Origin of the sequence: Sphingobacterium sp. xlx-130, assembly GCF_011007405.1 — a bacterium.
Lineage (GTDB): Bacteria > Bacteroidota > Bacteroidia > Sphingobacteriales > Sphingobacteriaceae > Sphingobacterium > Sphingobacterium luzhongxinii.
Genome location: NZ_WFKN01000004.1, coordinates 403,700 through 461,370 on the forward strand (window position 1 = coordinate 403,700; position 57,671 = coordinate 461,370).

Here is a 57,671-nt window from a genome sequence, read left to right on the forward strand (position 1 = left end):
ATTCCGTCTTTAGCAACTCTATAACCCGCTGGTCCATCATAATTACCTGAGGTTGCATTTTGACGATTGACCGTAAATAGCGTGTTTGATTCTGGGTTAAGGCTATTTATATTTATCCGTAAGAGATCGTTTTGTTGTATTTTTATTGGTTGGTCTTGTATTGTTTCTTCAGCCCTTTGTTGCGCCAAATTGCTAAAATAAGCTAAATCTCTTTTTTGCGCACATGAGCAAAAAGTAAGCATATATATAATAATTAGTAGGTGTTTTGTTTTCATGATTTTTTGTGTCTAAAAATGTGAAAGACTTCTTTACAACTAAGTTATGTATAAAACTGTCAATAATTTCTAGGGCAAATCACTTTGTATTTAAAGTGTATAAATGGCATCCATATTTTACAAAAATTTACAGTTTTGTTTGACAGATTTAACAGGATTTGTAAAAAAGTGAAGTGTTTTATGTGCAATAGTTGATTGTATTTTTTTTACAATAAAAATATTTTTTGTTGTATATCGATCTGCGAAAAGTTGTAAAACAGCAGATTTGTAACTATCGGTCTAAGAAAATGTTTTTTTTACGGTTTTAGACTATAGTTGAGAACTTCAGAATAGAACTTTCATAATCCGGCAGCTGGCAGATTACCGACAACGATGAGACTAACCTGATTTTATCGGGAGAGCTCTTGCATGCCAATAGTAAAGAATAACAATTTCTGAAAAAAAACTCTTAATGTCACTAACCGAACATACTGAACTCGACGATCCGATAGAGGCATAGGTTAGCAAATAAAATAAGCCTTTTCAGAAAAAAAGATATTAAGCAGGTATTAGATTAGGCGGATCAAGTAGTACACCGCGTTTGTGATGGGTTCTCATAACGACAGGCAAAAAAACAAATCTTTATATCTCGTGGTTTATTAGATATAAGGTAAATATTGGAAGGAATTTGAAAAGAATCAAGAAATATATTGTAAAACGAGGTGCTGAGGCTAAAAATTATTTAAGTTCTTGAGAATGGTTTTGACTTAATAGGCATTCATTGTATTTTTCTAATAAAAGTATATATTTTCTTATCCAATAGTCCGTCTTCTCATTTTCTGTGAATTGGTTTTGTAAAGGATACTTTTCTAATTTACTCTCTGAGTTTGAAGAAAACATTTCGGGCAAATCAGAAGAAAAATCATAATTAATGTAAGACCCAATTCTTACTAATATATCAAAAGGTAAGGTATCATGCTCAAACCAATTGTACAATGTACACCTACTAATCTTCATATATCTAGCCAGCTTACTTATGTTATGGCCTTGCTTTCTAATTATAGACTCGACAATACTACCTGCATGCTTTTGCGAAGAGTATTTTAAATTGGGTCTGTTACTTTCATTTTTTAAACTAATTTTAAATAAATCAATCCCTGGTTTGATAGTGCCCATAGCCTTCTTAATTTTAAGTCCATTATTATTTTCCATTCAAATTTCCTTCAAACGATCCGCTCTCGAAATGATTCTCATCAAGTTTATTGGTGATAGCGATCATCTTTTTATTTTCTGTTTTGTCGCTGAAACGCTACACTTTTTAATAAATAATTGTCGTAAAATAGAATTAGAAGTAGATTTATAAATTGGATCCTATAAGTGTTAGTAAAATGAAAAGTATTTTAATTATAGAGAATGATCCAGAATTGCTGGGTAAATACTCTGACATATTAAGAAATTTAGGGTATAAAGTAATAGTGGCACTTAATAGCGGCTTAGGAATTAATCTCGCAATAAGTGAACTTCCTAGTTTAATACTATGTAATACAATCTTGTCAAATACAGACGGTTTCGAAGTATTATCCGTGTTATCAAAAAATCCTTTAACTACCAAAATTCCTTTTGTGTTTTTAAATTCCCAATCGACGCCAGATATCATAAAAAAAGGGATAGCATGGGGGGCGGACGATTTCGTTACCAAACCATTTCATGGTAATCAGCTTATTAGAGCTGTTGAGGCAAGAATTAACAAGAATAAGGATCATAGTTGGGCATCATTGCCGATTATTGAATCCAATAGCAATCATCGTCATAAGGGTAAAGGCATGGAAAGGTTGATAGACCTTATTTCTCAATGTAAAATAAGGCATGTTAAGAAGAAACAAACTTTGTATTATGAGAGCGATCATTCGCAGTGGCTTTACCTATTGGTCGAAGGTTGTATTAAAACATTAAAGTTAACGGCTGACGGTCGACAAATGATTACAGGCTTGTATAAACCCAAAAGTTTTATTGGTTTAGATACTTTATTGCTGGATGAGCCTTGGCCTGAAAGTGCTGAAGCGACGCAGAACTCATCTCTCTATTTTATATCTAAAAGTGCGATCATAGATTTATTAAATGAACATGTCGAACTAAATCAACACTTCATTAAAATATTGTCTGCCAACTTACACGAAAAAGAAGATCAACTAATAGAGCTTGCTTATGAGTCTGTTAGAAAAAGACTTGCCCAAGTATTGGTTAGGTTAAACAAGGATACAATTCCAATAGATCAAATTGATATTTGTAGGGATGAACTTGCTGGCCTTGCAGGTATTGCTACAGAAACCGTTAGTAGGATACTTACTGATTTTAAAGAAAGAGGATTAATAGAAAGAAATGGAAGTCAAATTCAGATTATTGACCTAGACGGATTAATAAAGATGAAAAGTTAAATAGCCAATTTTTAGCTCTATTCTCTTCTTTAATAATTTATAATTAATAGTTCCCTCGCCAAAAACATCTGTGTAAGGTGTTAATTGTTTCTCTTAATACGTGTATATTGTAAAATTAATGTGAACCACATTTCACGCTAGTGATCAGTGTTTTAAATGATAATCGTCATTGTGTTAACTATATTCAACAAGTAATTTTGAAGCAAAATGACGAAGATTTATGGAAAAAATTCTGGTAGCTACAGATCTTTCGGCTAATTCTACTTCAGCGATTCATTTTGCCTATAAACTTTCACAATTAAAAGGTGCGACTTTGATTATTGTGCACGTGTATCATCTTTCGAAGCCCAAAAGCTGGCGATCTCAAAGATTTGAAAATTATCATCAAACTAGAAGGGAATTTATATTAGCTAAGTTAAAAAAGATATTGGATCGAATTTTTAGTGGCATCGAAGCGCCAGTTGTCAATGTTGAGATAGATCTTCAGATGAACACAAATATAGTTACCTCTATTTTAAAATGTGTGGCCAAGCATAAATGCACCTGTATGTGTATTAGCACCCAAGGCGCAGGAAAGATTAAAAATACAATCGGCACATCAACAAGTAAACTAATTGCCAAAACTCGTATTCCTGTAATTACTGTACCTAGTTCTTATAAGATAAAAACCATAGACAGCATTTGTTATGCATCCGATATGGCTAATTATCAAAAAGAAATCAAAAAGATATTGGAATTTGTGAAATCACTTAATATCGAAATTAAATTACTACATATAGTGTCTCCTCTAAAGATTCTTCTAAAAACTACGATTTTAGAAGCTCGGTTGCTTAAAAAAGTAGGAATCGTGGTTAAGGTTAAATATGTTCTTAGAAACCCCACAAACACTTTAATTGAAGATATTGATATTGCGGTTCGAAAAATAAGACCCTCTGTGGTTGTTTTCTTCATTAATAGATCTAAACATTATTTAAGTTCAATATTTTATGCTTCAGCTTTACAGCCCATACCTCTTTTTAGAAAAATCCCTATATTAACCTATAAGAAGTAAATAATTCCTGTATTCCATTTGACTTTATGTAAAATGGCAACAATTAAACTAGGAATTCTTTCCAATCACTTTTTATCAACCTTTTCCGTGTTACGTTGATGTTAAATATAGGTGATAGCGCCACTTTTGAATTTATTACGAGGAATATCTACATTATGGTAGCCCGATTCCGGAGTTCATTCGTTGTCTGCTATAAGTAATGCAGGGGAGAGTGATGAATTCTGTGCTTGAATAGAGTTGTAATGAATTATAGAATCTTGTTGAAAATAGTTCTAGTTGAAACTTTTTAAATAATTGACCTTTTATATTATATAGTCAGTATTAATAGGGCTTTAACCGTGCAAAAATGACATTAAATAAGAGTTTTTTTTTGATTTGTAATAAAAAACACAATTGTTACACTTGTAAGTGATTGTTTTTTAGTTGATTGTGTTTTGGTTATGGTTGTTGTGACAATTAGCAGACTTTTTAACCTTTTTTTGCTTTCAAAAAGTTCTACATTTGCCAGTGTTAAATATAAATTAAAAAGATATGAAAAAATTTTTACTTACATTAACTGCTGTTGCAGGTTTGACTGCTGCTTCTCAAGCACAAGAATTTGGTTTTGAAAAAGGTAACTTCATCGTAGAAGGTAACTTTAACTCTTCAAATACTAACGATAAAGGAACAAAAGCTAAAACATCAGAATTTAACTTCAATCCTAAAGCTGGTTACTTCGTAACTGATAAAATCGCAGTTGGGGTTGATTTCGGTTTCGGTCAAGATAAAAAAACTACTTATGCAGGTGATATCAAAACTGTAGCTACAAATAAAAATTTTGGTGTTGGTGCTTTCGGTCGTTACTACTTCTTAGAAGTTGGTTCACGTTTTAAAACTTACACTGAAGTAGGTGTTGGTTACATGAATGAAAAAAATGGCGAAACTAAAGTAGGCGATGTTAAAACTGATGCAGCTAAATTCAATGGATTTGGTGCTAATGCAGGTATCGGCGCTAACTTCTTCTTAACAGAGAAAATTGCTGTAAACTTTGCTTTCGCTGATGTTGTTTCTTTCAACTCACGTAAAGCTGATGTGGATGGTGCTAAAGCATATACAGCTTTTAATACAAATGTAAACGTTTTCAATAACTTCTTTGATAACGCAACTTTCGGTTTGACTTTCAAATTCTAATTTGAATAGAAGTTCAAAAAATAGAAAGCCTCACATTTTGTGAGGCTTTTTTTATTATTTATGGATTTGTAGACCAAAGCGAAGCCGATTTAAGCATGGCTCTACGTGGTAATTTTAGATTGGCGACGATTAACTCTGCAAAGTCTTCCGGTTGTAGTACGGTTTCCGGGTTTCCGTCCGTTAAATTCAGTTCTTTGGACATATCTGACGCAATGGTACTCGGCATCAAGGTGCATACACGGATATTATTCTTACGTACTTCACGCATTAGGGAGTCCGAAAAACCAATAACACCAAATTTGGAAGCACTGTAAGCAGACGTCGTTGCTGCTCCGTTAACACCTGCTGTAGACGATACATTGATGATATCACCTTCATTTTTTTCGATTAACTGTGGGAGTATCGCTTTAGTGACATAATAGGTGCCCAATAGATTCGTTTCTACGATATCTTTCCAGGTGTTTGGGTCCATATCCAGAACAGATCCAAAGGCGGCTATACCTGCATTGTTTACCAGAATGTCGAATGTACCAAAGTCAGCGTTTAGTTCGGTTATGGCAGCAGTCACATTATCAAAATCAGCCACATCAAAGACCGCATAAGCCGCTTGTACACCTAGAGCAGTCAATTCAGAGACGGTCTCTTTCAATAGTTGTTCGTTCCTACCCGTGATGGCAACATTGATACCTTCTTTGGCAAATGCCAAGGCAGTAGCCTTTCCTAAACCTCTACCGCCACCGGTTATGAGCGCATTCTTTCCTTTTAAATTCTCCATATACAAAGCTACTTAATAAAACCAAAAAAGCCTTCTCTAATGAGAAGGCTTTTCTTTTTCAGTTACTGAAATCTATCACACTTTGATCTCAACTTCAACACCTGAAGGTAATTCTAATTTCATCAACGCATCAACTGTTTTTGAGTTTGATGAATAGATGTCTAACAATCTCTTGTAAGAACACAATTGGAATTGCTCACGTGCTTTTTTGTTAACGTGTGGTGAACGTAATACCGTATAGATTTTTTTCTCCGTAGGCAATGGAATAGGTCCACTAACAACTGCACCTGTAGGTTTTACTGTTTTTACGATTTTCTCAGCTGATTTGTCAACTAAATTGTAATCGTAAGATTTCAATTTGATTCTGATTCTTTGGCTCATTTTTTATTTATTTTTAAAGATGACCGCTGATTAGAGCTATTCGCAACCAGCGGTCGGTTTATTTTTATCTTAACTATTCTTCGATAGCTTTGATCTTACCTTTAGATTTTGCAATTACATCGTCTTGTACGTTACGAGGCGCCTCAGCATAGTGATCAAACTCCATTGTGGAAGTAGCACGTCCTGAAGTAATCGTACGTAATTGAGTAACGTAACCGAACATTTCTGAAAGAGGAACGATAGCTTTGATTACTTGAGCACCATTACGTGTATCAAGACCTTGCATCTGACCACGACGACGGTTCAAGTCACCCATTACATCACCCATATTCTCTTCCGGAGTTAATACTTCTACCTTCATGATAGGCTCCATCAATACTGGAGAACATTTAGGTAGTCCTTGGCGGTAAGCCATTTTTGCTGCCAATTCGAATGACAAAGCATCTGAATCGACTGCGTGGAATGAACCATCGATCAAACGAACTTTCATGCCTGATAAAGGGAAACCTGCTAAAACACCATTTTTCAATGACATCTCAAATCCTTTTTGAACAGAAGGGATGTATTCTTTAGGGATAGCACCACCTACGATTTCATTTACGAATTGAAGCGCTGATTTTGAAGTGTCATAATCTTCATCAATTGGAGAAATAACAACTTTGATATCCGCAAATTTACCACGACCACCCGATTGTTTTTTGTAAACTTCACGGTGTTCTGTGCTACCGTTGATAGACTCTTTGTAAGCTACCTGAGGAGCACCTTGGTTTACTTCAACTTTGAATTCACGTTTCAAACGGTCGATCAAGATATCTAAGTGAAGCTCACCCATACCAGAGATTACAGTTTGGCCAGTCTCTTCGTCTGTTTTAACGACGAATGTAGGATCCTCTTCTGCTAATTTACTTAAACCAATACCTAATTTATCAATATCAGCTTGAGTTTTAGGCTCGATAGCTAAACCGATAACCGGCTCTGGGAATTGCATAGACTCAAGAACAATAGGGTTCTTTTCATCACATAACGTGTCACCGGTTTTGATGTCTTTGAAACCAACAACAGCACCGATATCACCAGCACCGATACGTTCGATAGGGTTTTGCTTATTAGCATGCATTTGGAAGATACGGGAAATACGCTCTCTGTTTCCTGAACGGGTATTCAATACGTAAGAACCAGCTTCTAATACACCTGAATAAGCACGTACAAAGCATAAACGACCTACGAATGGGTCAGTAGCAATTTTGAAACCTAATGCTGCGAATGGCTCTGCTTCAGATGGTTTACGCTCGATTTCTTCACCTGTGTTAGGGTTAGTACCTTTTACCGCTTCGATATCAAGAGGTGAAGGCAATAACTCCATTACTAGGTCAAGCATGGTTTGTACACCTTTGTTTTTGAAAGATGAACCACATACCATAGGTACGATCGCGTTATCCAATACTGCTGCACGTAAAGCGTTCAAGATCTCACGCTCAGTCAATGAGTTTGGATCTTCGAAGAATTTCTCCATCAAAGACTCGTCATAAGAAGCTACTGCTTCTAATAACTTCTCACGGTACTCAGCTACTTCATCCAACATGTCTGCAGGGATTGGAACTTCTGTAAAGGTCATACCTTTATCAGCTTCATTCCACACCATACCGCGGTTGTTGATTAAGTCAACTACACCTTCGAAATCATCTTCAGCTCCGATTGGTAATTGTAAAGCAACAGCATTAGATCCTAACATGGATTTTACTTGGCCAACAACTTTTAAGAAATCAGCACCTGAACGGTCCATTTTGTTTACGAATCCAATACGAGGTACTTTGTAGCCATCCGCTAATCTCCAGTTGGTCTCTGATTGAGGCTCAACACCATCAACAGCAGAGAACAAGAAAACTAATCCGTCTAGTACACGCAATGAACGGTTTACCTCAACCGTGAAATCCACGTGTCCAGGAGTATCGATTACGTTTACTTGATATTTTTGATTACGGTAGTTCCAGAATACAGTTACAGCTGCAGAGGTGATCGTGATACCACGCTCTTGCTCTTGTGCCATCCAGTCAGTCGTAGCCGAACCCTCGTGTGTCTCTCCCAATTTGTGGTTTACACCAGAGTAGAATAAGATACGCTCTGTCGTGGTAGTTTTACCAGCATCGATGTGAGCAGCGATACCAATATTTCTAACTAATTTTAAATCTTTTGCCATTTTATTTTTGCAGTTTGCCTTGGAAGGCTGTTTAATTTTAACAGTTTAAATAAGTACACCGATCTCGATAACGATTTAAGTCTATTATCAAAGATCGGTGTAATCATATTTGTTTTGTCGTTTTCAAAATTAGAATCTGAAGTGTGAGAACGCTTTGTTAGCCTCAGCCATTTTGTGCGTATCTTCTTTCTTCTTAACAGCAGCACCTTCACCTTTAGAAGCTGAAATGATCTCTCCTGCTAATTTTTCGAACATAGTTTTCTCTCCGCGTTTGCGAGCGTAAGAAATTAACCATTTCATTCCTAAAGCGATTTTACGCTCTGGACGTACTTCCATAGGAACTTGGAAGTTGGCACCACCAACACGACGAGATTTAACCTCTACTGCAGGCATTACGTTGTTTAAAGCTTTTTTCCAAGCTTCCAACCCGTTCTCTTGTGTTTTTTGTTCTACTAATTCTACTGCATCGTAAAAAATTGAGTAAGCGATAGATTTTTTACCGTCAAACATCATATTGTTTACAAAACGTGTTACCTGAACGTCGTTAAACTTTGGATCAGGTAAAATGATTCTCTTTTTTGGTTTTGATTTTCTCATTTTTCTTTCCTCCGTTTAATTATTTCTTTTTGCCTTTTGCTGGAGCTGCAGCTGCTTGTCCTGGTTTAGGACGCTTAGTTCCATACTTAGAACGACGTTGGTTACGACCTGCTACACCTGAAGTATCTAATGCACCACGGATGATGTGGTAACGTACACCTGGTAAATCCTTAACACGACCACCACGAATCAATACGATCGAGTGCTCTTGTAAGTTGTGACCTTCTCCAGGGATGTAAGCGTTAACCTCTTTACCGTTTGTTAAACGTACACGAGCTACTTTACGCATTGCTGAGTTTGGTTTTTTAGGGGTAGTAGTATATACACGTGTACATACACCTCTTCGCTGTGGACATGAGTCCAACGCTGGCGACTTACTCTTGTCTACCAGAGCTACTCTACCTTTTCTAACTAATTGTTGAATAGTAGGCATTTACCTTTTTTTGTTTTTTAATTTGTAAAAATTAATTTTTTAAAGTCTGCAAAGATATAAAGAATATTTTGAACTCTAAATAGTTAGCTTTAAAATCTTTCAAAGATTTTGTTCACACAGGTTGTCTTTTGAAAATATAGCGGGGAGGGGGAGTCTTGTGATTCGATCAGCCTGTTAGATTTCGTGATTTCGTACATATAGCATGTATCCTGACTTAATATATGTTGGACTTTTTATTTGATATGTGTTTAATTACTTCGTGAACTCGCAAGCTCGGTTTGGTTTTCAATTGTCATCCACAAGCGGACAGATCCAAAGTATATGATGCATTATGTATTAACTGGCGTGCATTCCGCTTCGCGGTCATTGGTGTTTGTACAGTTCTGCTAAATGTATATATTTCATATGTGTGTGATTTGTTTTTGTAAAAGCCACATGGAATATCTAGATTATCTCCGATGAGCTCAAAAGATCGGTTGGTTTCAGCGGTGCTTATGCTTTTCTGTTACATGGATATTTCATAGGAAGGATCCAGCAGTTTTAGAAAATTTTGTAGCCATGGTCGGCAGCATTCCTGATCGAAAAATACATGAAACCATACCTTTCGCATTCCGTTTAGTTTTTTTGTAATAGGAGCAGCTTTTTTAGAGAACTTTTTTTGCGCAACTTAATACATGTCGTATGCGCTCGTATTCCTATCTTTAAAAACCAAAAGCAGGATCCGTACACATGCAAGAAAAACATACCGTAGTCTTACAACATATAATTTTATCGTCCTGTTCCGTATACGATCTGATGCGATATTTGGCTGCAGGTAGCACGGGGCTAGATCTAGACCGGTATGCCACCATTTATCCTTTGCATATCGATCTGAATGAAGGCTTGTTTACAAGAGAATCTGTGGATACGACTCCTCCAACAGTAGGGGTACTTCAAGAGGAATACACTTTGACATTAACCTGTACCTGTACTTCTATTTCTGATAAATTGTGCATTCATCAGCTCGAGGTTATCGATGCCGTATTGAGACAGGAGGATTACCGGATATTCTTTGATTCACGACTACGGGACAGTTGTTTCCGGTATTTGGCAAGGGATTATGGCTTAGATAAAGAAAAAGAGATGGATGCCTTTTTTTATTTGCAGTATGAAGCCGGCAAAACCAATGTTTATCCAAAAGAGAGAGGCTTACTTCGTATAGATAGGACATTTTACAAGAAAAATAATTTTGCCCGCACCAAGTCTAAACGAGATGTTGCCTCATTTTCAGCGGATAGTAAGAATTGGGTGTTAGTCTTGAGTAAACATCGGTTTTACGATCAGATGCAGTTTTTACTGTATGAGGTTTCTTTTTCGCAACACGGAAAATTGAGAAGCCCCATTACGGCTGTCGACTTGACTAGACAGATACTTGCAGAGACTAATGTCGCTCATCTTAAGTTCCTGACGGCGATGCTCAGTTTGCAGAGTCGCTTTGAAGGGGGAGGTAATGAAAGCGAAACGTTGGCGCTGAAAGTCATCGCATCAAATTCTTTGGATCTACCGGTATACTATCATGACAGGTCCAAATCCGACACCATATCTGCAAAAAGTTTGTTTCCTGTGAAACTAACCGCTGCTAGGCCTGAATTGCACTTATCTGTTTTACAGCGCGAATCTTACTATGAGATTAAAAGTGTACTTACCATTCTAGGGGTAGATTTGCCCATGTCGCAGTTGGTACTGAAGAATGCGTGTTTTATATTTTTTAAAGACCAATATATCTATGTCTCAGACCAAGATCTGTTACGTGTACTACGCTTTTTAAAAGAGCATGGTGATACATTGCTTATTCATACCAGTAAATATGAAACCTTTACCGCTCAATTTTTAGATCCTATTGAGGAGTACGTACAGATAGCTTATAATTATATCTATCAAGTGGCAGAAGAACTGACAACACAGCCTGATTATGACGTCCAAAAAATAATTTACCTCCAAAAAGAAGGTTTGTTCGTATCTATCACCCCTGTAGTTCGTTATGGAGATACAGAGGTCGCTGTATATTCCCGCAAGCAACTGTATGGTACCGACGAGATTGGCAGGCGTTTTAAAATCAATCGTGATACAGCGTTTGAAGAACAATTTACAGCATCGGTCTTGCTACAGCATCCCGATTTCGAAGAGCAGCTACAGGATCCGACATACTTCTATCTCTATAAAGATAAATTTTTTGACGAAAGTTGGTTTCTTTCAGCTTTCGGATATTGGCAACAGGAAGGGATAACTATTCTTGGATTTAGTGAACTTGGCGGACCGCGGATCAATCCTTATCAAGGTAAGGTTGATATCAAGGTCAATAGCGGTAAAAACTGGTTTAATGTCCATTTAAAAATAGATTTCGGAGGGCAGGTAGTCCAACTTCGGCATTTACAGCGAGCATTCAAAAATAAAAGCAAATTTGTCGAGCTGGGCGACGGTACGCGTGGCCTACTACCCGATGAATGGATAGCGAGGATAAGTCCCTATTTTAGCCTTGGGCATATCGAGAAGGAATTATTGCATATTCCTAAGGTGCGATTTTCCGAAGTAGCCGCACTTTTCGAACAGGAAGTATTAGCTTTAGAAACAAGAGAAGAGCTGCGCTCTTTTCAAGATAATTTTTTGAATGCGAATGAAATACCTGTAAATCCTATACCGATAGGGCTTAAAGCGACATTACGTGGGTATCAACATCGTGGGTTTGATTGGCTTTGCTTCTTAGATCGTTTTGGTTTTGGAGGCTGTCTCGCCGATGATATGGGACTGGGTAAGACGGTGCAGGTAATTACTTTTTTACTATATCTCAAAGATAAATATGGGCCACAGCCCCATCTTGTCGTAGTACCGACCTCCCTGCTGTTCAACTGGCAAGACGAAATCGCGCGATTTGCACCAGAACTTCGGGTAGGTTGTTATTCGGGGGGATCACGGCAGCGTATGGTACAGCACTTCGATACTTACGATGTTGTCTTGGTAAGTTATGGTGTTCTTTCTTCCGATATTCACTTGTTCAAGAAGAAAGCTTTTCACTATGTTATACTAGACGAAGCACAGTTGATCAAAAATCCCAATTCTGAACGATATAAAACAGTTTGCTTGTTGCGGTCGACCAATAGAATAGTATTGACGGGTACACCTGTCGAAAATAGTACCTTCGATATCTTTGGGTTATTTTCTTTTGCTTGCCCTGGTCTATTGGGAAACAAGCAGTTTTTCAAAGATACCTATGCTATTCCCATTGATCAGTTTGATTTTCAACGGCGGACAGTCGAATTGGAGCAACGTATCAAACCCTTTATGCTCCGACGTACCAAGAAACAAGTGGCCCAAGAATTGCCCGATAAGACAGAATCGATTATCTATTGTGAGATGGGAAATGCCCAACGTACTGTGTATACGAGCTACGAAGAAGAAATCCGAAGCTACCTCACAAAAACCAACCAAGATCTATTGGAAAAGGACCGACTCCATATTTTAGCGTTTCTGACCCGTCTGCGGCAGATCTGCAATTCTCCGGCATTGCTACAGGAGGGACATCCCACGGCGCATAGCGTTAAGATTGATATACTTGTCGAACAGATCCATAATAAAATGCGGGAGCATAAAATATTGGTATTTTCACAGTTCGTAGGTATGCTCGAGTTGATTAAAAACAGGTTGGATAAAGAACAAATCTCCTATACGTACCTTACGGGACAGACGCTCGATCGGAAATCTATTGTGGATGATTTTCAACAGAATAATTCGGTCAGGGTATTTCTGATCAGTCTAAAGGCAGGAGGCGTAGGACTCAATCTCACCGGAGCTGATTATGTATATCTGGTCGACCCTTGGTGGAACCCTGCTGTCGAACGCCAGGCTATAGACCGGAGCTACCGTATCGGGCAAGAAAAGAAGGTTACAGCAATACGTCTTATTTGTACCAATACGATCGAAGAGAAAATCGTTGATCTGCAACAGCGTAAACAACAGCTTGCAGGAGATTTGATTACGGCCGATAATAACTGGTTTGATACCTTGTCCAAGCAGGATCTGCTAGATTTGGTGAGCAGGACTAGCTAATCCCCGTAATTCTATAACACATTTTCCAAATCCTATAATAGGAATGAGGCATAATTGCTCAACTTTGTAATACTAAATAGAAATATTGTTATGCAAGTTGGACAATCCACACAAATAAAAAAATCGTACCCCGTGCTGCACATGAGTTGTGCCAGTTGTGCTTCGAGTGTCGAAAGCATGGCCCAGACGGTAGAAGGAATTATAGATGCATCCGTTAACTTTGCGACAGCAACTGTCACAGTAAATTTTGAACAAGGTAAGTCTGACCCCACCAAATTACAGAAGGCATTACAGGATATTGGTTTTGATATATTAGTCGAGGCTGAGGAGAAGCAACAAGAAATTTTAGACGAACTCCATGAAAAGAAATACAAGGGCTTAAAGACAAAAACAATTGGATCGATAGTATTGTCTTTGCCTGTAGTGATCATCGGGATGTTCTTCATGCATATGCCGTATGGCAATGAGATCATGCTGGTGTTTTCCACCCTTGTAGTTCTTTGGTTTGGAAAAGATTTCTTTATCAACGCCTGGAAGCAACTTCAACATAAAAAGGCAAATATGGATACACTTGTTGCGTTGAGTACAGGTATCGCGTATTTGTTTAGTATATTCAATATGCTGGCGAAGGACTACCTAATGGCACGAGGCATCGAGGCGCATGTCTATTTTGAGGCTGCTGCTGTTATTATTGCATTCATCTTATTGGGACGTCTTTTAGAAGAAAAAGCCAAAGGCAATACCTCGACCGCCATCAAGAAGTTGATGGGGTTACAGCCCAAAACCGTATTGGTGATATTACCCAACGGAGAGGAACAAGTCGTTCCTATTGAGCAGCTCATGATTGGCGATACGGTCTTGGTTAAACCAGGAGAAAAGATCGCCGTAGATGGCAAAGTCACGTCGGGCAGTTCCTTTGTCGACGAGAGTATGCTCAGCGGTGAGCCGGTACCCGTCGAGAAGAAAGAAGGGGAGTCGGTCTATGCCGGTACGATCAATCAAAAAGGTAGTTTTCAATTCCGTGCTGAAAAGGTCGGCAAAGATACCATGCTAGCGCAGATCATTCGTATGGTACAGAACGCACAGGGTTCTAAAGCCCCAGTGCAGAAGCTAGTCGATAAGATTGCTGCTGTATTTGTACCTATCGTGATGGGTATTGCTATTATCACCGCTATCCTTTGGGCTTTACTTGGTGGAGAGCATGCTTGGGTGATGGGGCTGATATCTGCTGTCACAGTATTGGTTATCGCCTGTCCATGTGCACTGGGACTAGCTACTCCAACAGCGATCATGGTCGGTGTAGGTAAAGCTGCAGAAAGTGGGATATTAATTAAGGATGCGGAGAGTTTACAGCTTTCCAAGAATATTACGGCTGTCGTCTTGGACAAGACCGGTACGATTACTGAAGGAAAACCAAAAGTTGTGGCAGAATACTGGAAGGTGAATGAAACACGGATTAAGCAGATCCTGTTTTCCATCGAGCGGCAGTCCGAACACCCGCTTGCTGATGCTGTGGTCCAACACTTGGAAGGATATACATCCTTAAGGTTAGATGGTTTTGAAAGTATTACTGGTAAAGGAGTACAGGCTACATTGGATGGAGAGATTTATCTAGTTGGTAACCCAAGCCTTCTGGCCGAGTACAAAATAGCTGTTCCCGAAGAAATCGTCGAAATGGCGACGTCTTGGGCAGATATGGCCCGGACGGTAATATGGTTTGCTTCTGATCGTGAAGTACTTGGTATTATGGCTATAGCCGATAAGGTCAAGGACACGTCGAAAAAAGCGATAAAGGAATTACAGAGCAAAGGAATCGAAGTATATATGATGACCGGTGACAACAATGCTACGGCTGGGGCGATTGCCAGACAAACCGGTATTAAGGATTATAAAGCAGAGGTATTGCCCCACCAGAAAGCGGAGTTCGTCAAGGAGCTACAGGCCAAGGGGTATGTCGTAGCGATGGTCGGCGACGGTATCAATGACAGTAGTGCATTGGCTACTGCCGATGTGAGTATTGCCATGGGCAAAGGGTCAGATATCGCAATGGATGTGGCTAAAATGACAATTATCTCGTCCGACCTGTTGAAGATCCCACAAGCCATAAAGATATCCAAACAGACCGTAGCTACGATCAAGCAAAACCTGTTTTGGGCCTTTATCTATAACTTAATCGGGATTCCATTAGCAGCGGGGCTACTGTTTCCGATCAATGGATTCCTGTTGAATCCGATGATCGCTGGAGCAGCCATGGCGCTAAGCAGTGTCAGTGTCGTCAGTAATAGCTTAAGACTAAAACTCAAGAAATAAGAATAGATTTTAATAACAATAAATAAGTATAATATGGAAACTCAAAAATTTCAATTCAAGACAAATATCAACTGTGGTGGCTGCGTTACAAAGGTAACTCCGCATTTAGACAAAGCCGAAGGTGTCGACTCCTGGGAAGTAGATATCGCCAATCGGGATAAGATTCTTACGGTTAACTCAGCGGGAAGCTCTGTCGAAGATATCATCCAGGTCGTCAAGGATGCCGGCTTCAATATCGAACAGGTAGAAGGATAAGGAGTAGGAAGAGGAGCTTTTTCAAGCTCCTCTTCCTTTTTTATGTTAATAATACGTATTGATCGGGTAATATTCTGTTATCGGGAATCCCAAAATGAGCGTAATTTTATTTTTTACGATAGAGACTAACCCAACATGTTGTATAATTCCAAATACCCATCTATAGGGGACTTGAAGAAAAAAGCCAAGTCCCGCATACCCAAGTTTGCATTCGATTATTTAGAAGGCGGATGCAATGAAGAACTCAATCTGCTACGCAACGAGAACGACTTTGATGATATTTTACTCCAGCCCCGCTATCTGCAGGAAGTAGGCAAGATCGATATGTCGGTGGAGCTTTTTGGGAGAAAATATAGTGCACCTTTCGGGATATCCCCAATAGGACTTCAAGGATTAATGTGGCCCAACGCTCCTGAAATATTGGCACGGGCGGCCGCGGAGCAAGATATTCCTTATACCTTAAGTACGGTGTCGACAGCCAGCATCGAACGGATTGCCGAGGTATCAAACGGTAAAGCCTGGTTTCAGCTGTATCACCCGACCGAAGATCGTCTTCGTGACGATATTTTAAGGCGACTGAAAGATGTAGAATGCCCCGTACTGGTAGTTTTGGTAGATGTGCCTTCCTTCGGGCTGCGCTATAGGGAAATCAAAAGCGGACTTTCCATGCCTCCAAAACTCAACCCATCCACCATCTTACAAGCCATGCGTTGTCCGACCTGGGGCATCAATACGTTACGCGCTGGTATTCCATCGTTTGCGACTTTAAAACCTTATATGGAGAAAGGTTTGGATCTGGCACAGTTGGGACAGTTTATGAACCGTACATTTACCGGTAAGGTGACTGTCGAGAAAATCAAAGCTATCCGCGATATCTGGAAGGGGCCATTGGTCCTGAAAGGAATAGCTACGGAACAAGATATGGAAGATGCGTTACATATCGGTGTGGATGGCGTTATCGTATCCAACCATGGTGGTAGGCAGCTGGATGCAGCAGAGTCTTCGTTACACTCCTTGATGCGATTGACCAGTAATGAGCGTTACCGTGACCGTATGACGATTATGCTCGATGGAGGTATTCGTTCGGGCGTAGATCTAGCGAGAGCGCACGCTGTAGGATCAGCCTTTAATTTTATGGGTAGGCCATTTATGTACGGTGTGGGGGCATTAGGCGATGAGGGAGGGAGACATACCATTAATCTTTTCAAAGCACAACTGTATCAATTGATGCAACAACTTAGTTTAGAGCGCGTAGAACAATTTTCCGAACGGCTGATTAAAAGATAATAACGTTTTTACGAAAAGGAGTTAACCTAGCCGATAATCGTACTTGCATTGTTTTTGAATATAATTTATATTTGACTCCCAATTGGTTGGGCCGGAGAAAGGTGGTAGAAGAGGTCAGTTAGTGGAGATACATAAATATGTTCAGCAGGAATAGTTTTAGTAGTGATTTGGAGGAACGGGAGCAGCTAGTGCTTTTGAAGAAAGGAAATTATGCTGCTTTCGATGCACTCTATACGGAATACAGCCCACGTATTTTAGGCCGGTTGATACGTCTTTTGGGCCATGAGGATACCGCCGAAGAACTTCTACAAGATCTTTTTCTTCGGGTCTGGGACAAAAAATCGCAGATAGATATTGACCAATCTTTTAAAGGATACCTATTTACGATCGCTCAAAATCTTGTTTATGACTATTTTAGAAAGCAGAGTTTAGATGAGCGCTATCGAGCTGAATTCGTGAAAACCTACTCGGAGTTCTACGGCCATATCGAAGAGGATATGGTGTTTAAACAGACCGAAGAACGTCTGATGAGTTCGATAGAAAAGCTGCCACCACAGTGTAAACAGGTATACATTCTTTTCAAGTTGGAAGGAAAAAGCTACGCTGAGATCAGTGCACTTTTAGGAATCAGTAAATCAACGATAAATAATCACCTGACCAAGGCAAATGCCATTTTAAAGAAAGAGTTTCCTTTCCTGTTTTTTTGGATCACGGTCGCCCTATTTAATTTCCTCAAGTAGTTTTTTACTTTTCCGAAAAAAAAGTAAAATTACAATAGGTACTTTTTAATACTTCTCCGTATAAGCTTATAAAAGGACCTAATCAGTTGAAACTAGAAACGAATATAAAAGAGTTATTTTCAAAATACCTCAGCGGACAGGCGTCTGCTCGTGAGCTTTTACAATTGTTGGATTATTTTCAAGAAGAAAGTGATTCAGGACAGTTGCGTGATCTTATTTTGGACGAACTGAGAGAAGAACGGGAGTTAGAAGTGACGAGTGATCAACGAGCTATTCTTGCAAGAGTTTCATTGGCGTTACACGATCGTATTCAACTGCCACGACAAAAAGTTCGCCGTTTATATTGGAGTTGGGGGGCTGCCGCTGTACTTCTGCTTGTTGGATTATGGGGTAGCTACTTATGGATGAATAACAATGACATTTTAGAGATGTCCGAGGAGCAGCTCGCTATACTACCGGGCGAAGATAAAGCGACATTGGTACTCCAAGATGGCAGTATCATTGCCCTAGATAGCAGTACCGATATTGAAGGTAAAGAAAGCTTGGTATTTAAAGATTCCAGCGGAATGTTGACTTTCAGTACGGCGAACTTGCCAACACAGGACAAAGGAGAAATACGTACAGTGCGTACACCAAAAGGAGGACAGTTTGCCGTTGTATTGGCCGATGGTACCAAAGTCTGGCTTAATGCAGAGTCTTCAATCACTTTTCCTACACAGTTTAAACCTAATACGAGAGAGGTCGATATCACGGGAGAAGCCTACTTTGAAGTCGCTAAACGGGAAGAGCAACCATTTATAGTTCAGACCAGAAAGCAGACGATCAAGGTACTGGGGACACATTTTAACGTGAATGCTTATCCCGAGCGTGGAGGAGTACAGACCAGTCTATTAGAGGGGCGTGTGGCAGTTACAGCAGGAGGGCGACAGATTTTCTTACGTCCGGGAGAGATGTCCGTATGGGACGAAAATAAAGGTGGGTTAAATGTTGAAAAGATCGTGGGTATGGAAAATCTTTTAGCTTGGAAAGAAGGAATGTTCAGTTTTGACAATAATACTATTACGGAGATCATGCAGACCCTTTCGAGATGGTACGATATCGATATCGCTTTCGAAAAAGCTGACTATAGCGATTGTGTATTTGACGGTATGGTACCCAAAAAGGAGAATATCGAACAGGTATTAAAAATACTGAGCGTATCTCAACAATTACATTTTGATATCAAAGGAAGAAAAGTAATCGTCTCTCGATTAAAAAGCAATAAAAACTAACAACAATATATTTTAAAACCTAAGAAATGAAGAAAATGCCTATGTGATATAACGATTTACAAGACGACAAGAAATTAAAAAGTCCCGACGGCCATCGGGACTGATATTAGAGCTAGCCTCTATCCATTTTACACTGTTTATTAACTAACTCTTAACCAAAAGTATGCAAATCTACTCGGATAAAAAAGCACCTTTTGCAAGGTGGCTATGCCGTATTAATTTGTCCTCTCCGATCGACTCATCGGAAACTCATCGACTGAGGACGCAAAAAATCTGGAGAATTATGAAATTAACTGGAGTTTTAACGCTTGTTCCGTTGTTACATCTCAGTGCCGCTGTCTATTCACAACAGGTCACATTGAAGGGACAACGTGTAAAAATAAAGGATGCACTACGCACCATAACCAAGCAGACAGGCTATGGATTCCTTTATAATTCGAGAATGCTGGATGTCGAAAGCAGTATTTCTATCGACTTAAATAAGGCCCCTTTGTCCAAAGCCATAGAAGAGATTCTCGAATCCAAGGGGTTGACCTATAAGATTGAAGAAAAGACGATTGTCCTGTTGCCAAAAGAAAAAGATCATTCTACTGTACTTAATGTAGAAGTTCAAGATGGTGTTATTATCAAAGGAAAAATTACCAATGAAGCAGGGAAACCCCTGGTTGGAGCGACTGTGCAAGTCGAAGGGCAGAAGCTTGGCTGCACTTGTGGCAATAATGGTGAATTCGAACTTAAGGTACCTAAAGAAGGGATTAATTTAATCGTTTCATTTGTTGGTTATGAAAAGCAGACAGTCAAGGCCAAAAAGGAGATGACTATCGTGTTGAAATCTTCCAGCAACATTGACGAAGTGACGGTTTCTACTGGTTATTTTAATCGTACTAAAGAAAGTGCTACGGGATCACAGGTTGTAGTATCAGGTGAAGATTTGAAAAAAGTAGGATCATTGAACTTGATGCAGGCATTAAATGCATTTGACCCATCGATTCGTGTAGCACCAAATTTAGAATTTGGATCCGATCCGAATAGAGTACCGGAGATAACCGTTCGAGGCGAGAATGGATTTGACTTACGTTCCAGTGCAGACGATGCGAGAAGCAATCCCAATGGTCCACTGTACCTTTTAGATGGTATTGAAGTGTCACCAACTCGTATCTACGATTTAGATATGAACCGTATTGAGTCCTTCGTGATATTGCGAGATGCCTCTGCAACTTCTCTATACGGTTCTAGAGGCGCAAATGGAGTAATTTTAATTACAACCATTCCACCTAAAGAAGGGGATGTACGAATTACTTTCAATAGTACGACCAACGTATCAGTACCAGATTTGCGGGATTATAATCTGATGAATTCATCGGAAAAGTTACAATATGAGGTCTTAGGAGGGGTGTATAGAGGTAATGGACGAGAAGAACAAATTCGCAAAGAGCTCCTCTATAATGAGCGCTTGGCAGAAGTTGCTCGCGGAGTGGATACCTATTGGTTGTCCAAGCCATTAACCACCTCTGTCAATCAGCGATACACTGCTTTTGTGGAAGGGGGAGATCGTACATTCAGATACGGTGTTAACTTAAACTATGATAAAGATAAAGGGGTAATGAAAGAATCAGGACGTGATCGGTATGGTATCAATGTGAGTTTCAATTACTATCCGAAATCAGGTTTTTTGATTCGTAATGATGTGACAGTGAATAATGTCAAAGGCTATAATTCGCCCTATGGATCATTTAGTGCATATGCAAGATTAAATCCCATTGAACGGGTTTTTGATGCAGAGACGGGGCAGATGATCCGTTCTTACGGATTTAATAATGCGATAAACCCTTTGGTAGACGCAAGTTTACCTAATATAGATTACAATAAATACACCGAAATCCAAGATAATTTTAATATCGATTGGCGTATTAATAACAGCTTTCGAGTTACAGGGCGTGCGTCATTAACGAAGAAGCTTACAAAAAATGAGAAATATATTTCTCCATTATCTTCATCTTTCGATAAAGAGACCGATTCTAGCAAAAAAGGAAGTTATTATATGTATGATCAAGACGATTTGGATTTTGATGGTACCGTTACAGCTTCTTACAACAAAGTTTTTTTAGAGAAAATAACTACGAATATTGGTGTTGGTGCTAATACGGTAACAACATCAGGAATTGGAGAAGGATACACAGCGACAGGTTTTTTGAGTGATAATATGAACTTTATCCAATATGCACAGAAGTTTAAGGAAAACTCTAGGCCTAATGGTTACTTCGATAAGTCTAAAATGATCGGTTTCTTTGGTAATGCTAATATTGGATATGAGAATCGTTATTTTGTGGATTTATCCTTCCGTACGGATGGTTCGAGCCGTTTTGGTAAAAACTCACGTTTTGCGCCATTTTGGTCAGCCGGTGCAGCCTGGAATATGGACCGAGAAAAATGGTGGAATAGTGATGCTACATTAAAGTTACGTGCCTCAATAGGAAGTACAGGATCTGTTAATTTCTCAGCAGATCAAGCGCTTACCAAATATTTTTACGATGCCGACTACGAGTATAATGGGTACTACGGCGCACAGCTACTAGGTTATGGCAATTCTTCTTTGAAATGGCAAAATACAGTTCAAAATAACATCGGTGCAGATTTAGTCATGTTAAAAAATCTAGTAGTTTTGAACATTGATGCTTATGTGAAAAATACCCAAAATTTATTATTGCCAATTGATGTGGCTCCATCTACAGGATTTTCTAGTTATACCGAAAATCTGGGTTCCATGGAAAATAGGGGTATGGATTTGCGCTTGCGTTTCAATGTACTTCGTGGAAGCGAAAATCCAGTCAATTGGAATTTCACCTTAGGTGCTGCTACGAATAAGAATAAGATAAAGAAGTTATCCAATGCTTTAGAGGCGATGAACTTGGAGGCTGCCAAAGATTCGATTGTTACAGGACCTAAACCATTGCGTGTATATGAGGCAGGCCGTTCGCAGAGTGCACTTATGGTGGTAGAGTCCTTAGGTATCGACCCGATGACCGGTAATGAGATCTATAAAAAACTGAATGGTGATTTGACCTATACTTACGATCCGAAAGATAAAATTATCGTCGGGGATATGAACCCAACTTGGATGGGTACCTTTCAGTCTAACTTGTTGTATAAAAACTTCAACTTGTATTTCATTTTAGCTTATGAATACGGGGCTAAAATTTACAACTCTACACTGGCGCAAAAAGTGGAAGGCTCTGACCCACTTTATAATGCGGATAAACGGGTATTATACGACAGGTGGAAACAACCTGGTGACGTAACATTGTTTAAAAGGATTGATGATACGACCCCTCCTTACCAGACAACTCGTTTAGTACAGAAAAATGATTTTCTAAGGTTGCAGACCTTAACATTTTCTTATGAATTACCAAGGGAACGTATAGAGCGAATGAAGATTGAGCGTGCTAAAATTATGGTGACTGCCAATGATCTTTTCCGCTTTTCTACAGTAAAAATGGAAAGAGGAACAAGTTATCCTTTTGCACAAACAGTTTCTCTAGCACTTAACTTGACTTTCTAAATTTAAGAATATGAAAATAAAATATTTAATTCTACTATGTTGTACTTTTCTCTTTAGTGGCTGTGATAAGTGGCTAGATGTAGAACTAGCAGATAAGGTTACGGAGGAAAAAATGTTCAGCACGCCACAAGGCTATCAGGAGGCATTGGCTGGAGTATATAGTAAAATGGCTTCTCCAGGTCTTTATGGTAAAAAGCTAACGATGGAGGATATTGATCTTCTTGCTCAATATTATAGTTATGATGGTGTTTCAGCTACTTATGAGAAGTGGAAAACCTATAATTATGAAGATGCAGGTTCACAATCTCGAATATTGGAAATATGGAAAGCACTATATTCTGGGATTAGTGGTGCAAATAATATCCTCAAGTGGGCAGAAAAGGATGCAGGAGTCTTATCAGCAGAACAAAAAAATCAAGTTTTAGGTGAGGCTTATGCCTTACGTGCTTACCTGCATTTTGATTTAATTCGACTATTTTGCCCTGATGTAAAACGATCACCAAAGGCGCAAGGTGTCCCTTATAACTTAGAGTTTGGCGTATCATTACCTCCCATCTACAGTGTAGAGGAATGTGTGCAGCTCGTGGTCAATGATTTAAAGGAAGCTGAAAGTTTATTGGCTTCAGATCCGATAACGAGGGTTAAGCCTTACGAGTTTGCAAATAAAAATGAAGCGGACAAGTATGTCGCACGTTTAAGCCTTTATGGCGTAAAAGCATTGTTGGCCCGTGTTAGTTTAGCCCGGGGAGACAAAGCCAGTGCTATTAAGTATGCTACCGAAGTCGTCGATTCTGAAAAGTATAGACTGTTAGATTTTTCAAGTGTAGATAAGTCTGAAAAAGAGATTGATATGTTGTTTTCGGACGAGCATATTTTCTCTTTGAGGAACAAGAAAATGTCAGAATATACGATAGCCTTACATTATCCTGAGATTACAGATGTGAGTACGAGGTTTGCGTATTTACCGTTTATTAGTATGTCACCAATATTTGAAGGAAACAACGATGATGTTCGTTATATCAAGTGGTTTTCAACAAGTAATGGAAATTTTGTTAAGTATAATGTTGATAATAAGGATAAGTTTTTCCCAAAGATGCCTATGATTAAGCTATCAGAAATGTATCTTATTTTGGCAGAATCCTATTTAGGGCAAGATGATCAGCAGGCACAAACTTACATGAATACCTTACGGAATCACCGTATCCGCAACAATGCACCATGGTCTTTCCTTACGCAGGATTATATCATGCAGGAGACAAAGAGAGAATTTGTTGGCGAGGGGCAGCTTTGGTATGCCTATAAGCGATTGAATTTAGGAATACAAACTAGCAATGGTATCATTGGTGTCATTGCTCCGAGTGATAAGATATTCGTATTCCCAATGCCATTGAAAGAAATTGAAACAGGGAATAGAAATTTAAATAATTAGAAATTATGACACGAATACATTTTTCAATCATAGCCTCTATATTGCTGGTAGCGATAGGATTTTCCTCTTGTGATCAAGAGATTGATAATATTTATAAAGAAAAAGCTCGCATTCAATTTAAATACTACAGTTTAGATTTTAATCGGAAAATGGTTATCGAAGATGAGACTATATTCTCTTTCGGTATGGCTGATGATGACGTGAAAATCGATACTGCACGTATAGTAGTTGAGTTTTTAGGAATAGCTTTAGATAAAGATAGAACTTATCAAGTACGGGTTAACACAGATTCCACTACAGCGGTAGAGGGAGTGCATTATAAGTCCTTTTCAATGACGCAGACTTTCAGAGCTAACCGACTTAAGGACACCTTGAAAATACCTGTAATACGTGAAAATTTAAGTCCTAGCTTTAATAATCCAGAGGATAAACGACTTACTTTAGAGATGGTCGCTACTGATGATTTCGATTTAGGTATGAAGGGAGGCTTAAGAACGGATCTTTATATCAATAACTACCTTTCCGAACCAAAGTGGTGGTCATCTAGTTTACGCCGCCCCTATATTGGATTTTATCATCCTAAAAAGTGGAAAATACTGATTAGTTATAATATAGGTTTTACAGATCCTGTAAACTGTCCTTTTGATTACAATAACCAAGGAAGATCTTATTTTCAAGGATTAAATAACGAGTTAAATGCGAAACCTACATTTGATGACGAAACTGGTTATCGCATCTATCTTAATTCATTGGAACCAAGGAAATAATTAATTGCAAAAACAGTAAAAATGAAAAAACGTAATATATTACTAATCGTATTCGCAGGATGTTTCTTGAGTTCTTGTTATAAAGACTTGGGGACAGGCGAAGGAGATTATCACGATATAAATGAACTTAGCATCGAAGGTATAGAAGCACACTATTCTAGGGATGTTGATGATAGCTTAAAGATTACACCTATCGTCAAGGGTACGATGTACAGCGATACAAGCAAGTTTCATTATGCATGGGAGATTGATAACAATATTTTATCTGACAGCGCTGCGTTAGCAATTAAAATAGATATGCTACCTGGGAATAAAATATCACGTTATATAGTTACCGATAAAATTACGGGGGTGAAGAAATTCTTCCGATTTGATATCAATGTTTCTTCATCCACTGCTGGAAACTTAATAATGGTGCTGAGTAAATATAAAGGTAAATCAGAGTTATCTTATTTACGCTTAGATAAAAAGGCTAACTGGGCCATAAATTATTACGAATCTCGCTTTAAAAAGCCGCTAGGTACGAATCCACAAAAACTCGGATTTATCATGGCTGAGGCATCCTCTGCGGCTAATGCACCATTTGTCAACCGCTATGGAAGAGTGCTAGTTTTGACAGACGATAAATTAGCTTTAATAGATAAGAGTACATTACAGCCTGATCCTGTAGATTATTTAGAGGGCGCGGCCTTCACAGGTACGGCCTCTTACCCCCCTCCAGATATTTCAGGATACAAGCCTGAGTTTTTTGATCAGGAGCCAAGTATATGGCGGGCCAATGCGTATGGTACAGGTTTTCAACATCAGGTTTATTTTCAGTTGATTTCAGGAGGATCACTATACTTTGCAGCATTAGCGCCAAACGTATGGTCGCCCTCTTTTTCTTACAATAAGAAAAGTGTGTACGGCCCAACGGGTTATTTCTCCGCTTATGGATATTTTGATAAGTTGGTACCAACGCCAGATAATAACTTATTTCAACATGGTTATGACTTGGGCAACTTTATGCTCTTTGATAAGACGTTTGGCCGTTTTTCATATTCCAATTATGGATCCGTTTATTCCATTCCTACAACAGCTATAAAGGCATTCCCAGCGCATGATCTTATATACGGATCCGTTACGAGTCAATCTGGGACATCCTTTGCGGTGTTAAAAAATTCAGCTTCAGCGCTTAGATTTCTTTTAATCGGAAAAAACGGGAATAACTATAGTCTGGTAGGTGAGGTGAGTGGTGGAACAGCAACTGCAAGCAGTAAGTTTTATAACATGAAGACTTCTCCTTATGTGTTTTATACTGCGGGGAATAAATTGTACAAATACAATATTTTAGAAGTGATGTCAAGTACTTCACCAAATGAAGGGAATGCTGTTATTTCCTTAAGTTCATTGGGTTATGATGCCAATGCTGTGATTACAAGTATGACCGTATCCCGTACAGAGAAAACAATGATCTTAGGCGTTTCAAGGTATGGTTCTGATACAGAGGGGGCGGGTGATGAGATTAAAGGCGATATCTTGGTTTTTAACCTTGATAAAGTAAGCTTAGGCTTGACATTGAAAGAAAAATATGTTGGTGTAGCTGGAATACCTGTAGATGTTAAGATCAAATACCAAACGCATTGGCGTGATGGTAAGTCTAATGGAGGTGTTACCGAGTTAGATAATATTTAATCAATTTAAAGGAAAATAAAATGAAATTAAAACTATATTTTTCTCTCGTAATTGCTGCAATATTCTTTTTTGCCTCTTGTACTAAGGATACCAGTGCGTATCTTTCACAGGATAAAAAAGATGTAGTCGTTGACGATTATAGTACTGATGGCACTACCCCAGGAGGTAGTGAGGGGGAGTTAAAGCCGGGTATCAACCTTGTTAAGTTGATGGTGACTCATAATGGTGTTGAAACTGAACGGAGGTTTAAATACATTATGCCTGTTTCTATAGATAGGACAAAGCCGATATCATTGGTGTTCAATTTTCACGGCAGTTACGGTACTTTAGAAGACCCTATACAGTCGGTCTCGCTTACACACCCTTTATCGCAGCTTGCTATCAAGCAAAATTTTATTGCTGTTTTTCCAGCAGGTGAGGACACAGGTTCAGCAGTAAACTGGCAAAATTCGGAATATCATTTACCATTTGTTGACGCTATGGTTGAATATTTTAAAAATCATAGTCCTATGATCGATCCTAATCGTGTATATACCTGTGGTCATTCGAGCGGAGCTATTTTCTCATTTGTACTCGCCTACAAGCGTTCGGAAGTGTTTGCGGCAGCAGTACCTGTAGCCGGCCAAATGAAAATAGCAGACACAAGCTATCCAAGTAGAGCAGTGCCGATTAGAGCTTTTAATGGTACTACAGATGCTACGGTAAGCCATGCGGCGGCAATGGATAATATCAAGATTTGGGCTAACCTGGTTGCAGGTTATTTCCCGTCCGATGCGGTGTTGAGCGATACATTAAAGATAGACAATTACAAATCCTATCTGAAGACAACTTGGGGTGGAGGCAAGACCGATATTGAGCTGTTCTCCATAGTTGATGAGGGGCATAATATCAGTTGGCCAGCAATTATGCCTTTAATGTGGGAGTTTATGCAGTCGCACCCAAAAAATGTAGGTAGTTCGGGATTGTATTTATCGTCTCAATTGAAACGATTTGATGCCATAGAAGGACAGACATTTGTTTCAGAGATCCGTCATACAGAAGGAGCTTCATTGACTATTGAATCGGCTCCTTCAGATTGGCAGGTAAGTTATACAGGAGGAAAACTGACGGTGAAAGCTCCGGATGATTTTTTTGCGGCTAGTACTGTCAATAGAAAGGGAGAAATCAAGCTTAAAGCAGTTTACAACGGCACTTCAGCAGTATTGACAATTCCATTTTCTCTTGCAGCTCCCAAGGCATTTTACGAAGTTGGTGATTTGGTTTATGACAGTGATTACAAACCAATGGGGGTAGTATGTTGGGTAAATCCTTCTAATATCAAAGAAGCGAAAATTATTGCTTTAGAAGGGGTAACAAAGAAGTTTGGAGCTGTAGGTACCACATTTTTTACGCCAAGTAAAACAGATGGCTATAGCAATACGCAAGCTTTGGTGGCAAGGAACAACACATTTACCACTAAGTTAACAGCTGCAACTAGTGCATTTATTTACGCTTACGAATATAAAGCAAGTTCTGGTACGACCAGTGGTTGGTACTTGCCTGCGGTTGATGAGTTGAAATCAATCGATGAGAATTTGATAGAATTAAATAAAGCTTTAAAGATACATGGTACGCCGTTAGAATTGGTGGTAGCAGCAAGTTCTTCTTTGATGTCATCTACGATGATAAATGAAAGCGGTAAAAAGTTTTATACATTCAATTTCAACAATAATGCAGCTAGTCACGGTTATAATGTCGTAGCCGCAAAAAGTGATGATACAGGTTTTATTATGACAAGACCGATTAAAAAAGTAAGTAAATATTAGTTTTGTTGAGTAATATCGTATCAGATTACTATAGAGAAAAGCGTCTGAATTATAATAAGCTGTAAAAAGTTTATTCTTACTTTCAGCCGCTTTTTTAAATAACAAATTGCCATATGAAATATGAAGGTTTCAACGAACTACAAACAGCAATGAGTATTCCATATGACAGATAAACATCAAGAAATACACATATGAAGAAATTAAGCGTCCTATTTTTTCTTTTTGTAACCTTAAGTGCGAGTGCACAAGAAGGTATTAAATTTAATGAAACTAAGACCTGGGAAGAGACACTTAAAGCAGCTGGAGCAGATAATAAGTTGGTCTTTGTCGACTGTTATACCGATTGGTGCGCTCCATGTCGGTGGATGGATGCCAATGTGTTTTTCGGAGGGCCGGTTGCCGATTACTTTAATGAGCAGTTTGTAAATATCAAAATTGATATGGAAAAAGGAGAGGGTATCGCATTAGCAAAACAATACAAAATACAATCGTATCCCACTTTTCTGTTTGTGAATAGTAAAGGAGAAGTTGTACACCGTACAGGAGGTAGGATGTCCATGGAAGAGTTTTTGGAAGAAGGCAAAAATGCCTTCGATCCAAAAAGACGAATCAGTTACCTGACAACACAATACATATCAGGTAAGACCGATTTACCATTCTTATATAATTTTTATACCGCTCTAAATAGAACAGATCGTTCGAAAGCAGAAAAGATTGCTAAAGAGATTACAGATAAAATATCGAATGATGAGCTGAAAACCGAGTTGGGGTGGAAGGTTATTCAAATGTTAGCTCGTAATGAGAACGACAAGTTAGGTGCTTTTTACATGGCCAATCAAGCTGCATTTAGTAATTGGAGCAGCGAAGAAGAGCGTTATGAGTTAAAAAAACGCTTGATTACAAGTACTATGTATGGTCTTATGAGAGGAGATAATGAGCAATCCTTCATGAATAAACTTGATTATTTCAAGAAATCAAAAAATGGCGAACTTAACAAGAAAGGTATCATGTTAGAGGCCGAATACTATTTCAGTAACGATCGAACAGCAGATTATTTGAAATTGACCCGTTCTGCACTTAATAAGGAGTTGAAAGATGAGGCCGAGAATTTAAGTTTCTTGGCTAGGAGATCAGCAGGATTTCGTACGAATATGCCCACAGTTTCTGAAGAAGTATTAAAGCAAGCATATTTAATGGCCAAGCGTGCAGTAGAGTTGGAACCTGAAAAATACAGTATTCAGTCTACGTTTGCACAAATCTGTCTGCAATTAAAGAATAAAGAAGAGGGGCTTCCTGCGGCCAAGAAAACAAGAGTCCTGGCCGAGCCTCTAGGATCAAAAATACAACGATTAGCGCAAGAGCTGCTTGATAAAGTAGAAGCATTATAATAACATACTAAACAGAAAATCATGAAAAAATTAATAGTTAGCTTAGTCCTCCTAATAGGGATTTCAGGTCTACATGCCCAAGACCATATCGCTTTCCAGAAGTTCAGTTTTTCGGAAGCCAAAGCGAAAGCCAAAAAGGAAAATAAGCTCATCTTTTTGGATGGCTATACCTCTTGGTGTGCACCTTGTAAATGGATGGAGGGCAATGTCTTCAATCAGAAAGAAGTTGCAGACTTTTATAATTCCAACTTTATAAATACCAAATTTGATTGTGAGGTCGGTGAGGGAATTGACATTGCTAAAAAGTACGGTATCCGTAGTTTTCCGACCTATCTGTTCTTGGACAGCGAAGGTGCATTGGTGTACCGTACAGGAAACCGTATGGAAGTTGAAAAGTTTCTGAATGAAGGCAAGCAGGCGATAGACAAGAATTTTCAAATTCCTACACTAGAAGCTCGTTTTGCTACAGGTGACCAAGACCCTGCATTTTTGTTGCGTTACATCGCTGTAATGGCATCTGTACAGCCAAATCGGGTGCAGGAAGCGCGCAAAATAATGGATAACATTGCTGATGACAGTTTTCTACGTAGCAAGATTGGCTGGGAAGCGATCAAGCAGTTGGGGCAGAATGGCAGTGATAAATACGGAAGGTTTTTCCTGGCCAATAAGGCATACTTGAAAAGTAGCGTTCCAGAGCAAGAGTATAATCTAAAAGACAAGCAGCTGCTGCGCTTTTCCATGTATGGGTATATACGGGACAATAATAAAGTAGAGTTTGACCAGGGCGTAGCTTATTTTGAAGAAAGCGATGAGGTCGAAAGCAAAATCGATGCAGCCATGTTTCGTATCGATTGGGTTACAGCGCATGGAACCGACAAAGAGTTTGTGCAATTGACGAATAAACTGCGTAAAGGTATTCTTAAAGATCAGGGTGAGAGTTTAAGTTTCATCGCTCGCCGTAATGCGGGTAAGTATGTTCAGGACAAGGAGCCCTCAAAAGTACTTTTGAATCAATGTTATGTTTTGGCCAAGCAAGCTGTAAAATTAGATGCCGCGTCCTATTCGAATCAAGGAACTTTTGCGGATATCTGTATCAGTTTAAAGAAGAAAAAAGAAGCTGTTAAAGCCGCAGAGGCAGCAAGAGCATTAGCCGAACAAGAGACATCCAAGATTATCAAATTAGCAGATGCATTGGTAGAAAGAGCAAAAAGTATTTAACGATGAAGCATATTTATACGATAGTTACAGCCTGTTTGGGTTTAATGGGTGGAATCCTTAGCGCCCAAGAGCATCCGTTTGAAATCAAGCTAATAGCGCAAGAACAAGTTAACAAGCAGGCCAAAGTTTTTGTTCGTTATTTTAAGGATAGACAGTTGGTGTTGGATTCGGTGCTGTTTAACCAGAAAAACCCGATCTATAAAGGTACGGCGAGTGAGCCTACCTTAGTCAATCTGTATTATGCCCCCGAAGGAGGTTCATTTTTTGGCAAGAACCGTGTAGGTCGTTGGGATAAAGTTGACCTATATGTAGATCAGGGCGCTACGACAGTTCAGTTTGGTAGTCAGATAGCAGATGCTACCATCAAAGGGGGCGCACTGCAGTCGGCATTTGCGCATTATGCAGATTACATGAAGCGCTACGATCAAGAAGCGGATAGATTGAATGCTAAGCGTTCAGAATTGTATCAGCAAAAAGAAAAAGACCCAGGAGGCTTAAAAGAAGTGATGCAGCAGCTCAATGCTGTTCAAAATAAGAAAAGTCAGTCGAAGGAAGCTTATATCAAAAGTAATCCGAAATCCTATTTCAGCCTGTTGGCATTAAAAGAAATAGCCGGATATAGTATCGACGTAGCACATATTTCTCCGCTTTTTGAACAGTTGGATTCTTCTTTGAAATCACGCAAGGAGGGCAAAGAATTGGCTAAGGCCCTTGATATCGCCAATCGACTGGCGGTTGGTAAGGAGGCTCCTGATTTCTCGCAGCCTGATTTGGAGGGTAAACCTGTCAAACTATCCGATTTCAGAGGGCAGTATGTTTTGCTAGACTTTTGGGCATCTTGGTGTGGTCCATGTCGTGCTGATAACCCAAATTTAGTTAAAGCTTATCAGCAATACAAAGATAAGAACTTTACGATATTAGCACTGTCATTAGACCGTCCGGGCAAGAAGGAAGATTGGGTGAAAGCCATTGAAAAGGATGGCTTACCGTGGCATCATGTGAGTGATCTGAGCGGTTGGCAAAATGAGGTCGTAGGATTGTATGGTATACAAGCCATTCCTCAAAACTTTTTAATCGATCCACAGGGTAAAATCGTAGCTAAAAACCTTCATGGAGATCAATTAGGCAAATTATTAGGGAAGTTATTATAAGGTGTTGTCTATACGAAGAGTCTCCAAAGATCTAGCTTTGGAGACTCTTTTGTTAGTTTACTTAGTTGTTAAGTTGTTACTTTTAATTTTTAAGTTCGGCGTCTAGGCGATAACTAAAATGTTATAATTTAGTAAGATGATTTATATCAGTAAAGTACGTAACAACAGGCCTTTGGAATCTCGAACATCATATCCTTACAATATTCCATCGATTTCCATTTTGAATGAATTAAGCTTTCGAAAGGAAGTGACTTTTATTATTGGTGAAAATGGGGCAGGAAAGTCAACCTTAGTGGAGGCGATTGCTATCAATGCAGGATTCAATGCGGAAGGAGGAAGTCGCAATTTTAATTTTAACACCAAAAGTTCGCATTCCGAGCTGTTTGAAGATATACAACTTATTCGTACAGCTTATCGTAATAAAGACGGTTTTTTTCTTCGTGCGGAGAGTTTTTATAATGTAGCAACCGCTGTAGACGATTATGAAGCACAGGATAGTTATGGCGGGTCACTACACGAACGTTCGCACGGAGAAAGCTTTCTTTCGCTGATGCAAAATCGGCTTTATGGTCAGGGACTCTATATTTTCGATGAGCCAGAGTCTGCTTTATCTATGGTCAGTCAGTTGAATATGTTGAGACGCGTCAACCAACTTGTTGAGAAGAACTCTCAATTTATAATAGCTACACATTCACCGGTTTTGATGGCGTACCCAGGTGCAGATATTTATGAAGTTTCTTCCGAAGGAATTAATCTAGTGGACTATGAAGATACAGAGCAATTCCGTTTGACAAAGTACTTCATGAATAATAGAGAGAAAATGTTATCCGACTTGGGGCTGGAGTTCTAGTTCCAAGCCCAAGTCAGATTGCTGTAATGATTTTTTAGTTCCCTTGATACAAAGGAAAAACAACACTTTCTTTATGCGCTGCTTCTAGCTGCTTAGTAAGCTTCTTAGTGATTTTGGGGTGTTGGTTGATAAGATTACGACTTTCTTTCGGATCTTTTTTAATGTTGTAAAGTTCGAATACCGGTTGCTTACTTTTCGCTTTTAGTTTGATTAGCTTCCAATTGTCTACCAATACGGCTTGTCTTCCGCCGTCCTCATGAAATTCCCAGTACAGGTATTCGTGTTTTTTTTGTTTACCGTTACCGAGTAACGTTGGCAAGAAGGAAATTCCATCGGTATAGGAGTCCATCGTATTTCCACTCAACTCGACAATTGTTGGCATAATATCCCAAAATGCAGCTGGGTGATTTGCTGTTTTGTTCGACTTTATTTTAGAAGGCCAAGAGACGATGAAAGGTGTTCGTATTCCCCCTTCATAAAGATCTCTTTTGTACCCACGTAAACCAGCGGTACTGTTAAAGAACATAGGATCTGCCCCGCCTTCACGGTGTGCCCCATTATCGCTTGTAAACATGATTATGGTATTATCTAATAGGTCAAGTTCACGTAGTTTGTCCACGATCTGGCCGACATAATGATCCATTCTACTTACCATCGCAGCGTAGGTAGCCCGAGGTTTTTCAACAGAGGCATAACCTGCTATCGTAGCTTTGGGGCCATAATCGTTACCCTTGTGTGGAGTTTCAGGAAAAGTATTCTTGTACTTTTCGTAAAACGCATCGTCCGGACCTACCAGTTCGGCGTGAGGCAGTACGGTTGGAACAAACAAGAAGAACGGTCTGTTTTTATTTGTTTCAATAAATGCTAACGTTTTCTCCTGTATCAGTTCCGGCGCATAATGCACTTTGCTAGTAAGATCATTACCTGCTAGTTCGATACGTTTGCTATTGTGCCATAGATGGGTAGGGTAGTACCGATGAGATTGTCGTTGACAATTATAACCATAGAATTCATTAAATCCTTTTTTGTTAGGATCTCCACTGGTTCCAACCATGCCGAGTCCCCATTTACCAAAGGCTCCTGTTGTGTAGCCTGCCTTTTGTAATGACATGGCCATCGTTATGACCGAGTCTGCGAGATGTTGCTGGCCTTCGGGTTCAATTTCTTTATTTCCTCTGACGAAGGTATGTCCAGTATGTTGACCGGTCATTAAGGCCGATCTAGAAGGAGCACACACAGAAGTGCCGGCATAAAAATTGGTAAACCTAGTTCCCTTTTTTGCCAGTTCATCGATCCGAGGTGTGCTTATTTTAATCTGGCCATAGGAGCCTAAATCTCCAATACCTAGGTCATCAGCCATGATTAATACAATGTTAGGTTGTTTTTGTTGCGCATACGTCCCGGTTAAGAGACAGACGGCAATCATTAATAATCCTATTTTTTTCATATGTTAATAATTTGTCTTTTATCTGTCATATGGAATACCCAGATTATTTTCATCGATGTTTGTGTTTTTTAAACGTGGGTATTTCATATGTGTATATCTGTTTTTTATCTGTCATCATCTTGTCCCGACTAGTCGGGATGGAATACTCAAGGTTCTTTGTGCTTCGCTAACAAGAGTATTTTATAATTCGTTCTTATAGTTCGGATTTAGTTGACTTGGAATTTTAGCATTTGTATCCAAAATTTTCTTTTTTAATTCTGACTTCATTTTTTTCAAGATATCAGGGTATTCAGAAGCTTTATTTATTCGCTCTCCAACGTCTGATGATAGATTATATAAAAGGTATGCATCATCTTCATAGTAATGGTGGAGTTTCCAGTTTTTAGATCTTATGCTACTTCCGGGACGGGTTCTGAATTTCGGATCACGACCATCATCCTTTGATGGGTTGTAGGCTTCAAGATAAATAGGGAAATGCCAGAACAAAACTCGATCTTGGAGATCATCTACTCCGCGTATATTGTTCCATAATGATTCGCCGTCTAGTAATAGGGACGATTTGTCTTCTACAATCTCCTTTATCGTCGGTAACAGGTCAAGATGACTGACTAAGGTGCTGCTGTCTCGACATGGCTGAATTTGGTTAGGCCAGTGTATAAAGAAAGGAATTCGAACTCCACCTTCAAAGTAAGAACCTTTACCTGCACGAAGAGGTTGTTGTGGCGAGATGGTATTTATACCACCGTTGTCCGAGCAAAACCATAGGATGGTATTCTCCAGTAGTCCTTGATGTTTGAGTTTAGCTACAAGCTTGCCAATATTATGATCCAAAGATTCGATCATGGCTGCATAAACAGGATAGTCCCGCTCACCGGTTCCTTTTATACCTTTATACTGATTTTGCAACGAATCAGGCGCTTCTAGAGGGGTGTGCACCGCGTAATAAGAAAGGTACAAAAAGAAAGGAGTGGTCTCTTTTTGCTGACCGATATAATCGATGGCTTCGTTCGTAATTCGGTCTGTCAAATATTCACCCGCTTTTCCATCGGGAATTGTCGTGTTTTTATAAGGAGAAAAGTACTTATTATGTCCGCTATGGTTACCTCCAAAACTGTTTGAAAAGCCATGGTCGAGAGGAGAGTCACTGAGATGCCATTTGCCTATTGCCGCAGTTTGGTATCCTTTCCTGCTTAAGAGCGTAGCTATAGTAGGAAGATTGTTATCCAGTATATTGTTATTCTTGATGGGAATTAATTTTCTATCTTCGGTTTTGCCCCTTTCTGAAGAGCCTACAGTATATATACCATGTCTATTAGGTAATAAACCAGTCAAAATACTTGCACGGCTAGGAGCGCAGTTGGAGGCGGCGGCATAGGCCTGTTCATACACGATAGATTCTTTTGCCAAGCCGTCCAAATGAGGAGTACGATAAAAATTTCCACCCATAAATCCTACATCCTTGTATCCGAGATCATCCACTAATATAACTATGATATTGGGAGGAGCCGTTTGTGCATCAGTTTGTGTTATGCAACAGACGATTAATAGGAAGAGGATATATAAGATTTTCATAAGTTACGTTAGTAATAGAGGCTGTCTCCATGAGATTTAATCATTTAGACAGCCTCACATTTATTATTTCCATTCCGGATTCTGCTGTATTTTCGGGTTCATTGCGATTTCGGCAGAAGGTATAGGGTATAAGTAGTAATAGTCGGGAAATGCAGGGGGCTCACCTTCGTAAGCAATGTATCCCGCTGTAGCGCCATTTAGAATAGGTATAGGTGCCGCTTGGGGTACATCTACTCCCTTGGTTAAGTATCTTCCTAACTTTTGTTTGGCAGCATAGTTCATTTTTTTCCATCTTCTCAGATCATCAAAACGGAAACCTTCACCCATTAACTCTACCGCGCGTTCACGACGTATTTCCCATAGTAAAGGAGTTACCTCTGAATCTCTGCTCGGATCCGTCGGTATAGTGCTTATCTGTAGCGCTGCTACTTTTCCTCGATTCCTAAGTTTATTGACGGTCTGATTGATGATATCCTGACTTATCTGCCCCAGTTCATAAGCTGCTTCTGCATAGTTGACAAATACTTCCCCCATTCTAAAGATTGGCGCATCGTTGACATCTTCATTCTGTAGCATTTTGATCTTATTGCTGAATTTGTAAAAACGATATCCGGTGAATGTCACATTAAAGGGTTGTCCATTTGTATAATCCGCATAATGAGGCTCCTGTCTCAAAACCAATCCCTGCCAATTTAATGTAGGCAGTGTTTTTCTTGTAGCCACTGATAAGGTATTCATGAGGTCGATATACTCTCTATCCGTAGCCACTCCTGTATGTGCCCAAGCATAGCTTGGATGCGCTACAGTAACTTTGAATGGTGGCGGTACGGTATAATATAACCTAATATCACGATTTCTAAATTCACTGTTGGGGGTTTTATCTCCATCAAATGTAGGACTTGTCCAACGGGTTTGTCCATCCTTCATAAGGTATAGATCTGCAGCAGCTTTGGTCAGATCCCAGCGTCCGGATGAGTTTCTCGCCAGAGACGATAAGGAATGCGTGATTTGATTGACCTCATATTGCTTGTAAAGCAATACTTCTTGGTTATTGGCGAGAGATTCACTGTTGAACAGTTCGTCATAGTCTGCATGAAGGTTCGGAATTTCGGTCACTAAAGCCTTCGATGCATCCATTGACAGCTGAAGGTACTTGTTAGCGTCATTTAAGCCATGATATTTACGCCAAGTTCCTTCCCGTAAACCAAATCGTGAAATAAGCGCTCTTACAACAGCCTTCGTTATGGTGTTTTTGCCGTCACCATTTGTTTTTATGTTTTGCTCGGCATAGCTGAGCATATCTGCGATTTTTTGAGCGATTTCGTCTCTGGATGAAGGTGTACCATATAGGACATCCGTATCACCGTCATCAACAGCATTTTCTACCCATATGACACCACCATATTTGTTAAGCAGATCCATATAATTGTAGGCTTTGAAAAAAAAGCCTAAGCTTCTGATATGTTTCTTCTCTACATCGGTAAGAAAAGTTGAAGTTTCAATATTGTCCAATAGGATATTAATAGACCTGATTTTTTCATAGGGCACTTTATAATCATTCGACGATCCTGGGGTAACCACGCGATTCCATAACCAGTCCGATGTAGCATTTGTGCTTGCCTTGGCAAATAAATCCCCATTTATTTCTGAGTCGGGAACACTACTGGAATACCCCGGAAATACGTCGTAAAATTGCCAGGCGTAGGTAATGAAGTTGTTATAAGAAGTAAATGTCGTTTTCTCGACCAATGATCCTTCTGGACTTAGATCCAAAAGATTAGAGCAGCTCACGCTTGAAAAACCGATGGCAGCTGCAAGAGATATATGTAAGAATGATTTTATTATTTTCATCGTAGTAAGAATAAAGGGTTAGAAATTAATATTAATACCAGCACTGAATTTCTTTAGGTAAGGATAGATCCCTCCTGAATTAATATTCTCAGCGTCGGCCTCTATCCCCTGAGGAAGTTTATCAAACAAGAACAGATTCTCTCCTGTAAAATAAAGACGGATGTTTTCAATCTTTTTGGTTTTTAACAGCTCTTTTCCTAGATTATATCCCAGTGTAACATTACGAACCCGCAGATATGAACCATCTTGTAGATATTTGGTTTGTACGCGACGATTTGCTCCGGAGTTCAGTCCTCCGTTAGCATATACACGGCCATAATAAGCGTCCTGATTTTCAGGAGTCCAGTAGTCCAAAGTGTGTTCATATAGTGTTGCAAATTCATTGGTGAATGGCCAGATAACAGGATTACTCATCCAAAGATCTCTTTTTCCTACACCCTGTAAGAAGATGGATAAGTCTATGTTCTTGTAACTGAAATTACCGTTAATACCGAATTGGTAGCGTCTTCGGTTATTACCGATGATCTGCATGTCCCCAGGATTACTTATAGTTCCGTTTCCAGAAAATAGAATACCGTCACCATTTAGATCTTTGTATAGTACATCGCCTGGATTTTGTGCCACGCCATTGAAAGAAGGAATACCAGGTTTTAGTTTTCCTCCAGTAAGATCAGCTTTTAGTGAACCTGGCTCAAAATCATCAACCGTGTAGTAGCGGTCTGTCACATAGCCCCATATCTCGCCCATTTGGTAGCCTTTATAATAACTGCCAATTGTACCTGCTGCGTTATTGATTTTTGTGATGGTTCCTTTGTTGTCGGACAAGTTGAAACCAAATGAATAAGTAAAGGCATTGATTTTATCTTTCCAGGTCAATTCCCATTCCCAACCTTTAGACTCTAGATCTGTTATATTCTGGTAAGGAGGGGTTGATCCCAGTACAGCAGGTAAATCTGCTCCAGGATATAACATTCCTATGGTTTGTCTTCTGAACCAATCGAAACTTGTCGTTAGTTTATTGTTGAATAATCCTAGATCCGCACCCAGATTTAATGTTCTTACTTTTTCCCATGTAAAAGTTGAAGATACTAAGTCTGGGCGGTTGATCGTCAAGTAGCGGATTCCTGTCTCTGGATTGATCCATCCTGCATTAGTAGTTGCCATTTCTGGATTTACAGGGAAATAATTTAACGTTTTGTCCGTATTATACACGACCTGATTTCCTATCTCTCCGAACGATCCTCTTAATTTTAACAAGGGTACCCAATTACGAAATGAAGACATAAAATCTTCTTCGGTCACGTTCCATCCCGCAGATACCGATGGAAAGAATCCAAATCTAGACCCTTCTAAGAAACGAGATGATCCATCAAAACGTCCGTTTACTTCAAGTAGATATTTGTTTTTATAGTCATAGTTGATACGTCCAAAATAGCCCAATACCGCATATTGACCAAAAGAGTCTGCCACGTTTTGTGTACCACTACTGGTTCCTAATGATGGCGACGTAGGGCTTAGAATATCATATCTTGTTGCGGTAAAGCTTTCAAAATGACTCTTCTCATAGTTGGTTCCCAATAAATACTTGAGATTATGATTGCCCACACTATGTGTGTAGTTGGCATAGAGATTTACAGCATTATAGTTCGTTATACGATTTCTTCTCCTATAGAATTGATTGTTGAACAAGTATTCTTCCGTGTAGTTGTTCGGGTTCATATACTTGTTTTTAGTTTGGAAGTACTTGTTGTTCTCATTCTTTTTGTTGAATGTGTACTCCGCAGTAACTTTTAGTCCTTTTAAGAGGTTATATTCAGCTTTACCAAAAAGACGCAAGTCATCGTTATAATCCTGTTCGGGTTGTTCATATTTTAAGTAATTGTTTGGCGTTCCATAAGGTATCATCGTGCCATCCATAGCCTCCGCATATCCCGGGTCTAAGTAAGAACTAAAGGTAATCGCACGATAAAACATCTCATTCATATTCATCGGAGTTGTTCGTTTATCGTTCTTGTAGAGTATATTGGCACTTACATTTAGATTTTTTGCCAGTTCCGTAGTGACGTATGCATTTAGGTTGTACCTCTTGTATTTATCGTTGCTGGTTGTCATGATCCCATCCTCGTCGGCATACATTCCAGACAGTCGATAGGCTATCTTTTCACTACCGCCGCTAAATGATAGGTTGTGAAGCTGTTCAAAGCCCGTTGTGAATACCTCATTATAGAGATCATGAGTTTTTAATGGATATTTTGTATTACCCACCGTGGTGATCCCATCTGGATATTTTGCGGGGTCCGCTTCATATTCCTTTAATAAGTTTAACCAAGTGTCCACGTTTTGCCCCGTCCAGTTCGTCGTGTTCCCAAAATCTTTCAAGCCCTGTACAAATTGTAAAGGACTTGCTTTCTCTGGCAGTGTAGTTGCCTTAGACGAGGTCAAATTGCTCGAATAGTTAAATCGGGTCGGTTGGTTTTTTCCTGCTTTTTTTGTGGTAACTAGTATTACACCATAAGCCGCTCTTGCACCATAAATGGAAGCAGCAGCAGCGTCCTTTAAGATGGTTACGTTCTGAATATCTTTTGGATTTACATCATCGATATTCATCGGTACATTGTCTACCAATACCAGCGGTTCACCGCCGTTAATAGAGGTTACACCCCTAATATTTAATGCGGTTCCTTGCCCTGGTCTACCACTCCCAAAAGTGACTTGCATACCTGGCATAGCTCCTTGTAGTGCTTGAGAAGCACTGCTTACAGGTCTATCGCCAAGGACCTTGTCCATATCTACCGAAGAAACAGCTCCCGTCAGATTAGCTTTCCTTTGCGTACCATATCCGACGACCACAACTTCGTCCAAGGAAGAAATGTCCTCTTGCATCACAATACGCATTTCCTTACCTGCACTGGTGATTTCCTGATTCTGATAGCCTATATAGCTCACGATAAGTATGGTTTCGTTTTTACTTACAGTCAGTTCAAACTTTCCATTCTCGTTGGTACTCGTTCCGTTGTTAGATCCTTTCTCAATAATGGAAACTCCTGATAATGGTGTTCCTGTATTGTCAACGACGATACCTTTTACAGTTTGTCCTTGAGGTTTTCTTTCCATGGGTGTGATGACGATTCTGCTATCTTCCAGTTTCTTTAGAGATAGCCCTGCTTTGTTTAACAAGGGGAGAAGCACTTGTGTCCAAGGCTGGTTGGCTACATTAATATTACCTACTTCTCCATCCAGTAAGAGGCCGTCCAGATAGATGAATTTTACCTTGGTTTGCTTTTCGATCGACTTGATTACCCCTTTAAGGTCACTGTCAAAAAGGCGCAATGTAACGCGTTCTTGTGCAATGGAGTTATTTGCCAAAACAGGAGCCGAAAAAATGAACAATAAGCAAATGATTGACTTAATCATTAGTAGAATCTTTAAAGATAAGGGAATCTGCACACGCGCATTGTTGGCATGTAAATTAATTTTCATAATTTTGATTTGATTGATTTTTAATAAAGTACCTTACTTTCTCAGGGCGGGGTACTTGTTAATTGATTAATCTTATGTATAAAGGGTACATCTTTGATGTATCCTTTATTTAGTATCAGGATTTACTTCATCACCATTGATTTTTATGTTAGTAAATAATAATTTTTTCATTAATTTTTTTGTATCTGAATTGAGCCCCTCCCATTTGTAACACTTTCAGTAGCTCCTCTACACTTTCTTCTGTAAAAGTACCCGAGATGGCAAGTTGGGCCAGTGTTGTATTTTGCAATTCTATTTTCGCGTCATACCATTTTTCCATCTTTAATAAGGCCGTTGATAATGCTTCACTATCGAAGGCTAATTTATCTTCCCTCCATGCTATTTCTGACGGTGTTTCATCTTGATTTTCTTTACGGAATGAAGATTTAAGAATTTCATATTCTCGGAATTCTGCTTGTTCCGGGAACGATTGTTTGTTCGAAGCATAAGAAGCTGTATTGTCCAGGATCTTTATTTTTTCCCCGGGTACGAGATGATATACCTGCTCTTTTGATTTATCCTGATCACTTACGTACAATTCTATTTTACCTTCTACGAGACTTGCTTCATAGGAGTTTTCGTCATGATACGATTTAATGTTAAAAGACGTGCCGACGACCTTGACCTTGATTCCTTTTGCAGCTATGATCATGGGCAAATTCTTATTGGGCATTACATCAAAAAAAGCTTCTCCGTCCAATTCTATGTCACGATCTGTTTTTCCAAATGAAGGAAGGTAAGATATTGTACTTCCACTATTTAACCAGACTTCGGTACTGTCTGGTAGTATAATTTTTTTTCGCTCTGCATTTTTGGTGTTTATAGTCTGTGCCAAGGCTGGAGCATCTACCGATTTGTTTTGTAGTCGGGGTACTATAAATAGAAAAATAGCACCAACAACAGCCGCCGCAGCGATTGAAATTTTATAAATAGGGAATTTTAACCATTTTCTCCGCGAAGTGGAAAGTGTATTCTTCTCAGAAGATATTATATTGTCAAATTTGGACTGTAACTCGGCTAATGAACTCTTTTTTACGCTTGACGTTGTTAGTACATCAAATAAGATACGTCGCTGTCCATCTTCCTCCAGATTTCTTTCTAAAAGAGACTGCTCTTCTGGAGTAATTTCCTGCTTTAGATATTTATGTACAAGCTCGTAAAAATGGTCTTCGTGCATGGTGTATTCTTGGCTATTTGTAGGTAAGACAAGCCAAGAGACAAAAATCACCAATATAAAATTTAGTTTTTTTTCAATTGCCTGGTTGTTAGTTGTTTATTTTTTTTAGAAAGTCTCTAATATGGTTTAATGCCATTTGAATATGTCGATCGACCGTGTTGATACTGACTTCCATTATTTCAGCCGTCTGCTTGTAAGTTAGCGAATTATCCTTTACCAAGGTGAAAGCCATTTTCATCTTAGGGGGCATTTTGTCTATTACTTCCTCCAGTTGTTTGCCAAACTCCTTACTTAGCATCAGTTGTTCCGGCGTATAGGGGTGTCGTATTTCCAATTCGGACGCTTGGTACAGTGTTCGGGTTTTCTGTTGGGATAGGTAATTGAGAGAACTGTTTTTGACTGCTTGGAATAAATAGGTCTTTAAGTTAGATACTTGTTGAAATTTGTCTGCATTTGTCCAGATTTTTGACATCAGTTCAGACACGATATCTTCCGATACTTCCGTATTTTTTGTAATAGATAGTGAAAAATGCAGGAGGTTGTCGTAAAAGTGAAAAAAAATCCTTTTAAAAGCTATTTCGTCCTTGGACATAACAGCTTCCAAAACACCTTCCCATTCTATATCGGTCATTTTCTTTAACATCTGATTCTCCACCTGGAGGTCTAAAATATCAATAAAAATCGATTTAGATAAAATCTACTTAAAAAACTATCGCTAGATTACCTTCGACACCGACGTTTGTTCGTCACTAAAAGTGATGGATCAATTTATAGGTTAGACCATCTTAATTTTCAATATGCCACAGGTGGGACGTTTGTAATACCGTATTTTTATGTTTTTTGTTTTCCTGTGTCAGTTGTTTGTGTTTGTTTTTTTTGCGATGTAATTTCCGTTAGGCTGCATGAATGTGACCTGAATAACCTGCCCTTGTGCGTTAGCCGCAAATTGTAGATAATATTCAGGTAGTACTTTTATCGCAAATTTGTCTTTCCCTACAGCCAGCAGCTCGTATTCCGGCTGCCCAGGTACCAGTGCATAAAGCGTTTTGTTGTTTTTGACAAATAGTTTTACAGTCATATCGGACAAGGAGTAGTCGCCGACAAACTTTTGAAGGTCTTCTTCAGAAAGCTTTATTTCGCCCAGTTGCCGTTTAAAATCGATAGGCTTAGTACTACCTTCTAGTGGGATGCTAAGGTTGCTGATTTCGCCACGAGTGTTCAGGTTGAATTGAGCGGTCATCGTGCCGTCAGCCTTCGGGTCTATTCCATCGCTAGGGTCTACATAGATCAAGTCAAAGCTGTTAAAGTTATTATGTTTTAACCAGAATTTTTTAGAACCAGTTACAAATAAGGAGTCGCTTATCAAATCGATTTTGACCGTTCCATATCCTGGATTCAGGTAAGATCCCGAATAGTCTACTAATGGGTGAGTCGCAGGACGGTTGGTCTCGACTGCTGCTACAGCGTCTGTCGAGTCTTTTGCCGATTTAGCTTTTTTTAGCTCCTTTAATAGATCAGCGTTCCAATCAAAAGAGGGTAGACCTAAGACAGCGTCGGCAATTATATTTCGGATGGCATGGATAGACGAGGAGTTGTTTTGATTGCTCAGTACCACGATACCTAGGCTGTCGGTCGGGAAGAAGACTGTATTCGCACTAAAACCGTCAATATTACCCCCATGCTCTACACGGTAGTGACCTTTATAGCTTGAAATACCCCAGCCAAAACCATAGTTAGAAAACATTAGATCCGGTTTTTCTTTGCCCGGTACGCCTGGGCTTACAATAGCTTGAGATGAAATAGCTTCCCTTCTATAGCGAGCTGGTATGACCTCTTTTTCTTCAAATTTGCCATCGTTTATCCAGGCTTTTAGCCAGTTGGCCATATCATTGGCACTGCTGTTTATTGCGCCTGCAGGTCCCATACCTGCAATGTCGTAGTAATCCATTTTTTTAATAGCACTATCATTCTTGACCGTATATCCTACAGCAGCATTGGGGTCTGCCTTCCATTCAGCTAGCGTGCTATTTGATCGGTACATATCTAGCGGGATGAATATCCTTTGCTTTACATCCTGTTCCCAGCTATTTTTGGTTAGGTACTCATCCATATGACCTAGTGCCGTGTACATAAAGTTATTGTACTGCCATTTAGTTCTTATAGGACTGCTAGGCTCTAGATATTGGATGCGTGAGATCAGACTGTCCCTGGAATGCGAAGGGAAGAAGTACCATGAAAAGTCATGTCTCGGTAGCCCTGTTGTGTGTGCCAGCATATCCCGTACCGTGACTAGATTGTTCATTTGATCGTTGTAAAATTTGAGGTTAGGTAAGTAAGATATAGCAGGTTTATCCAGATCGATCTTCTTCTCATCGACCAGTTGTCCGATCAGGGCTCCTGTAAAAGCCTTACTGCATGAGCCTATCGCAAATAATGTATTCGCATCTACAGGTAGCTTTTTTTCGACATCTCTATACCCAAAACCTTTGGCATAAATTACCTTATCTTTTTGCACTACTGCTACGGAAAATCCCGCCATATGCCAGTCTTTAAGAATCTGATCAAACGTTTTTTCCAGACTTACTAGCCGATTAATCAAGGTGGGTTGCTGCTTTTTTTGAGCGAATACGGTGATATGCAGCAATAGGCATAATGCAAGAGTTAGTCTTTTCATGTTAAATTGGATTGGTCTTATCTATAGAACTTTACATCAAATTGTCCTAAAGATAATCGATTAACACGTAGTACAGGTGTTTTGTTTTGACTATTTACTTTTTCTGACAAAACTTAATAAATCATTCAAGCCTTCTTTTTTGAATAGCAATTGACCAATTTGAAGATTAGACCACCCTGGTTTTAGGATATAGGAAAAGATAGGGGTTTCAGCTTTTATTTCACAGTCTATATAGTAAGGGGAGACGGAGATCGGATTTTGAGCCAGTTCACTTTTCAGTTCGGCGATATGGGTCGAAATCAAAAAAGTGGAAGATTTAAATTTTTGAAGACCATGGATTGTCTTTATACTTATCGCCAGAGCATCCTCATGATTGGTTCCTTTAAACAGTTCATCAAAGATAGCAAAGCATCTTTTGCCCGATTCAGCCTGTACTACTACATCTTTTAGTTTGACGATTTCATTCATAAAGTGGCTGTATCCATTTTTTAGATCATCACTGTCATTGATCTGCACAGATATAGTGCCATAAAAAGGTATTTTACCACTTTCAGCAGGGATAGCCAGCCCCAGATGACTGAGGTAGACGCACAGTCCTAGCGCCTTAAGCAAAGTCGATTTTCCAGACATATTGGCGCCAGTCAGTAGTACGACATTATTTTCTACTTCAATATCGTTTTTGATAGGAGCTTGTAGCAACGGGTGGTAGAATCCAAGCAGTTGAGATCGGTTGTCATCTATTTCAGCAAAGTGGAACTTATGTTTCGAAATACCCTTGCTTAGGGAGATATAAACTTCTAAAAGCGTGAGCTTTTCAAAGAAAGCATGGGTATCACCGTTTTTACGGTTTTTAGATACAATAGCATTTAACTCTTGGATCGATTTATAGCCAAATTTATCTTTTCCGATCTTTGATTTATAGTGTTTCGATCGGAATGAGCGCAAATAGTTTAGGATGAATCGAATCTCTTCCTGGTAATATTTTGGAAAAGCTTTGATATTCAGATTATCCCTTAGTTGCTGTTCGATTTTCGCCAGGAAATAAATCAATTGCTGGTATTCCCCCAATAGGACATTTCTCTTTCTCTTTTTGAAGAGATAGCGTATATAATCCTGTTGGGTTAGATCCTCTAGCGGAAAGCTAGACAGAAACCGATGCGTATCGATATACTCTATTTTACGATATTCATATTCGTTCCATAGCGGCTTGGAAGCAATTATCTGTCCGAGTATAGCCTGTCTATCTTTAATCTCGGCGACGGACGAGAGCGGCTGTTGTAAAAGCTGTTCTAGTTTCGACCTGCTATCTGGATTGAGCGTGTAGTCAAATAAAGGAAGTATATCTTTTGATAAAAATAAGTCTTGTGTATTGTTTATGGTCATTCGTGCACAATCCAATAAGAAACATCTAGATTACAAGTTAAGCTTTTTTTATAAGTATTTAGCCTTACCTGTATTAATATCTTTACTCATGAGATAGTTGATCTTGTAGAAAGCTGTTTTTTTCTTGGTCTCGGCGTATGACTCGAGTCTGCCAGCTGGTTGAGGTACTAAAATGCTAATTATTTATTCATACTTACCTAACATTAACTTTTTATTATTGCTGTAGCTTAGCACACGCTATCTAGCAAAAGAATATGGAAATGTATCCGAAATTTATTAATTTTAATTGCAGTAACTAAAAGTGATTTTTTAAATCAATAAAATCGATTACTAGCAGTAGACCTAGATAGAAAACCAATATGATGAGCAGTGCTACAGGTAGGGTGGATGCTGGGATCCGAGATTTTCAAATGATATTTGATACATATCATGATAGATTGGTATTCTTTAGTCTACAGATGCTAGCTGATGTAGAGAAAGCGCAGGATATTGTACAAGAGGCCTTTGTGCGCTATTGGACGAGCAAGGATACTATTTCTAAAGATTTACCGGCGATTAAAAATTACCTATACAGTACCGTAAGAAATTTGAGCTTGAACCAGATTCGGCATGAAAGGGTCGTGGCAAATTTTGCAGACATGCAAACTGGAGGTGAACCTTTAGCACGTTGTACCATGGAGGCGATAATTACAGCAGAAATGTTGTCTGAGATTCATACCGCGATTAATGCATTGCCCGAGAAATACAGAACATTATCTTGGTTGGCATTTGTTGAAGGTAAAAATAATATCGAGATAGCCGAAGAATTAGGCCTCTCGATAAATACGCTTAAGAAGCAAAAACAAAAAGCCACATCCTTGTTGAAGCTAAAGCTTCGGCCGGATATCCTCGCATTGGTCCTCTCGCTGTATAACCTGTAGACAGTGATACCATTCCGTCTTTTTTATTTTTTTAAGATTTCTTTATCCTCTTCTTCTGTATAAGTGTCTTTACTGTATAAGACGCTATGGATAGATTTGAAGAATATTATGAAATAGGCGAGTTGTGCGCTAAGTATTTGAAAGCAGGGTTAACTGATACGGAAGAACAGATCCTGATGACCTGGGTAAACGCATCGGATGAAAATAAACTGTTTTTTGATGAGTTGACAAATGCCGAACAGGTCTCTAGGAAGCTGCAAGACTTTGGTAGAGCAGATCGGACCAAAAGCTGGGAAATCGTTCAGGAAAGAATTGCACCTAGTACCCAAAAACCTCAAATAAATAAATGGAAAAAAATCTATAAGTACGCGGCAATCATATTGTCCTTGCTTCTCCCATTAGCTCTTTTCACCTATAAATACTTAAGTCAGCAGAAAGCGACTATTGCGGTTACAGAAGCTGTAGACCTAATTCCACCGGGTCAGGACAAGGCAACTCTTGAGCTGGCCGACGGTACAATTGTCGATCTCGAAGGAGCGCTAAAAGATGATTTGGACGATATCGATGGGATTTCGTTGCATAGAGACAGTATCGGGCGGCTGGTTTATACGTTGAAAGAAGGAGCGTTATCTGATAAAAATTCAACGAAGCATACATTCCATACTATCCGCACTCCCGTGGGGGCCAACTATCAATTGTTATTAACGGATGGGACAGCCGTCTGGTTAAATGCCCATTCTACATTACGCTTCCCTGCTCAATTTGTAGGAGGGACCCGCGATGTGGAGCTTTCAGGGGAAGCTTATTTTGATGTCGCAAGTAATAAGGAAAAACCTTTTGTGGTGAAAGCAGGCGATACCAAGGTACAGGTATTGGGGACTGAATTTAATATAGCTGCCGATGCGGACAAGGCTAAGGTGTATACCACTTTGCTGGAGGGGTCTGTTAGCGTAATCCAAGGTCATACCAAGCGGATATTGGTGCCCGGTCAACAAGCTATTTCTGAAAATGGAAAGCTTTTAGTAGCCCAGGTTGATACTGACCCTATAGTAGCATGGAAAAACGGATACTTCATCTTCAGGAAAACACCTATCCATGAGCTAATGACCATGATATCGAAATGGTATGATGTAGAGGTAGATTACAGCGGAGATATGAATGGTGTTGAGTTTGGAGGTAAATTTTCTAAGTCAACAAGTCTGCAAGAATTACTGAAAAGTCTAGAACTCACAGGATCCGTGCGGTTCAAGATTCAAGGAAGGAGGGTTACTGCAATGAAATAAGCTTAGGTTATGAAAGAAATCGAGAGAGGTGACAACTCTCCCGATTAAAGGCTGGGTCCTGATTCAACTAACAATCGAATTTATTAAATATTGAATACGATATAACCCATATCAAATGTATAAAAAAAACATTTTAATATGTAAGAAGAACGCTTACATATCAAATAGAATCATACTGATTATGAAATTAGTTGGGATTTTGATGATTACTGTGTTTTTGCAGTTTTCTAGTGCAGAGAGTTTTGCGCAGCGCATTACGATCGTAAAAAAGCAGACTACATTGCTCAATGTGTTGACCACACTCGAGAAACAGTCGACGTACAATTTTGCCTATAATGCCCGTTTATTAGAGGGTACAGCTTCTGTTACGTTAAATTTAAAAAATGCAACAGTTACCGAGATTTTGGATAAAATCTTTGAAAATCAACAGTTGACTTATGTATTAAATGGAAATACAATCGTTATTCAACGCAAGGCGACAGTAGCGAAAGTCCAAGAAATGATTATTACTGGGCAAGTGCGCGACAGTAAAGGCAATTCGTTAGCAGGGGTGACCATCCGTAACAAATCCAATAACCAAACTGTTATCAGTGCTGCAGATGGTAGTTTTCGTATCACTGTAAAAGATGCGCAGGATGTGTTGATGATGAGTTTGCTTGGGTTTAAGCAAAAGGAACTCGTAGTAGGTCAACAGCGACAGTTGCAGGTTACCATGCAAGAGGATGAGCAAGAGCTGAATGAAGTTGTGGTGACAGCTTTGGGGATAAAAAGGGAAGAAAAGGCTTTGGGCTATGCTATTACAAAAATTGATAGCAACCAATTGACAGACGCCGTATCCGGCAATTGGTTGGATGCTTTGTCTGGTAAAGTACCAGGGTTGAATATGGTGCGCTCAAATGGAGGCCCCACAGGATCTAATAAAGTCATCTTACGAGGAGAGAATAACTTAACCGGAGAAAATGAGGCTCTGATCGTCGTTGATGGTGTCGTATTAAATAGCGGTAGTGGCAGGCGTACAGCTTCGGGGTCCAATGCTGCTGGACCTGAAGATGGTGTGCAACCTACAGATTTTGGTAGTGGTATTAATGACATCAATCCCGAAGATATTGAAAGTGTCACTGTGTTGCGCGGTCCAGGGGCTTCTGCATTATACGGTCAGCGCGGAGCAAATGGTGCAATCATTGTAACAACAAAATCAGGAAATAAGAAAAAAGATAAATTACCTAGTATTACCTACAATAGCAATTTAGCTTTTGAACAGCCCAATCGATGGCCAGACTTGCAGTACGAATACGGCCAGGGGCTAAATGGCGCCTCAACCTATGTGTACGGTACTAATAGTGGTACCAGTTTGGCCTGGGGACCACGTTTCAACGGACAGTCCTTTATCCAATATAATCCAGAGACGCAAAGTGCGGGTTTGGAGCCCACTCCTTGGGTGCCTTATAAAAATCAGGTCAGAGACTTTTTTCAGACGGGACAAACATGGACCAATTCGCTAAGTATTAATGGAAGAGTAAAAGAGACAACCTACCGATTCTCCGCTACGCATGCAGATAACGACTGGATCATTCCAAATACGGGGTATAGAAGAACCAACTTATCTCTTTCTGCAAATAGTAAATTGACTTCTAAGTTAAATCTTTCTGTTAAAGCTAATTATACGAATAAGTTTAGTGACAATCTTCCTGGTATGGGGTATGGCAACCAGTCTGTGATGTATTGGTATGTATTCTGGGTACCCAATGGTGACATTAATTGGCTCAATGATTACTGGGTTAAAGGCAAAGAAAACGAAGAATTGAAAGATGTCTTTACGACATCCCCAGAAAACCCTTACGCTATCTCTTACGAGTTTATAAATGGATCGAATCGCAACGGGCTGATGGGAAATGTGCAATTGAATTATGATTTTACAAAAGAATTAAGTCTACAGCTACGTGCCACGATGGATCGCTCGGAAGAGTTAAGAAAGCAGAAACGTCCCTGGACTGCAGCCCGATTGCCGAAAGGGTCGTATCGTACACAGGATATTGACGTTCAGGAAATAACAGCAGATTTCCTGTTAAAGTATAATAAAAAAATTAACGAGGATATTCAGATTAATACATCACTGGGAGGAAGCTTACTAAGAAATAGGTATTACAAGGACGAGAAGAGAGCAGATGGTTTGATCGAGCCTAATCTGTACAGTTTTGATAATGCGGCTTACGATCTTGTTGTTATTCCAGATACCAGTAGGTTTCATATCAATAGCGTTTACGGATTGATGTCTGCTTCGTACAAAGACTATCTTTATCTGGATTTGACGGCTCGTCAAGATTGGAGTAGTACGTTAGCTAATCCGGTAAGGCGAAATAATGTTGGTTTTTTTTACCCTTCAGCGAGTTTGAGTTTCGTAGCGTCTGATTATTTCAGTATGCCGAGATATTTTGATATGGTAAAGGCAAGACTGTCCTTATCCCAGACAGGAAGCAGTGGTACTATTCCGTATCGTACGGCATACACTTATCCATTAGCTGATAATGGGATCTACCCCGGCAATGCCTTGACAAATCCCAATACCCTACCTAATCCCGACCTTAAGCCTCTTAAGACCGTTACTTATGAAGTAGGAGCTGATGTCAAGATGTTTAAGAAGAGGTTAGAGTTAGATGTTGCGTTTTACAAAGGATATACAAAAAATCAGATTTTAGATCGTATTGTAGACCGATCGTCCGGATACACCCGTCAGATTATCAATGCTGGACAGATTAATAATCAAGGTATCGAAGTGGCTATTAATGGTACACCTATCCAGAACAAAAATTTTAAATGGAAAACGTATTTAACATTCTCGCACAATAAGAACAAAATCATGTCTATGGCCAATACAGACAGTACCGTTATCTTGCGTTCTTCGGCTGTTGGTGGTGCACAGATTGTGGCCAAAGTTGGAGGCAGTTTAGGGGATATGTACGGGATCGGATTTGAAAGATCGCCCGATGGACAGGTCGTTTATGATGCCAACTCAGGACTTGCAAAATTATCAGCTACCCCCGTGTATTTAGGAAATACTATTCCGAAGTATAAAGGAAGCATAGGTACAGAATTTAGCTACAAGGGGTTCAGGCTTAATGTCTTGTTTGATGCACAGTTGGGAGGTGTCGGACACTCTTATACGCATGGCCGTCTAGCCGATTTTGGAAAGCTTACGGCTACATTACCTGGACGTTATAGCGGTATTATCGGAGATGGTGTCGTACAGAATAGTGATGGCTCCTATAGTCCCAATACAACGATAGCGAAGGATATTACTTCTTTTTACAATTTTACCATGGGTACAGCAAATGGAGAAGGTGCTACCTACAAAACTGATTTTATCAAATTCAGGGAGGCTCGTTTCGATTATTCCTTGCCGAAGCAATGGATTAAATCGGCAAAACTTTCGCGGGTCACCATGGGGGTATATGGTCGAAATCTATTTATCTGGTCCAAGTGGCCTTTGTTTGATCCTGAATTTGGAACACTTAGTGGGACAGACATTGTGACCGGATTTGAGGTTGGACAGTTTCCATCCACCCGTTCTTTTGGTTTTAATTTAGTGGTAGGCTTAAATTAATGGTTATGAAAAAAATATTTATAGGGTTTTTACCCTTATTTTTCCTCTTATTGTCAAGCTGCGAGCATGATTTTGAAGAGGTAAATACGGATCCGATCAGTGTACTGGATCCCGCTCCAGAAAAATTGTTAGCACCCGCTATTGTGAATATGGCAAAGGCCAATATGATGCGCAACCGTAACTTTAACAATGAGCTGATGCAGGTGACAGTACTACAGAGTGAAGATGAAAATGCCGTGTTTCGTTATGATTTTAGACCCACATGGGCTGATTATACCTGGAATGCATGGTATTCTGAGCTGACCAATTTTAGAGATATTTATCAAATTGCTTCAACGGACAAATATGAGAATACCGCCTATAAAGGAGTCGCTTTAATAAATGAGGCCTGGGCTTTTTCCTTGCTGACAGATACCTATGGTGATGTACCGTACACCGAGGCCAACAGAGGAAAAGAAGGCATAATGGAACCGAAATTTGATAAGCAGAAGGATATCTACTTAAGTTTGTTTGAGAAGCTGGAAGAAGCCAATTCATTATTAGCACAAAATGAAGACGAAATCGTACCACTTAGTGATCCTATATATGCAGGTAATGTGGATCACTGGAGAAGGTTTGGCAATAGCTTGTACCTTAGGTTATTGTTGCGGGTTTCGTCTAAGGATGAGGTAAAAGCCCAAGTAACAACCAAAATTAAAGAGATATTGCAGGATAATACGTTGAAGTACCCCATTTTTGAGAGCAATGGACAGTCAGCTACTGTAAAATGGACAGGCGATGTAGTAACGACAGATCCATTTACCAATCCCTATGTGACTGGTTTGAGAGAAGCCGATTTTACCATTGCATCGTTATGCAATTTTTTTATCTTAAAACTAAGCGAATGGAATGATCCACGCATTGATATCTCCAATAAATATGGCAAAGATACGCGTAATAGACTTGGGATAGCGCCTGGGTCATCTGGTTTTTTAGGTGTAGACAGCGGCTATGAGCCAGGTGGTAAAGAGTTAAAGCAGTCTTATTTTTATTCCTTTGGAGGTTCAGAGTTTTCTTTACAGAAGAGTAAGTTGGCTGGTATATTGATGACTTATGCAGAGGTGGAGCTGATCAAAACCGAGGCTATAGCAAAAGGATGGATACAAGGAGATGCTGCAGAGAGTTATTACAAGGCAATTGCAAATTCTATTAATTATTGGGTTCCTCAATTTACCACAGATATCAATAATCAGGAGTTTACCGATTATGTAGCAACTGCTGGTCTACAGTGGGATGATAATCTGCCGCTGGATGCCGGAGATGCGGCGAGCAAAATGGCAAACATACAGTTGCAAAAATATTATGTGCTTTTCCTGACAGATTTTCAGCAGTGGTTTGAACAGAGACGCACAGGTCACCCTGTTCTTCCCAAAGGAGCGGGTCTGAGAAATGGTGGGAAGATGCCTGTACGACTCAATTACCCCGTATATATTCAATCTGCGAATGCTCAAAACTACAGGGATGCTGTAAAAAATATGGGTGCAGATGATATTAATACATTAGTTTGGTGGCAAAAGCCTTAATACTTTATTAAATACTTTAGGTTATGAAAAGGTATATTTTCAATGTGTTTTTTTGTGTAGGAATACTAATTTGTTGTTGGGGCTGCGATACCGTGGGTAATTTTCCTGGGGCTACTGTCAATCCTGATATCGCGATATATGATCTGCGCAGTTTTTATAAAGGTCAGGATCTGAAACTGACCGATGAGACGCTATTGGGTGCTACAGGTATCACGGGTACGGTGGTCTCTGATCATTCCGGTAAGAACCTACCTACAGGGTTACTTATGGTACAAGATAGATTGCGTCTCAATGAGCTTAGAGGGATAGCCATACAGATTGGTGATGCAGCAGCAGAATATGTACCAGGAGATTCGGTGCGCGTTAACCTTATCGGCGGCGTGATGAAGCGCGAAAGCGGTCTTTTGGTTATTCAAGGTGTTGATAAATCGGCTATAAATAAAATTGCTTCAGGTCGTGTTATTGCAGTCAATCGAGTGCCGAGCAGCTATATTCTAGCTGACCCGGATAAATATGAAAGTACAGAGCTGGTTATTGTAAAGGGAGGCTTTGACCCGATACCTGAACCAACAGATACCTATGCTGGTGATAGGTTGGTTAACGATGGTTTTGATAATTTTGTACTACATACGGATGCTTCAGCGACCTTTGCGCAGCAAGTGCTCCCAGGTATGGCTAATTTTTTTGGCGTAGTAGGATACACTCAGGTCGAAGGTAAGTGGATTCCACATTTACGGATTCGTAGAGATTCGGACATCACGGTCTTAAGCTCTACCGTAAGTCGTGCGGCTATCGTTATTTCCGGTTATATAGGAGATGTTGAAGGTACTGATCTAGATGGAGAGTATATTCAATTTTTGGCCACTCAGGATGTTGATTTTTCTAAAACACCGTATTCTGTTGTCACACACAATACCAATTCGGGCTATCAACCTACAGGTGTTCCTATGAATGGTTGGGCTGCTGGAGGTAAGCGCTCTTATAAATTTGATCTTAAAAGTGGACAGGTTAAAAAAGGAACCTACTTCTACGTGGGTAACTCGGCCAAGCTTATTAATGGGGTCGAGTCGACCTCTATAGCAGATGCGAACTGGATCGTGTCTAGGAAAACCGGATCGGTCAAGGGGGATGGTTTTGGAGATGTAAATACAGATTTGTTTTTAAATGGTACGAGTGCTTTTACAGATGCGATAGCCGTATTTGAAGGAACGACCGTGACAAAGAATTCGATTCCTGTCGATGTAATCGTCACCGGATATAATGGTGCCATATTGAATGTCGGTCAACAAGCAGGTTTACGGATTGCAAATACGGATTGGTACGATATTATAAATCCAGTAACATTACAGCAGCAGCCGTTTTACAAGCAAGGGTCTAATACCATTTACCTTGCAAGACCTGCTCCTTCAGGTGTAGGATGGTTTTATAAATTAGGTGGCGAGTACAACGTACGTTTGGGCAGATGGGTAAAGGCGCGGTCGCAGCGAACAGTCGATCTGTCAAAGCAGTCGACTATAGAGGAAATAGAAGGCGAGTTCCCGGAAGCAAATGGGACAAATGAAGGTTGGTACGCAACAAAAGTGATCGAATAGAATGTTAGGTATGAAAAATAGTAAGCGACTACACCCATTCAGAAGTTTTGTCTTTTTTATCTTTTCGATAGCCTTCTTAGGCGGCTGCGCGATAAAAGCTAAAAAAGAACCTTCAACCTTAGCTAATCTAAAGGTTTTAAGTTATAATATACATCATGCCAACCCACCTAGTAAACCCAATTTGATTGATATAGATGCAATTGTTGGCGTGATTAAATCGGCAGATGTAGATTTAATTGGCTTACAGGAAGTCGATAATGGGACAGCTCGTAGTGGACATAAAAATCAGGCGAAATTGATAGCGGATAAGTTAGGGTATCAGTACCGTTATTTCAAAGCTATAGATCATGATGGAGGAGAATATGGTTTAGCGATATTGAGCCGTTTATCCATCGATACTTCAATCTTGGTGCAGCTGCCGCAAAAAGTGGTAGCAGAAAAACGGATTTTGGCTGCCGTGCAGTTAACGGTAGGAGGACAACCCGTAATATTTGCAACAACACATTTGGATGCTACACGAGATCCTATCAATCGTCAGGTACAGATAGAACATATCGTTGACTATTTTAAATCTGAGAAAAAAGCGGTTATACTGTGTGGCGACTTAAATGCCGTTCCCGATAGCAAAGTTATACAGACCTTAGACAACGCGTTCAGACGCAGTTGTGTGGAGGGCTGCGAACATACGGTTCCTCAGATTCAACCTAGGCGCACGATTGATTATATTGCCGTCAAGAATGCTAACTGGACTGTTGTATCGCACCATGTCCTTGCGGAGTCCTATGCTTCAGATCATCGGCCTGTTAAAGTGATTTTCGGATTTTAGATTATATTTTAGGTCGTTTGGTTTTCCATTGGAGGATAAAATAAATCCTCCAATGGAAATTTAAAATCTATTTTGTCGTCATATTTCAGCTCTCTTTCTCTCCGTCATATTTTACCACTACTTGTGGGAGGCGTCTTCTTTATATTTTTGCAGTTGAGATTCAAGAACTGCTAGGTCTTCAGTAGCAAATTCCTTTTTGCTTTTAATGCCTCAATGGATTTTTGTTGCGTTTCTATAGCCTTGGGTTTATTGTTGGCCAGCCAGTACCAGCTAGCCATATCATTATAGTACTTGGATAGATTTGATATTTTGACATTGTCTGCATTCCTATATTTTTCGTAGGCGTCTGCGCCTAAGGCGTAGATTTCCGGTACTAAGCTCGATGTTTCCGCGCGAAATTGGATGGCCCGTATAAAAAAGTAACTGACATCAGCAAGATCCTTATCTGGTTCTGTCAGGATATTTTTTCCATATTCATAGGCCTGTTTTTGATCTATTTTAAGTAGAGCGGAAAAAATGTAAACTGGAATATACGGAGCGTGTTTTAATCTTGGTTCTTTTTTTAATAAACTGTCTACTTTGGAAAGCAATAAGTTTGGCTCATTCATGTATTGATTCAAAAAGTAAATAGTTTCCATTTGTAGTTTCTGGAAATATTCTTCCTCATTTCGATTTTTTTGACTTTCACTGATATGCCAGTCATTATTTACTATTTTCTGTAATACAGTATCCAAGTCTTTGGGGTATCCTATCCATGCCATTTGTCCGTCTGCATTCACGACAAATGTTCTGGGGATCCCATTTTTTTTCTCGTCAAAGGCTACGATCCATTCTTCTACCATGTGGCTGCTGTCGTCAATGGCAACATGATAATCCATACGGCTCCCCATACTATCTACAAAGGCTTTAATCTTACCGATAGGGGTACTTTCTTCTTTATATATGTCTACCCCGATGATAGTTACCTTGTCTTTATATTCAGCAGCCAATTTGGACAGATGCGGCATAGCTGCGATGCAGGGCCCACACCAGGTTGCCCAAAACTCTATTACATAGATATGTCCTTTTTCCAACTGTTGTATAGGATCGCCCTTAAGCCATTCTCCTACCCTTAGCGGTGGAGCTGGATCACCAAGGTCTAATGTTGACTTTTCTTGGCTTTGCGCAACACTATTGAAGCTTAT

Annotated in this window: 40 protein-coding genes (2 of these 40 running past the window's edge); 24 read left to right on the top strand and 16 right to left on the bottom strand. The window is 39.5% G+C overall.

Going from position 1 to position 57,671, the window contains the following annotated elements; translation table 11 throughout:
* Together G7B18_RS07885 and G7B18_RS07890 are read right to left on the bottom strand one after the other, a co-directional pair.
* Positions 1–275 carry the start of a polysaccharide biosynthesis/export family protein gene (locus G7B18_RS07885; RefSeq protein WP_164122300.1) on the bottom strand. The gene continues 484 nt to the left of window position 1, outside the view, so 275 of the gene's 759 nt are visible here — the first part of the coding sequence; its start codon is at positions 273–275; its stop codon lies off the left edge, out of view.
* A gap of 717 nt (positions 276–992) precedes the next feature.
* Positions 993–1,466 carry a helix-turn-helix domain-containing protein gene (locus G7B18_RS07890; protein WP_164122301.1) on the bottom strand — a complete coding sequence of 158 codons (474 nt, stop codon included), beginning with the start codon at positions 1,464–1,466 and terminating at the stop codon, positions 993–995.
* Between the two features lie 176 nt (positions 1,467–1,642).
* On the opposite strand from G7B18_RS07890, the gene G7B18_RS07895 reads away from it, so the two are divergent.
* The 3 genes from G7B18_RS07895 to G7B18_RS07905 all read left to right on the top strand — a co-directional run bounded on the left by G7B18_RS07895 (position 1,643) and on the right by G7B18_RS07905 (position 4,910).
* On the top strand, positions 1,643–2,689 hold the full coding sequence (locus G7B18_RS07895) for a cyclic nucleotide-binding domain-containing protein (protein WP_164122302.1): 1,047 nt from the start codon (positions 1,643–1,645) through the stop codon (positions 2,687–2,689).
* A gap of 220 nt (positions 2,690–2,909) precedes the next feature.
* Positions 2,910–3,740, top strand: a complete 831-nt coding sequence (locus G7B18_RS07900; protein ID WP_164122303.1) for a universal stress protein — start codon at positions 2,910–2,912, stop codon at positions 3,738–3,740.
* Positions 3,741–4,271: 531 nt separating this feature from the next.
* Positions 4,272–4,910, top strand: a complete 639-nt coding sequence (locus G7B18_RS07905; RefSeq protein WP_164122304.1) for an outer membrane beta-barrel protein — start codon at positions 4,272–4,274, stop codon at positions 4,908–4,910.
* 58 nt (positions 4,911–4,968) lie between these two features.
* On the opposite strand, the gene G7B18_RS07910 is transcribed toward G7B18_RS07905, so the two are convergent.
* The 5 genes from G7B18_RS07910 to rpsL all read right to left on the bottom strand — a co-directional run bounded on the left by G7B18_RS07910 (position 4,969) and on the right by rpsL (position 9,293).
* Positions 4,969–5,685, bottom strand: a complete 717-nt coding sequence (locus G7B18_RS07910; protein WP_164122305.1) for a 3-ketoacyl-ACP reductase — start codon at positions 5,683–5,685, stop codon at positions 4,969–4,971.
* Between the two features lie 75 nt (positions 5,686–5,760).
* The gene (gene rpsJ, locus G7B18_RS07915; protein ID WP_013667229.1) at positions 5,761–6,066 is read right to left on the bottom strand and encodes a 30S ribosomal protein S10; all 306 of its coding nucleotides are present in this window, start codon (positions 6,064–6,066) and stop codon (positions 5,761–5,763) included.
* Between the two features lie 73 nt (positions 6,067–6,139).
* Positions 6,140–8,263, bottom strand: coding sequence for an elongation factor G (gene fusA / locus G7B18_RS07920; protein WP_164108719.1), 2,124 nt, complete (start codon positions 8,261–8,263; stop codon positions 6,140–6,142).
* Positions 8,264–8,392: 129 nt separating this feature from the next.
* Positions 8,393–8,860 (bottom strand): 30S ribosomal protein S7, encoded by a 468-nt coding sequence (gene rpsG / locus G7B18_RS07925; RefSeq protein ID WP_022829265.1) that lies wholly within the window; start codon positions 8,858–8,860, stop codon positions 8,393–8,395.
* A 19-nt stretch (positions 8,861–8,879) separates the two neighbouring features.
* On the bottom strand, positions 8,880–9,293 hold the full coding sequence (gene rpsL / locus G7B18_RS07930) for a 30S ribosomal protein S12 (protein WP_002993550.1): 414 nt from the start codon (positions 9,291–9,293) through the stop codon (positions 8,880–8,882).
* A 729-nt stretch (positions 9,294–10,022) separates the two neighbouring features.
* On the opposite strand from rpsL, the gene G7B18_RS07935 reads away from it, so the two are divergent.
* The 15 genes from G7B18_RS07935 to G7B18_RS08005 all read left to right on the top strand — a co-directional run bounded on the left by G7B18_RS07935 (position 10,023) and on the right by G7B18_RS08005 (position 33,080).
* The gene (locus tag G7B18_RS07935; RefSeq protein WP_164122306.1) at positions 10,023–13,376 is read left to right on the top strand and encodes a DEAD/DEAH box helicase; all 3,354 of its coding nucleotides are present in this window, start codon (positions 10,023–10,025) and stop codon (positions 13,374–13,376) included.
* A gap of 90 nt (positions 13,377–13,466) precedes the next feature.
* The gene (locus G7B18_RS07940; RefSeq protein WP_164122307.1) at positions 13,467–15,686 is read left to right on the top strand and encodes a heavy metal translocating P-type ATPase; all 2,220 of its coding nucleotides are present in this window, start codon (positions 13,467–13,469) and stop codon (positions 15,684–15,686) included.
* Between the two features lie 33 nt (positions 15,687–15,719).
* Positions 15,720–15,941 carry a heavy-metal-associated domain-containing protein gene (locus G7B18_RS07945; RefSeq protein WP_164108716.1) on the top strand — a complete coding sequence of 74 codons (222 nt, stop codon included), beginning with the start codon at positions 15,720–15,722 and terminating at the stop codon, positions 15,939–15,941.
* A 135-nt stretch (positions 15,942–16,076) separates the two neighbouring features.
* The gene (locus tag G7B18_RS07950; protein WP_164108715.1) at positions 16,077–17,228 is read left to right on the top strand and encodes an alpha-hydroxy acid oxidase; all 1,152 of its coding nucleotides are present in this window, start codon (positions 16,077–16,079) and stop codon (positions 17,226–17,228) included.
* A gap of 137 nt (positions 17,229–17,365) precedes the next feature.
* Positions 17,366–17,968 (top strand): RNA polymerase sigma factor, encoded by a 603-nt coding sequence (locus G7B18_RS07955; protein ID WP_164108714.1) that lies wholly within the window; start codon positions 17,366–17,368, stop codon positions 17,966–17,968.
* 86 nt (positions 17,969–18,054) lie between these two features.
* On the top strand, positions 18,055–19,239 hold the full coding sequence (locus G7B18_RS07960) for a FecR domain-containing protein (RefSeq protein WP_164108713.1): 1,185 nt from the start codon (positions 18,055–18,057) through the stop codon (positions 19,237–19,239).
* A gap of 283 nt (positions 19,240–19,522) precedes the next feature.
* The gene (locus G7B18_RS07965) at positions 19,523–22,798 is read left to right on the top strand and encodes a SusC/RagA family TonB-linked outer membrane protein (protein WP_164108712.1); all 3,276 of its coding nucleotides are present in this window, start codon (positions 19,523–19,525) and stop codon (positions 22,796–22,798) included.
* 10 nt (positions 22,799–22,808) lie between these two features.
* Positions 22,809–24,227 (top strand): RagB/SusD family nutrient uptake outer membrane protein, encoded by a 1,419-nt coding sequence (locus G7B18_RS07970; RefSeq protein WP_164108711.1) that lies wholly within the window; start codon positions 22,809–22,811, stop codon positions 24,225–24,227.
* A 5-nt stretch (positions 24,228–24,232) separates the two neighbouring features.
* The gene (locus G7B18_RS07975; protein WP_164108710.1) at positions 24,233–24,994 is read left to right on the top strand and encodes a DUF4843 domain-containing protein; all 762 of its coding nucleotides are present in this window, start codon (positions 24,233–24,235) and stop codon (positions 24,992–24,994) included.
* 21 nt (positions 24,995–25,015) lie between these two features.
* Positions 25,016–26,668: a PKD-like family lipoprotein gene (locus G7B18_RS07980; RefSeq protein WP_164108709.1), complete on the top strand. Its 1,653-nt coding sequence runs from the start codon at positions 25,016–25,018 to the stop codon at positions 26,666–26,668.
* A gap of 20 nt (positions 26,669–26,688) precedes the next feature.
* Complete coding sequence (locus tag G7B18_RS07985) at positions 26,689–28,473, top strand: alpha/beta hydrolase family esterase (protein ID WP_164108708.1); 1,785 nt, start codon at positions 26,689–26,691, stop codon at positions 28,471–28,473.
* A 191-nt stretch (positions 28,474–28,664) separates the two neighbouring features.
* Positions 28,665–29,861 (top strand): thioredoxin family protein, encoded by a 1,197-nt coding sequence (locus G7B18_RS07990; protein ID WP_164108707.1) that lies wholly within the window; start codon positions 28,665–28,667, stop codon positions 29,859–29,861.
* Between the two features lie 21 nt (positions 29,862–29,882).
* A complete protein-coding gene (locus G7B18_RS07995; protein WP_164108706.1) occupies positions 29,883–31,079 on the top strand; it encodes a thioredoxin family protein in 1,197 nt (398 codons plus the stop codon).
* Positions 31,080–31,081: 2 nt separating this feature from the next.
* On the top strand, positions 31,082–32,230 hold the full coding sequence (locus tag G7B18_RS08000) for a peroxiredoxin family protein (RefSeq protein WP_164108705.1): 1,149 nt from the start codon (positions 31,082–31,084) through the stop codon (positions 32,228–32,230).
* A gap of 136 nt (positions 32,231–32,366) precedes the next feature.
* Positions 32,367–33,080 (top strand): AAA family ATPase, encoded by a 714-nt coding sequence (locus G7B18_RS08005; protein ID WP_164108704.1) that lies wholly within the window; start codon positions 32,367–32,369, stop codon positions 33,078–33,080.
* Between the two features lie 34 nt (positions 33,081–33,114).
* Here G7B18_RS08005 and G7B18_RS08010 read toward each other — a convergent pair whose 3' ends face one another.
* The 8 genes from G7B18_RS08010 to G7B18_RS08045 form a co-directional block, all read right to left on the bottom strand.
* Positions 33,115–34,527, bottom strand: a complete 1,413-nt coding sequence (locus tag G7B18_RS08010) for an arylsulfatase (protein WP_164108703.1) — start codon at positions 34,525–34,527, stop codon at positions 33,115–33,117.
* Between the two features lie 180 nt (positions 34,528–34,707).
* Entirely contained in the window at positions 34,708–36,099 is a 1,392-nt protein-coding gene (locus G7B18_RS08015; RefSeq protein WP_164108702.1) for a sulfatase, read from the bottom strand.
* A 63-nt stretch (positions 36,100–36,162) separates the two neighbouring features.
* Positions 36,163–37,950, bottom strand: coding sequence for a RagB/SusD family nutrient uptake outer membrane protein (locus tag G7B18_RS08020; RefSeq protein WP_164108701.1), 1,788 nt, complete (start codon positions 37,948–37,950; stop codon positions 36,163–36,165).
* A gap of 18 nt (positions 37,951–37,968) precedes the next feature.
* Positions 37,969–41,430 (bottom strand): SusC/RagA family TonB-linked outer membrane protein, encoded by a 3,462-nt coding sequence (locus tag G7B18_RS08025; protein ID WP_164108700.1) that lies wholly within the window; start codon positions 41,428–41,430, stop codon positions 37,969–37,971.
* 148 nt (positions 41,431–41,578) lie between these two features.
* Positions 41,579–42,697, bottom strand: coding sequence for a FecR family protein (locus G7B18_RS08030; protein ID WP_164126300.1), 1,119 nt, complete (start codon positions 42,695–42,697; stop codon positions 41,579–41,581).
* A gap of 37 nt (positions 42,698–42,734) precedes the next feature.
* Positions 42,735–43,277, bottom strand: coding sequence for an RNA polymerase sigma-70 factor (locus G7B18_RS08035; RefSeq protein WP_164108698.1), 543 nt, complete (start codon positions 43,275–43,277; stop codon positions 42,735–42,737).
* Positions 43,278–43,499: 222 nt separating this feature from the next.
* Positions 43,500–45,320 carry a serine hydrolase gene (locus G7B18_RS08040; protein WP_164108697.1) on the bottom strand — a complete coding sequence of 607 codons (1,821 nt, stop codon included), beginning with the start codon at positions 45,318–45,320 and terminating at the stop codon, positions 43,500–43,502.
* 90 nt (positions 45,321–45,410) lie between these two features.
* Positions 45,411–46,703, bottom strand: coding sequence for a MutS-related protein (locus G7B18_RS08045; RefSeq protein ID WP_164108696.1), 1,293 nt, complete (start codon positions 46,701–46,703; stop codon positions 45,411–45,413).
* A 359-nt stretch (positions 46,704–47,062) separates the two neighbouring features.
* Between G7B18_RS08045 and G7B18_RS08050 the strand changes: the two genes are divergently transcribed.
* The 6 genes from G7B18_RS08050 to G7B18_RS08075 all read left to right on the top strand — a co-directional run bounded on the left by G7B18_RS08050 (position 47,063) and on the right by G7B18_RS08075 (position 56,487).
* On the top strand, positions 47,063–47,623 hold the full coding sequence (locus G7B18_RS08050; protein ID WP_164108695.1) for a sigma-70 family RNA polymerase sigma factor: 561 nt from the start codon (positions 47,063–47,065) through the stop codon (positions 47,621–47,623).
* Between the two features lie 86 nt (positions 47,624–47,709).
* Positions 47,710–48,906: a FecR family protein gene (locus tag G7B18_RS08055; RefSeq protein ID WP_164108694.1), complete on the top strand. Its 1,197-nt coding sequence runs from the start codon at positions 47,710–47,712 to the stop codon at positions 48,904–48,906.
* A 181-nt stretch (positions 48,907–49,087) separates the two neighbouring features.
* Positions 49,088–52,507 (top strand): SusC/RagA family TonB-linked outer membrane protein, encoded by a 3,420-nt coding sequence (locus tag G7B18_RS08060; protein WP_240452799.1) that lies wholly within the window; start codon positions 49,088–49,090, stop codon positions 52,505–52,507.
* A 5-nt stretch (positions 52,508–52,512) separates the two neighbouring features.
* Complete coding sequence (locus G7B18_RS08065) at positions 52,513–54,069, top strand: SusD/RagB family nutrient-binding outer membrane lipoprotein (protein ID WP_240452800.1); 1,557 nt, start codon at positions 52,513–52,515, stop codon at positions 54,067–54,069.
* A gap of 23 nt (positions 54,070–54,092) precedes the next feature.
* Entirely contained in the window at positions 54,093–55,661 is a 1,569-nt protein-coding gene (locus G7B18_RS08070; protein WP_164122310.1) for a DUF5689 domain-containing protein, read from the top strand.
* Between the two features lie 10 nt (positions 55,662–55,671).
* Positions 55,672–56,487, top strand: coding sequence for an endonuclease/exonuclease/phosphatase family protein (locus G7B18_RS08075; RefSeq protein WP_164122311.1), 816 nt, complete (start codon positions 55,672–55,674; stop codon positions 56,485–56,487).
* Between the two features lie 170 nt (positions 56,488–56,657).
* Here the strand turns inward: G7B18_RS08075 and G7B18_RS08080 are convergent, their stop codons facing one another.
* A protein-coding gene (locus G7B18_RS08080) for a TlpA family protein disulfide reductase (protein ID WP_164122312.1) crosses the window boundary here: on the bottom strand, positions 56,658–57,671 show its 3' portion. 39 nt of this gene lie beyond the right edge of the window; the window shows 1,014 of its 1,053 coding nt (coding positions 40–1,053); its start codon lies off the right edge, out of view — the gene reads right to left on this strand; it ends in the stop codon at positions 56,658–56,660.

Excerpts from the sequence above, each read along its gene's own strand:
- G7B18_RS07975 (WP_164108710.1), top strand. The coding sequence starts at position 24,233 with ATGACACGAATACATTTTTCAATCATAGCCTCTATATTGCTGGTAGCG.
- rpsG (WP_022829265.1), bottom strand. The coding sequence starts at position 8,860 with ATGAGAAAATCAAAACCAAAAAAGAGAATCATTTTACCTGATCCAAAG.
- G7B18_RS08045 (WP_164108696.1), bottom strand. The coding sequence starts at position 46,703 with ATGACCATAAACAATACACAAGACTTATTTTTATCAAAAGATATACTT.
- rpsJ (WP_013667229.1), bottom strand. The coding sequence starts at position 6,066 with ATGAGCCAAAGAATCAGAATCAAATTGAAATCTTACGATTACAATTTA.
- G7B18_RS08050 (WP_164108695.1), top strand. The coding sequence starts at position 47,063 with ATGATGAGCAGTGCTACAGGTAGGGTGGATGCTGGGATCCGAGATTTT.
- G7B18_RS07980 (WP_164108709.1), top strand. The coding sequence starts at position 25,016 with ATGAAAAAACGTAATATATTACTAATCGTATTCGCAGGATGTTTCTTG.
- G7B18_RS07995 (WP_164108706.1), top strand. The coding sequence starts at position 29,883 with ATGAAAAAATTAATAGTTAGCTTAGTCCTCCTAATAGGGATTTCAGGT.
- G7B18_RS07950 (WP_164108715.1), top strand. The coding sequence starts at position 16,077 with ATGTTGTATAATTCCAAATACCCATCTATAGGGGACTTGAAGAAAAAA.
- G7B18_RS08025 (WP_164108700.1), bottom strand. The coding sequence starts at position 41,430 with ATGAAAATTAATTTACATGCCAACAATGCGCGTGTGCAGATTCCCTTA.
- G7B18_RS07905 (WP_164122304.1), top strand. The coding sequence starts at position 4,272 with ATGAAAAAATTTTTACTTACATTAACTGCTGTTGCAGGTTTGACTGCT.
- G7B18_RS07940 (WP_164122307.1), top strand. The coding sequence starts at position 13,467 with ATGCAAGTTGGACAATCCACACAAATAAAAAAATCGTACCCCGTGCTG.
- G7B18_RS07985 (WP_164108708.1), top strand. The coding sequence starts at position 26,689 with ATGAAATTAAAACTATATTTTTCTCTCGTAATTGCTGCAATATTCTTT.
- G7B18_RS08000 (WP_164108705.1), top strand. The coding sequence starts at position 31,082 with ATGAAGCATATTTATACGATAGTTACAGCCTGTTTGGGTTTAATGGGT.
- G7B18_RS08070 (WP_164122310.1), top strand. The coding sequence starts at position 54,093 with ATGAAAAGGTATATTTTCAATGTGTTTTTTTGTGTAGGAATACTAATT.
- G7B18_RS07970 (WP_164108711.1), top strand. The coding sequence starts at position 22,809 with ATGAAAATAAAATATTTAATTCTACTATGTTGTACTTTTCTCTTTAGT.
- G7B18_RS08015 (WP_164108702.1), bottom strand. The coding sequence starts at position 36,099 with ATGAAAATCTTATATATCCTCTTCCTATTAATCGTCTGTTGCATAACA.
- G7B18_RS08010 (WP_164108703.1), bottom strand. The coding sequence starts at position 34,527 with ATGAAAAAAATAGGATTATTAATGATTGCCGTCTGTCTCTTAACCGGG.
- G7B18_RS08020 (WP_164108701.1), bottom strand. The coding sequence starts at position 37,950 with ATGAAAATAATAAAATCATTCTTACATATATCTCTTGCAGCTGCCATC.
- G7B18_RS07945 (WP_164108716.1), top strand. The coding sequence starts at position 15,720 with ATGGAAACTCAAAAATTTCAATTCAAGACAAATATCAACTGTGGTGGC.
- G7B18_RS07990 (WP_164108707.1), top strand. The coding sequence starts at position 28,665 with ATGAAGAAATTAAGCGTCCTATTTTTTCTTTTTGTAACCTTAAGTGCG.
- G7B18_RS07895 (WP_164122302.1), top strand. The coding sequence starts at position 1,643 with ATGAAAAGTATTTTAATTATAGAGAATGATCCAGAATTGCTGGGTAAA.
- G7B18_RS08005 (WP_164108704.1), top strand. The coding sequence starts at position 32,367 with ATGATTTATATCAGTAAAGTACGTAACAACAGGCCTTTGGAATCTCGA.
- G7B18_RS08065 (WP_240452800.1), top strand. The coding sequence starts at position 52,513 with ATGAAAAAAATATTTATAGGGTTTTTACCCTTATTTTTCCTCTTATTG.
- G7B18_RS08075 (WP_164122311.1), top strand. The coding sequence starts at position 55,672 with ATGAAAAATAGTAAGCGACTACACCCATTCAGAAGTTTTGTCTTTTTT.
- fusA (WP_164108719.1), bottom strand. The coding sequence starts at position 8,263 with ATGGCAAAAGATTTAAAATTAGTTAGAAATATTGGTATCGCTGCTCAC.
- G7B18_RS08035 (WP_164108698.1), bottom strand. The coding sequence starts at position 43,277 with ATGACCGATATAGAATGGGAAGGTGTTTTGGAAGCTGTTATGTCCAAG.
- G7B18_RS07955 (WP_164108714.1), top strand. The coding sequence starts at position 17,366 with ATGTTCAGCAGGAATAGTTTTAGTAGTGATTTGGAGGAACGGGAGCAG.
- rpsL (WP_002993550.1), bottom strand. The coding sequence starts at position 9,293 with ATGCCTACTATTCAACAATTAGTTAGAAAAGGTAGAGTAGCTCTGGTA.
- G7B18_RS08055 (WP_164108694.1), top strand. The coding sequence starts at position 47,710 with ATGGATAGATTTGAAGAATATTATGAAATAGGCGAGTTGTGCGCTAAG.
- G7B18_RS07910 (WP_164122305.1), bottom strand. The coding sequence starts at position 5,685 with ATGGAGAATTTAAAAGGAAAGAATGCGCTCATAACCGGTGGCGGTAGA.
- G7B18_RS07965 (WP_164108712.1), top strand. The coding sequence starts at position 19,523 with ATGAAATTAACTGGAGTTTTAACGCTTGTTCCGTTGTTACATCTCAGT.
- G7B18_RS07900 (WP_164122303.1), top strand. The coding sequence starts at position 2,910 with ATGGAAAAAATTCTGGTAGCTACAGATCTTTCGGCTAATTCTACTTCA.
- G7B18_RS07890 (WP_164122301.1), bottom strand. The coding sequence starts at position 1,466 with ATGGAAAATAATAATGGACTTAAAATTAAGAAGGCTATGGGCACTATC.
- G7B18_RS08060 (WP_240452799.1), top strand. The coding sequence starts at position 49,088 with ATGAAATTAGTTGGGATTTTGATGATTACTGTGTTTTTGCAGTTTTCT.
- G7B18_RS08040 (WP_164108697.1), bottom strand. The coding sequence starts at position 45,320 with ATGAAAAGACTAACTCTTGCATTATGCCTATTGCTGCATATCACCGTA.
- G7B18_RS07935 (WP_164122306.1), top strand. The coding sequence starts at position 10,023 with ATGCAAGAAAAACATACCGTAGTCTTACAACATATAATTTTATCGTCC.